The 57,671-nt window shown below is 47.8% G+C and carries 55 protein-coding genes, 1 tRNA gene, 1 pseudogene and 1 other annotated feature; of the genes and pseudogenes, 23 read left to right on the forward strand and 34 right to left on the reverse strand.

The features are described 5' to 3' along the window. Positions 1-316 (reverse strand): annotated as a pseudogene (locus DXZ20_RS27150) (glycosyl transferase family 1); the annotation flags it as partial. A gap of 153 nt (positions 317-469) precedes the next feature. Continuing rightward, complete coding sequence (locus DXZ20_RS27155; protein ID WP_250564707.1) at positions 470-1,468, reverse strand: glycosyltransferase family 2 protein; 999 nt, start codon at positions 1,466-1,468, stop codon at positions 470-472. A 355-nt stretch (positions 1,469-1,823) separates the two neighbouring features. Here DXZ20_RS27155 and DXZ20_RS27160 point away from each other — a divergent pair, with 355 nt between their 5' ends. Both DXZ20_RS27160 and DXZ20_RS27165 read left to right on the forward strand, forming a co-directional pair. After that, positions 1,824-2,816: a glycosyltransferase gene (locus DXZ20_RS27160; protein ID WP_163702216.1), complete on the forward strand. Its 993-nt coding sequence runs from the start codon at positions 1,824-1,826 to the stop codon at positions 2,814-2,816. After that, entirely contained in the window at positions 2,803-3,741 is a 939-nt protein-coding gene (locus DXZ20_RS27165; RefSeq protein ID WP_250564706.1) for a phosphodiester glycosidase family protein, read from the forward strand. Before DXZ20_RS27160 ends, DXZ20_RS27165 begins: the two co-directional genes overlap by 14 nt. A 131-nt stretch (positions 3,742-3,872) precedes the next feature. On the opposite strand, the gene DXZ20_RS27170 is transcribed toward DXZ20_RS27165, so the two are convergent. Both DXZ20_RS27170 and DXZ20_RS27175 read right to left on the reverse strand, forming a co-directional pair. Beyond that, positions 3,873-4,352: a hypothetical protein gene (locus DXZ20_RS27170; protein WP_163660536.1), complete on the reverse strand. Its 480-nt coding sequence runs from the start codon at positions 4,350-4,352 to the stop codon at positions 3,873-3,875. 203 nt (positions 4,353-4,555) lie between these two features. After that, positions 4,556-5,920 carry a site-2 protease family protein gene (locus DXZ20_RS27175; protein ID WP_348917888.1) on the reverse strand — a complete coding sequence of 455 codons (1,365 nt, stop codon included), beginning with the start codon at positions 5,918-5,920 and terminating at the stop codon, positions 4,556-4,558. A gap of 164 nt (positions 5,921-6,084) precedes the next feature. Between DXZ20_RS27175 and DXZ20_RS27180 the strand changes: the two genes are divergently transcribed. Then, the gene (locus DXZ20_RS27180) at positions 6,085-6,837 is read left to right on the forward strand and encodes an MBL fold metallo-hydrolase (RefSeq protein WP_163702218.1); all 753 of its coding nucleotides are present in this window, start codon (positions 6,085-6,087) and stop codon (positions 6,835-6,837) included. 107 nt (positions 6,838-6,944) lie between these two features. Here the strand turns inward: DXZ20_RS27180 and DXZ20_RS27185 are convergent, their stop codons facing one another. Both DXZ20_RS27185 and ctpA read right to left on the reverse strand, forming a co-directional pair. Then, complete coding sequence (locus tag DXZ20_RS27185; RefSeq protein ID WP_163702220.1) at positions 6,945-8,225, reverse strand: HD domain-containing protein; 1,281 nt, start codon at positions 8,223-8,225, stop codon at positions 6,945-6,947. 4 nt (positions 8,226-8,229) lie between these two features. Beyond that, complete coding sequence (gene ctpA / locus DXZ20_RS27190) at positions 8,230-9,477, reverse strand: carboxyl-terminal processing protease CtpA (protein ID WP_163702222.1); 1,248 nt, start codon at positions 9,475-9,477, stop codon at positions 8,230-8,232. A gap of 391 nt (positions 9,478-9,868) precedes the next feature. On the opposite strand from ctpA, the gene petB reads away from it, so the two are divergent. From petB to DXZ20_RS27215, 5 genes are all read left to right on the forward strand, one after another. Next, positions 9,869-10,537: a cytochrome b6 gene (gene petB, locus DXZ20_RS27195; protein ID WP_163660526.1), complete on the forward strand. Its 669-nt coding sequence runs from the start codon at positions 9,869-9,871 to the stop codon at positions 10,535-10,537. A gap of 161 nt (positions 10,538-10,698) precedes the next feature. Further along, positions 10,699-11,181 carry a cytochrome b6-f complex subunit IV gene (petD, locus tag DXZ20_RS27200; RefSeq protein WP_163660524.1) on the forward strand — a complete coding sequence of 161 codons (483 nt, stop codon included), beginning with the start codon at positions 10,699-10,701 and terminating at the stop codon, positions 11,179-11,181. Between the two features lie 187 nt (positions 11,182-11,368). Beyond that, the gene (locus DXZ20_RS27205) at positions 11,369-11,788 is read left to right on the forward strand and encodes an ATP-binding protein (RefSeq protein ID WP_006518086.1); all 420 of its coding nucleotides are present in this window, start codon (positions 11,369-11,371) and stop codon (positions 11,786-11,788) included. A gap of 122 nt (positions 11,789-11,910) precedes the next feature. Beyond that, positions 11,911-13,098, forward strand: a complete 1,188-nt coding sequence (locus tag DXZ20_RS27210; protein WP_163702224.1) for a glycosyltransferase family 4 protein — start codon at positions 11,911-11,913, stop codon at positions 13,096-13,098. Between the two features lie 63 nt (positions 13,099-13,161). Further along, a complete protein-coding gene (locus tag DXZ20_RS27215; RefSeq protein WP_163660520.1) occupies positions 13,162-13,599 on the forward strand; it encodes a hypothetical protein in 438 nt (145 codons plus the stop codon). A 112-nt stretch (positions 13,600-13,711) separates the two neighbouring features. On the opposite strand, the gene DXZ20_RS27220 is transcribed toward DXZ20_RS27215, so the two are convergent. Next, complete coding sequence (locus DXZ20_RS27220) at positions 13,712-14,110, reverse strand: hypothetical protein (protein ID WP_006518083.1); 399 nt, start codon at positions 14,108-14,110, stop codon at positions 13,712-13,714. 274 nt (positions 14,111-14,384) lie between these two features. Between DXZ20_RS27220 and DXZ20_RS27225 the strand changes: the two genes are divergently transcribed. Next, a complete protein-coding gene (locus DXZ20_RS27225; RefSeq protein ID WP_163702227.1) occupies positions 14,385-16,700 on the forward strand; it encodes a pentapeptide repeat-containing protein in 2,316 nt (771 codons plus the stop codon). Positions 16,701-16,703: 3 nt separating this feature from the next. After that, positions 16,704-17,036 carry a DUF565 domain-containing protein gene (locus tag DXZ20_RS27230; protein WP_163702229.1) on the forward strand — a complete coding sequence of 111 codons (333 nt, stop codon included), beginning with the start codon at positions 16,704-16,706 and terminating at the stop codon, positions 17,034-17,036. On the opposite strand, the gene DXZ20_RS27235 is transcribed toward DXZ20_RS27230, so the two are convergent. The 3 genes from DXZ20_RS27235 to DXZ20_RS27245 all read right to left on the reverse strand — a co-directional run bounded on the left by DXZ20_RS27235 (position 16,977) and on the right by DXZ20_RS27245 (position 20,753). Then, positions 16,977-17,720: a bifunctional 4-hydroxy-2-oxoglutarate aldolase/2-dehydro-3-deoxy-phosphogluconate aldolase gene (locus DXZ20_RS27235; RefSeq protein ID WP_163660514.1), complete on the reverse strand. Its 744-nt coding sequence runs from the start codon at positions 17,718-17,720 to the stop codon at positions 16,977-16,979. The genes DXZ20_RS27230 and DXZ20_RS27235 overlap by 60 nt on opposite strands. A 254-nt stretch (positions 17,721-17,974) precedes the next feature. Continuing rightward, positions 17,975-19,819, reverse strand: a complete 1,845-nt coding sequence (ftsH3, locus tag DXZ20_RS27240; protein WP_006518079.1) for an ATP-dependent zinc metalloprotease FtsH3 — start codon at positions 19,817-19,819, stop codon at positions 17,975-17,977. A gap of 118 nt (positions 19,820-19,937) precedes the next feature. Further along, on the reverse strand, positions 19,938-20,753 hold the full coding sequence (locus tag DXZ20_RS27245) for an aminotransferase class IV (RefSeq protein ID WP_163702231.1): 816 nt from the start codon (positions 20,751-20,753) through the stop codon (positions 19,938-19,940). 108 nt (positions 20,754-20,861) lie between these two features. Here DXZ20_RS27245 and DXZ20_RS27250 point away from each other — a divergent pair, with 108 nt between their 5' ends. Further along, a complete protein-coding gene (locus DXZ20_RS27250) occupies positions 20,862-21,683 on the forward strand; it encodes an alpha/beta fold hydrolase (RefSeq protein ID WP_163702234.1) in 822 nt (273 codons plus the stop codon). 65 nt (positions 21,684-21,748) lie between these two features. Here DXZ20_RS27250 and cax read toward each other — a convergent pair whose 3' ends face one another. Next, a complete protein-coding gene (cax, locus tag DXZ20_RS27255) occupies positions 21,749-22,843 on the reverse strand; it encodes a calcium/proton exchanger (protein ID WP_163702236.1) in 1,095 nt (364 codons plus the stop codon). Between the two features lie 276 nt (positions 22,844-23,119). Between cax and DXZ20_RS27260 the strand changes: the two genes are divergently transcribed. From DXZ20_RS27260 to tsaB, 3 genes are all read left to right on the forward strand, one after another. Further along, a complete protein-coding gene (locus DXZ20_RS27260; protein ID WP_163702238.1) occupies positions 23,120-24,112 on the forward strand; it encodes an endonuclease/exonuclease/phosphatase family protein in 993 nt (330 codons plus the stop codon). A gap of 88 nt (positions 24,113-24,200) precedes the next feature. Next, positions 24,201-24,911 carry a hypothetical protein gene (locus DXZ20_RS27265; RefSeq protein WP_163702240.1) on the forward strand — a complete coding sequence of 237 codons (711 nt, stop codon included), beginning with the start codon at positions 24,201-24,203 and terminating at the stop codon, positions 24,909-24,911. Between the two features lie 75 nt (positions 24,912-24,986). Continuing rightward, entirely contained in the window at positions 24,987-25,643 is a 657-nt protein-coding gene (tsaB, locus tag DXZ20_RS27270) for a tRNA (adenosine(37)-N6)-threonylcarbamoyltransferase complex dimerization subunit type 1 TsaB (RefSeq protein WP_163660501.1), read from the forward strand. A gap of 14 nt (positions 25,644-25,657) precedes the next feature. Here the strand turns inward: tsaB and DXZ20_RS27275 are convergent, their stop codons facing one another. Both DXZ20_RS27275 and DXZ20_RS27280 read right to left on the reverse strand, forming a co-directional pair. Beyond that, positions 25,658-25,993 (reverse strand): hypothetical protein, encoded by a 336-nt coding sequence (locus DXZ20_RS27275; RefSeq protein WP_163660499.1) that lies wholly within the window; start codon positions 25,991-25,993, stop codon positions 25,658-25,660. Between the two features lie 185 nt (positions 25,994-26,178). Then, on the reverse strand, positions 26,179-26,769 hold the full coding sequence (locus DXZ20_RS27280; protein WP_163660497.1) for a L,D-transpeptidase: 591 nt from the start codon (positions 26,767-26,769) through the stop codon (positions 26,179-26,181). 239 nt (positions 26,770-27,008) lie between these two features. Here DXZ20_RS27280 and lipA point away from each other — a divergent pair, with 239 nt between their 5' ends. Next, positions 27,009-27,917 (forward strand): lipoyl synthase, encoded by a 909-nt coding sequence (lipA, locus tag DXZ20_RS27285; RefSeq protein WP_163660495.1) that lies wholly within the window; start codon positions 27,009-27,011, stop codon positions 27,915-27,917. Here the strand turns inward: lipA and mdh are convergent, their stop codons facing one another. From mdh to DXZ20_RS27320, 7 genes are all read right to left on the reverse strand, one after another. Next, positions 27,918-28,910, reverse strand: a complete 993-nt coding sequence (gene mdh, locus DXZ20_RS27290; protein WP_163660493.1) for a malate dehydrogenase — start codon at positions 28,908-28,910, stop codon at positions 27,918-27,920. Between the two features lie 163 nt (positions 28,911-29,073). Then, entirely contained in the window at positions 29,074-29,289 is a 216-nt protein-coding gene (locus DXZ20_RS27295; RefSeq protein WP_006518068.1) for an NAD(P)H-quinone oxidoreductase subunit O, read from the reverse strand. Positions 29,290-29,378: 89 nt separating this feature from the next. After that, complete coding sequence (locus DXZ20_RS27300; protein ID WP_163702241.1) at positions 29,379-30,224, reverse strand: DNA-formamidopyrimidine glycosylase; 846 nt, start codon at positions 30,222-30,224, stop codon at positions 29,379-29,381. A 56-nt stretch (positions 30,225-30,280) separates the two neighbouring features. Next, a complete protein-coding gene (locus DXZ20_RS27305) occupies positions 30,281-30,469 on the reverse strand; it encodes a photosystem I reaction center subunit IV (RefSeq protein WP_006518066.1) in 189 nt (62 codons plus the stop codon). Positions 30,470-30,748: 279 nt separating this feature from the next. After that, entirely contained in the window at positions 30,749-31,582 is an 834-nt protein-coding gene (locus DXZ20_RS27310) for a hypothetical protein (protein WP_163660490.1), read from the reverse strand. 65 nt (positions 31,583-31,647) lie between these two features. Next, complete coding sequence (locus tag DXZ20_RS27315; RefSeq protein ID WP_006518064.1) at positions 31,648-32,442, reverse strand: RNA polymerase sigma factor SigF; 795 nt, start codon at positions 32,440-32,442, stop codon at positions 31,648-31,650. Positions 32,443-32,870: 428 nt separating this feature from the next. Next, the gene (locus tag DXZ20_RS27320; protein WP_163660488.1) at positions 32,871-33,698 is read right to left on the reverse strand and encodes a photosystem II manganese-stabilizing polypeptide; all 828 of its coding nucleotides are present in this window, start codon (positions 33,696-33,698) and stop codon (positions 32,871-32,873) included. 331 nt (positions 33,699-34,029) lie between these two features. Here DXZ20_RS27320 and DXZ20_RS27325 point away from each other — a divergent pair, with 331 nt between their 5' ends. Continuing rightward, a complete protein-coding gene (locus DXZ20_RS27325; RefSeq protein WP_163702243.1) occupies positions 34,030-34,350 on the forward strand; it encodes a hypothetical protein in 321 nt (106 codons plus the stop codon). A gap of 258 nt (positions 34,351-34,608) precedes the next feature. Beyond that, positions 34,609-36,027 (forward strand): family 10 glycosylhydrolase, encoded by a 1,419-nt coding sequence (locus DXZ20_RS27330; protein WP_163703633.1) that lies wholly within the window; start codon positions 34,609-34,611, stop codon positions 36,025-36,027. A gap of 528 nt (positions 36,028-36,555) precedes the next feature. On the opposite strand, the gene DXZ20_RS27335 is transcribed toward DXZ20_RS27330, so the two are convergent. Continuing rightward, complete coding sequence (locus DXZ20_RS27335) at positions 36,556-40,551, reverse strand: magnesium chelatase subunit H (protein WP_163702245.1); 3,996 nt, start codon at positions 40,549-40,551, stop codon at positions 36,556-36,558. A 519-nt stretch (positions 40,552-41,070) separates the two neighbouring features. Here DXZ20_RS27335 and DXZ20_RS27340 point away from each other — a divergent pair. Both DXZ20_RS27340 and dnaK read left to right on the forward strand, forming a co-directional pair. Next, entirely contained in the window at positions 41,071-41,988 is a 918-nt protein-coding gene (locus DXZ20_RS27340; protein ID WP_163660480.1) for an NAD-dependent epimerase/dehydratase family protein, read from the forward strand. A 250-nt stretch (positions 41,989-42,238) separates the two neighbouring features. Further along, positions 42,239-44,149: a molecular chaperone DnaK gene (gene dnaK / locus DXZ20_RS27345; RefSeq protein WP_163660478.1), complete on the forward strand. Its 1,911-nt coding sequence runs from the start codon at positions 42,239-42,241 to the stop codon at positions 44,147-44,149. A gap of 342 nt (positions 44,150-44,491) precedes the next feature. Here dnaK and DXZ20_RS27350 read toward each other — a convergent pair whose 3' ends face one another. Beyond that, the gene (locus DXZ20_RS27350) at positions 44,492-44,662 is read right to left on the reverse strand and encodes a hypothetical protein (RefSeq protein ID WP_250566268.1); all 171 of its coding nucleotides are present in this window, start codon (positions 44,660-44,662) and stop codon (positions 44,492-44,494) included. 200 nt (positions 44,663-44,862) lie between these two features. Between DXZ20_RS27350 and ald the strand changes: the two genes are divergently transcribed. Continuing rightward, positions 44,863-45,942, forward strand: a complete 1,080-nt coding sequence (gene ald, locus DXZ20_RS27355; RefSeq protein ID WP_163660476.1) for an alanine dehydrogenase — start codon at positions 44,863-44,865, stop codon at positions 45,940-45,942. Here the strand turns inward: ald and DXZ20_RS27360 are convergent. Next, positions 45,939-46,631 carry a lysophospholipid acyltransferase family protein gene (locus DXZ20_RS27360; protein ID WP_163660474.1) on the reverse strand — a complete coding sequence of 231 codons (693 nt, stop codon included), beginning with the start codon at positions 46,629-46,631 and terminating at the stop codon, positions 45,939-45,941. The genes ald and DXZ20_RS27360 overlap by 4 nt on opposite strands. A gap of 87 nt (positions 46,632-46,718) precedes the next feature. Between DXZ20_RS27360 and DXZ20_RS27365 the strand changes: the two genes are divergently transcribed. Together DXZ20_RS27365 and DXZ20_RS27370 are read left to right on the forward strand one after the other, a co-directional pair. Continuing rightward, a complete protein-coding gene (locus DXZ20_RS27365) occupies positions 46,719-47,399 on the forward strand; it encodes a HEAT repeat domain-containing protein (RefSeq protein ID WP_163702247.1) in 681 nt (226 codons plus the stop codon). Positions 47,400-47,446: 47 nt separating this feature from the next. Then, a complete protein-coding gene (locus DXZ20_RS27370) occupies positions 47,447-48,304 on the forward strand; it encodes an inositol monophosphatase family protein (RefSeq protein WP_163702249.1) in 858 nt (285 codons plus the stop codon). Positions 48,305-48,314: 10 nt separating this feature from the next. On the opposite strand, the gene DXZ20_RS27375 is transcribed toward DXZ20_RS27370, so the two are convergent. Further along, positions 48,315-48,509: a hypothetical protein gene (locus tag DXZ20_RS27375; protein ID WP_163702251.1), complete on the reverse strand. Its 195-nt coding sequence runs from the start codon at positions 48,507-48,509 to the stop codon at positions 48,315-48,317. Between the two features lie 756 nt (positions 48,510-49,265). Beyond that, positions 49,266-50,252 (reverse strand): aldo/keto reductase, encoded by a 987-nt coding sequence (locus tag DXZ20_RS27380; protein WP_163702253.1) that lies wholly within the window; start codon positions 50,250-50,252, stop codon positions 49,266-49,268. A 353-nt stretch (positions 50,253-50,605) separates the two neighbouring features. Between DXZ20_RS27380 and DXZ20_RS27385 the strand changes: the two genes are divergently transcribed. Next, on the forward strand, positions 50,606-51,529 hold the full coding sequence (locus DXZ20_RS27385; RefSeq protein WP_163702255.1) for a ChaN family lipoprotein: 924 nt from the start codon (positions 50,606-50,608) through the stop codon (positions 51,527-51,529). Positions 51,530-51,561: 32 nt separating this feature from the next. On the opposite strand, the gene DXZ20_RS27390 is transcribed toward DXZ20_RS27385, so the two are convergent. The 9 genes from DXZ20_RS27390 to rplS form a co-directional block, all read right to left on the reverse strand. Next, a complete protein-coding gene (locus tag DXZ20_RS27390; RefSeq protein WP_163702256.1) occupies positions 51,562-52,992 on the reverse strand; it encodes an ABC transporter substrate-binding protein in 1,431 nt (476 codons plus the stop codon). A 557-nt stretch (positions 52,993-53,549) separates the two neighbouring features. Further along, entirely contained in the window at positions 53,550-53,939 is a 390-nt protein-coding gene (rplL, locus tag DXZ20_RS27395) for a 50S ribosomal protein L7/L12 (protein ID WP_163660459.1), read from the reverse strand. Positions 53,940-53,993: 54 nt separating this feature from the next. Next, a complete protein-coding gene (gene rplJ / locus DXZ20_RS27400) occupies positions 53,994-54,533 on the reverse strand; it encodes a 50S ribosomal protein L10 (protein ID WP_163660457.1) in 540 nt (179 codons plus the stop codon). 65 nt (positions 54,534-54,598) lie between these two features. Further along, positions 54,599-54,729, reverse strand: a sequence feature (ribosomal protein L10 leader region). Positions 54,730-54,794: 65 nt separating this feature from the next. Beyond that, entirely contained in the window at positions 54,795-55,514 is a 720-nt protein-coding gene (gene rplA / locus DXZ20_RS27405; protein WP_163660455.1) for a 50S ribosomal protein L1, read from the reverse strand. 86 nt (positions 55,515-55,600) lie between these two features. Next, positions 55,601-56,026, reverse strand: coding sequence for a 50S ribosomal protein L11 (rplK, locus tag DXZ20_RS27410; RefSeq protein WP_006518043.1), 426 nt, complete (start codon positions 56,024-56,026; stop codon positions 55,601-55,603). Between the two features lie 3 nt (positions 56,027-56,029). Beyond that, positions 56,030-56,668 (reverse strand): transcription termination/antitermination protein NusG, encoded by a 639-nt coding sequence (gene nusG, locus DXZ20_RS27415; protein ID WP_163660453.1) that lies wholly within the window; start codon positions 56,666-56,668, stop codon positions 56,030-56,032. Further along, entirely contained in the window at positions 56,668-56,904 is a 237-nt protein-coding gene (gene secE, locus DXZ20_RS27420; protein ID WP_163660451.1) for a preprotein translocase subunit SecE, read from the reverse strand. Before secE ends, nusG begins: the two co-directional genes overlap by 1 nt. Before the next feature lie 171 nt (positions 56,905-57,075). Next, positions 57,076-57,148: transfer RNA gene (locus DXZ20_RS27425), tRNA-Trp, on the reverse strand. A gap of 60 nt (positions 57,149-57,208) precedes the next feature. After that, entirely contained in the window at positions 57,209-57,589 is a 381-nt protein-coding gene (rplS, locus tag DXZ20_RS27430) for a 50S ribosomal protein L19 (RefSeq protein WP_006518040.1), read from the reverse strand. Positions 57,590-57,671 lie beyond the last annotated feature (82 nt).

Genomic DNA, 57,671 nt, shown 5'->3' on the forward strand with positions numbered 1-57,671 from the left:
CCTCTGGCGAAAACCGAAACGTGACGCTGGGCGGTGTGCCGGTAATGAAAAACTGAGCCAGACGCAGAGCCTGCTTCAGCGGATTTCGATCCTGACCAGGATCTTTTTTATCAGGCACTGGAAATAGTTTGATGTCCTTGACCCATGTTTTCAAGGTATGAATGTTTTCTGCAGTGGCATTCTGGGTCTTATGGGCTACTAGGGTAATGTCATGTAGCGGTCCAATTTGCCTGAGTAAATTAAATGTACGAACCTCAGCCGCACCGTGACTGGGGGGATAGGGAAAGGTGTTAAGGGAAAGGACGAGCAGACGCATTGGGGTTAGGGATTGAGTAATGGGGAATTTTGAGTTTTGAAGTTATTAAGTTATGAGGTCCTCGTGACGGTCCCTTCTTGAGGGAAATCAAGACAAATAATGATCCAACATTCAAAATTCAAACCTAAGAACTAATAATCAGGACCTAATAACCTAATCACTTTTCAACCAGGCAATTTCCTCAGCATTGTCTGGCAGTTTCGACTCTCGCTGACCTAGGGTGCGAGCATGGAAGCAGTACAGTCCAATGGGAGTCATGGCTAAGTCGATCAGATCGGCTTTACCTGTAATTAGTTTCACTAAACCTACAGGAAGTTCCTTGGCGACCCAACGAGCTAAGGAGTAACGGACCTCGTGGGCCATTAATGGACGAGTGAGCTTAATGCCGTGGATCTGGTTCAGGTATCGATTAGAGCGTCCATAGCGATACCATTGTTTGCGCAGCTCTTTCAGGGTGGTACGGTGATGATGCTGTACTACAGCAGTTTTGGCATAGTGCAGTTGCCAACCTCCATCTCGCTGTAGTCGCCAGCAAATATCGGCGTCCCCCCCAGTGGTCATATACGGGCGAAATAATCCGATTTTTTCAAATGCACAGGCTCGCACAGCAATATTGGCTGTTTGACCATAGGGACAAAACGAGTGGTTGAGGGTGTCCTGCTGCGACATGATGTTCTTGCGCTCGGCGTAGCGTTCGAGCCAGGTATTGCCAGGTAGAGCCGTGATTTCTCCGACACAAAGACCAACAGCGCTGTCTTTAAATCCCTGCACTAAGTTTTCGAGCCAGGTGGCCGCAGGATAACAGTCGGCATCGGTAAAGGCTAAAATCTCCCCGGTTGCTGCACGGATGCCGGTGTTGCGGGCGGCGTAGGCACTTTGGATTTCAGTCTCACTGAGATGCCTGAGGGAGATTTCGATGGATTCTGCCTGGGTGACGGCGTCTTTGAGAATATCGGGGGTGCGATCGCAACTACCATTATCCACCAACAAATATTCCACCCGATCTGCCGGATAGGTTTGTCCTAGTAGACACTCAATCAAACCTGGTAAATCGGTTTCGCCATTGTAAATGGGCACAATCACTGAAACCGTTGGCAAAAATGGACTGGGTTGGGCAGGTATTTCGTTGGCAACCATAAAAGCTTGGGGCATTGGTTCTCAACTAATCTATAGCGACATCTACAGGTAGTTTTGCCACCAATGTGTCGAGAATTAACATAGACTGCTCGTTCCTTTGGGACTGCTCATTTATAAACTGAGCCCATAAACTGAACCAATTCTGGCAGTTCACACAAACCAATACATAAGGTGTAGAGCATCTTTATGTAATCCTTACTGACATTAAGTGGGCTCACGGGTCAGTAAACTAGCCAATATATCTATGGCCTTGCTGATCCTCGAGAGGGCTTGAGTTGTGAGCTACCGTCAAATAGCAAGGGGTCTAAACCGGTTCATCCCCTACATCAGCAATCGCTATCTGTAACTCCTATATCAAACCTATACCGTCGTGTCTAAAGTTAGTGTTTGTATCCCCACCTACAACCGGGCCAAAATCTTGCCCTATGCTGTCACCAGCGTCCTGAATCAAACCTATTGCGACTTTGAGCTTATCATCTGTGATGATGCCTCCTCCGATAATACGGCTGAGGTGGTGGCTCAGTGGCATGACCCGCGTATTCGTTATATTCGCCATCCACAAAATATCAAACGCAGTCGTAACATGCGTTCAGGTTATGAAGCGGCCCAAGGAGACTATTTCATTAAATTTGATGATGATGATGCCCTCACCCCCACCTTTTTAGAACGCACGGTTGCGGTGATGGAAAGCCAGCCCAGTGTGGATTTTGTCTGTACCGATCACTGGGTGATCAATGCCTGCAATCAGCGAGACGAAGTCGCAACAGCAGCTAACTCTGCTAAATGGGGTAAAGATCGGCTGACAGAGGCCATCATCGATGACATACTCACAGAAACCTTTGTTCACCAAAGTTTGCAGGTAGGATCTACGCTTTTTCGTCGAGATTGCCTCAGTGAAGTGGACTTTATGCGCTTTGAGGCTGATGGTTGCGAGGACTTTGACTTATTGGTGCGGCTAGCGACCATCGGTAAAATCGGCTACTTTATCCCTGAGCGACTGATGGAATACCGTTTTCATGGGGGGCAAACCAGTTTGAAACAGGATATTCATTTTCTCTCCGCTAAGCTTTTTTGTTTAGAAAGTTATCGCTTTACTGACCGTCCTAAATTAGAAATAATCCGTCGGTCTAAGCTCGACGGTCTTAAGCAAGTTCTCGCCATGAGGCTGATTGAAAAAGGAGAAACCCAACGTGGGCGTCAGCTGATGCAAGAACTGGCTGCCCAGGGTCCCCTGTCTATGAAGGCGAAGGTGGGTAAGGTGTTGTCCTATCTTCCCGCAGGCCTGCGTCAGCTAGCTTTTCAAGGGTTTCGACAGCTGCGACCTGATGATTACAGTGAGCGTGTTCGCAATGCAGCTGGATAAAAAACAGGGGTTAGGATTAAAGCTATCCATGGTGCTGTCGCTATGCAGTCTGACCCAGTGTGCGGCACCGCAAGAACCGATCGCACCCCCTCAGATATCAGAGCGTTTAGCAATTTTGCAACCCGAACTCATCATACAAAACTGGCCTGATGATAATGCGCCCATAGCCCGTTTCCATGTGGTGACTATTCCACCTGACTATCCGGTGGAGGTGGCTGTGAGTGAGTCGTTGAAAACGGTGGAAACGTTCGCCGCTGACACCGAAGCATGGGCTGTGATCAATGGTGGTTTTTTTGACCCTCAGAATGCTCAAACCACTTCCTTCATTACCGTAGACAGCACTCTAGCTGCAGATCCTCGCAATAATCGACGGTTAATGGATAACCCTGATCTGGCGGTTTATATGGAGCAAATTCTTAACCGCTCTGAGTTTCGCCGCTATGACTGTGGTGGTGATATTCGCTATGACATTACGTTCCACAATGCCTCGCTTCCTAAAGCCTGCGTGTTGCACAGCTCCCTTGGCGCAGGGCCACAGCTTTTCCCGGATACTGCTCAAGCCGAAGGATTTACGGACTATGCTGATGGTCGATTAATGCGTGATGCCATCGGTACTCAGCAGCGTAATGCCCGTAGTGCCGTTGGTATCCAGCAAGACGGCACTGTCGTTTGGGTGATGGTGGCACAGATAGAACCAGGTGGCGGGATGACCTTAGCGGAGCTAGCCGATATTATGGCCATCTGGAAGGTTGAGAAAGCGTTGAATCTAGATGGGGGAAGCTCATCATCGTTACATGTGGCATGGCCAGGGATGACGGCTGATGGTTTGGCTCAAACCTATTACGGACGTCTCGATCAAAACGGTCAAACTATCCAGCGACCGGTTAAATCTGTACTGCTGTTGCCCCGGTCTGACCAGAATTAGCTGGACTAAGAACCTATACCCAATCCGAATCCAGTAAACTCGATTAGAAATAAGCCATCCCGTAGGGGCAATCGGGGATTGCCTTACCATCCCTGATTGCCCTGCAATATCGGGGATTGCCAGGATTTGTATTATGAATCCTTGGGGTACACATTAGCCTGCTGTAGGTAGCCGAGTTGAATCAGTATCCAGCAGATGATTCCGTATATTGCTCCCGCAGTAATCAATACTCTGTACCCTGGGTCAACCACAATTTGCATGGCGGGTGGGGTGAGAATTAGACCGGACAAAATAGACGTCGCTATAGATGTAATGACAAAACTCCATGGGCCGATGATCCCCTTGGAGCGGCGAGATGCAATCGGTTTGATCTTTCTAACTCGATTTGGGATTGAACGAATACGTTCTACGCGACGATCTATCCAAGGCCACATCTGCATACCGGTCATAAAGGCAATTGGGAACATGAGAAAACCGACAACGCCACTCCATTGAGAATAAGGAGCGACCAAAGCGGTTAGGTGAGTACCGCCAAAGCTACCGCCAAATAGCAGCAAAGCTGATGTGAAAAAATTTGCTGTCGGTTTAGGTGCTGGGGAAGATGATGGCATCGGGGCTGGGTCAATTGATTGCACTTGTTACGTTTGATTGCACTTGTTACGTTTACAGCCGTAGTGCCGTGATGTACGGAAATCCATCATGAACTTATGGATAAGTGTTCTTTACGTTGAAAGCCCCCAATCTGTGGTGTTCTCCTGCAAGCTAGGATTAGCTAATTTTTTTTAACGGCTTCATTTGCATGCTGGCATCAGCTTTACAGGAGGTGCTCACTGATGGTCTGAGGCATTGGCAGCACAATCAGTACTAAAATCACCATGGCTATGAGACCTAAGGCATCGCGCACGCCATTGAGTTCGCTGACATCGTCAAGCGCTGGTTCGTCTCGGCTAGACATAAATATGAGTAGCAGTGCCCACAGTAAGTAGGCGGGTTGGATAAATGCCATGGCGGCTACCAAGATTCGAGTAATGTTGCCAATGGCAGCTCCACTCCAGCGACCATACATGGCATGGACAATGTGGCCACCATCTAACTGGCCTACAGGCATTAAGTTGAGAGCCGTTAATACCAAGCCTAAACAGCCTGCGATCGCAACCGAATGCAGATAAAGAGCCGTATCTATCTGAAAATCACTACCCAACGCTAACTTACTCAGCAGCACCAGCAAGATTGAACCCTTTGGGTCTAAGGACTGAAAGTTAAACAGACCTGATTCCTCGGTTAACTCGACCATCTGTGAGTGGGCTAACCCCCAAATTACGATGGGTAGGCTGACCAGAAATCCAGCCAGCGGGCCTGCTACGCCCAAGTCAAATAGAGCGCGACGGTTGGGGGCGGGTGCTTTGATCCGCACAAAAGCGCCAATGGTGCCGAGAAAATAGGGGACTGGAATAAAGAATGGTGCGGAAGCTGGAATATGGTGACGGCGAGCCATGGCATAGTGGGCCAGTTCTCGCACGGCCAAAATCATCATCACCGCGAGGCTATAGCCCAGGCCTTTAACCAACAGCGCTGGCTGCGATAGCAGCTCTGGAATAGATAGATCGCCCACTAGCAGCAACCCTGCCAATGTGGTGGTGCCCAGGGTCAAAATAAACAGTAGAATCGAGAGCCGCCAGCCGCTGTCTTTTGATGAATTGGCGGGTTCTCGATTAGGGACCAGGGTGAAGACAGGATCACCATTACGTTCTTCCTGCAAAACCACCAAGAACTGATGGCCAAATTGCGATCGCACATTTTGCTGCACAGTGCTATGGGCAACGGCTGGTGTCGCTTTCAGTCGCCCATGGCAGATCATCATCTGTTGGCGATGTTCAATCTTCTGTAAAAAATAAATAGACCACGGAAAACATGACCTCAAACGCTCTTCTTCCTCTCGTTCCATGAGCATTGGCGGTGCTGGTGCTGGTCGATGAGGCGGTAGTGTTGATGGGCGCTGTGCCGATGGACGTCGACCCAATAGGACTACCCACATGTATATCAGGGGGCAAACAATAAATAGGCCTAGTATGAAAATATTAGGTGGGGCATATCTGCCATGCTTTAGAACCCAGGCTGTCAGAGCTAAAATGGGTGTCATAATAATCAGCCACAATAGCCAAACTGGGGAGCGTGTCATAGTCGCTACGCCTCGACGAATGACCAAGTAGGTCAAGATTCCCAGTAATATCGATAACAGTACAAATGTCATAAACCCACAATCCGCCCCCTTACCAGGACTCTGAATTACCATACCAGGCAGGGCCCTAGGGTGAGAGATGATGGCTTTTTTGGGAGCTTTTGGTGTCTACTTCAACAATAAACTTGGACAACAGCCCTACAACTAGCGAAACAGCTCGATCGAACACAAAGCTACCCCGGTCGGTATTTGGCGCGGATACTAATGTTTACGCGTTTCCACCCAACCGTGAAACCTTAGGGGGTACAGCTTATTTGATCACGTATGCGCCGACGCCAGACAGCAACTCTGTCGCAAGAAGCAACATTCTAGTGGACTGTCCCGCTTTGACAGATACAAACTTGAACTTTATTGCTGAGCAAGGGGGGCTACAGTGGTTGGTCATTACTCACCGTGGCGGCAGTAGCCATGTCCGTGATTGGCAATCTCAATTTGGCTGTGATGTTGTCCTACAGGAGCAAGAGGCTTACCTACTTCCCCAGATAGAAACTCGCACATTTCATCACGAGCTAACGCTGACACCTCGTCATAAACTCCTTTGGACTCCCGGTCATTCTCCCGGATCCGCATGTCTTTACAATGCAGACCAAGGTGGCATTCTGTTTAGCGGGCGTCATGTCCTACCAACGCGCCAGGGCGGTGCTACCCCGCTCCGGGTTTCCAAAACCTTTCATTGGCCCCGTCAGCTCAAGCATGTGCAGCGACTGCTAGATAAATTTACCCCTCAAACCCTGAGCTATATCTGTCCAGGAGCTAATATTGGTTTCCTTCGCGGTAAGCAGTTTATCGATGATGCCTACAACAAATTAGCTGGTTTAGATTTGCAAGAATTGGCGAAGAGTCAGGTACTACTTTAGTGAGTTCTTGGTTGCTATCCCTTAGTGAATGGTCGTTAGACCACAGTAAACACCATGAAGGAAAACAAGATGCAGGCCGTGAACGAATAACCCAGAACTAAAAACTATCACTCCTCCCCACTACCCCCAATCACCGGTTTAAACGTCTCCAAAATGTCATCCACAGGTAGATCTGCTGGATGCAGTAACCAGGTGCGTTGGCAAGGCTGAATTAGGGTTTGTACCAGGGGCGACAGCTGACTAATAGCGACCAATCCTTCAGCGGTTTTCAGTTTAATCCCCCGCTGATAAAGGGTATAGCCTCGATTACTGATGTGGTGCAGACTCAAATAGATTTTAGGGTCTGGTACGGTACCGTAGACCTGATGCCGTGCTATCGATAATATTTCTGCCTGTTGTGCATAGGTGTATTGGCTAATTTCCGTCGCTTTGGGCAGTCGACGATTCACAAATTGTTGACAGAGGTCGGCCAGGATCAGGTCCTTGTGGGTTTGCCAACGCTGTAGGTGGTAGGACAACACATAGTCGTCTTGGGCTAAATACTGCTCTAGGGGCAGCTCATCAACGTCACAGCTTAACCAGGCAGTCATAGTGTTGTCTGCTTCCAGGGTGCCTGTGGTTAGGAGGGCTTTAGCCCGCCTAATTGTCTGCTCTAAAACCCAAGTGGCGACTAAATTTTTGGGGTGATTATAGATATGGGCGTACATAAAGTAGCGCACCACCAGGTAGTGTTCGATTGCCCCTAGACCCTTTTTAACCACAATTAGCTGCTGACTGGCTGGATCGTAGTCTAGAGCTAAAATGATGCGGTCAAGATCTAGCTGGCCATAGGACGCTCCCGTAAAATAGCTGTCACGCATCAGGTAGTCGATGCGATCGCAATCCAACTGACTCGACACTAACTGCCACACACAAGGTACGGGATGCTGGTGCTGATAAATTGCATCAATGTCGCAACGTAACTTGGGTGAGAACTCATCCAAGCGCCTACGCACCTCTGGAGCCTGTTTCAGAATGCGTCGCGTCCAATGCTCATGGTGACCGCCAAACACTTCCTCCGTCGTATGACTAAACGGACCATGGCCGACATCATGGAGCAACGCTGCGCACAAAACTGCTGCGCGATGAACCATCAACTCTGGATAGATAGCTGCCAGTCGGTCAAATGCACGGCGGGCAATGGCCATAACCCCCAGCGAATGGGTGAACCGTGAACTTTCTGCACCGTGAAATGTGAGGCTAGCAGGCCCAAGTTGCCGGATGCGTCGCAGCCGCTGAAAAGGTGACGTATCGATCAGCTCAATCAATAATGCTTCTACCGGGTCAGCCCTATCGAGAGTGATAGCGCCATGGAGCGGATCATGATACGTACGGGTTTTGAGCGGCACGGTCTTAGGTTAAGGATGGCATGATCGATTCCATTAACGTTTCAACAGCCGCTTTATATTGAACATCCTTGGTTGTGGCAACTTGATCTGGGGTGATCGGCTCGTTAGTCACTGTGCGGTCGGGGGTAATCCCTAGCTTATTAATATCGTGATGGTCAGGGGTCTCATATTTTGCCACCGTCACAGCTAGCCCAGACCCATGGCTCAAATCAAATAAAGACTGAATCAGACCTTTGCCAAATGTAGTTTCCCCTACTAACAGGGCTCGATGATTATCTTGAAGCGCTCCCGCTAAGATTTCACTGGCACTGGCGGTGCCTCCATTGACCAGTAAGATCAGCGGTTTTTGAGTCATAGCTCCAGCCCCAGCTTCAAAGCTTTCCAATATCCCTTGGCGGTTAACGGTATAAACAATTGTGCCCTCATCCAACCAGAGTCTGGCAATATCAATACCTGCTTGCAATAGACCACCTGGATTATTCCGTAAGTCCAGAATGTAGCCATTAGCCTGTTGCTGCTCTAGGCGGGTGATTGCGGCTCGGATATCTTCAACGGCATTACCGTTAAACTGTCCCAAACGAATATAGCCAACTTGATTGCCTTGTTCAAAACGTAATTCTGAGAAAACGGGATTCAGATTAATGCGCTCACGAGTTAGGTTCACCTCGAAGGATGTAACGCCAGAACGTTCAATCTTTAAGGTGACAATAGTCCCCGCTGGTCCCCGCATGCGTGCGGCTGCCTCATCAAGGGAAAATGATTGGGTTGATATGCCATTGATAGCAATAATTTCATCCCTCGGTGATAACCCCGCCCGTTCAGCAGGAGAGCCAACGATGGGAGCAATCACGCGCAAGTTCTGGTTTTCATCGTCCTTGGCGATCTGTAAACCGACACCCAATAGCTCTCCAGAGGTATTGGTCTGTAAGCTTTGATATTGCTCAGGGGGTAAGAAGCGGGTGTAAGGGTCATCTAATTTCTGGAGCATCGACTGCGCTTCTTTGTAGGCATCTTCCCAGTTATTAATTGGACGCTTCAGAGCTTTCTCACGGGTAAACCACCAATTCTGATGGTTAAAGGTCTCATCTAAATAGGCCCGATTGACGATGCGCCAAACTTCCATAACCAGCTTCTGTTGCTCTGTAAAAGCAAGTGCTGGTAGAGGCGCAACCCCGAAACTCAGAACTATTGCGATACAGATCGCACAGATGCCTCTTAAAAGAACTACATGCAGCAGCCCAGTTTTTCTCATTCTTCACCACAGCTCAAACAATACCGTTGCTTAACTGAAAAGGAAATTCTATTGTTAAGCTCCTAGGGCAGCATTAATCGTCCCTTTTAGCAGCATAGCGGCTTCCTCAGAATACTGTGTTCCTCCCATCTTCCATGACAGGAATTCATGGACATCTGTATGTTCGCTGGTAAATGATTAAGTTTTGTAAATAACCCTAAGCAAATGCAACTTGCTTTTGAGCCCGTCGCAACGAGAGAATATCTTTGCCCATTTCCTCGTCTAGAGCCAGTTACAACAGCTAGTCGATGGTCGCTACATAGCTTGAAAGTTTCAAGATAGGCGGTTTCTAAAGGTTGGTTGTGTTACATTTTTTAGTAACGGCATAGATCTAATTTTATATCCGCGCTTCATGTTTACTAAGCAAGTCACCGACTCTAAGGCCTACCAGTGGTTTAATGAGCGCCTTGAGATTCAGGCTCTCGCCGATGATATCTCCAGTAAGTATGTACCGCCTCACGTCAATATCTTCTATTGCCTTGGCGGTATCACCCTCGTTTGCTTCATCATTCAGTTTGCGACTGGCTTCGCAATGACCTTTTACTACAAGCCAACTGTAGTAGAAGCGTTTAATTCAGTTCAGTACTTAATGACTGATGTTAGTTTTGGTTGGTTGATTCGCTCCATCCACCGCTGGTCTGCCAGCATGATGGTGTTGATGATGATTCTCCACGTTTTTCGGGTTTACCTCACTGGCGGTTTCAAAAATCCCCGTGAATTAACTTGGGTGACTGGTGTCATCATGGCCACTATCACTGTTTCCTTTGGTGTGACAGGTTATTCTTTGCCTTGGGACCAGGTTGGTTACTGGGCTGTAAAGATCGTATCTGGTGTACCTAGTGCGATTCCTGTTGTGGGTGGTTTGATGGTTGAGTTTATTCGCGGTGGCGAGAGCGTTGGTCAGTCAACTCTGACTCGTTTCTACAGCCTTCACACATTTGTGTTGCCTTGGCTGATGGCCGTGTTTATGTTGACTCACTTTTTGATGATTCGTAAGCAAGGTATTTCTGGTCCCTTGTAAGGGATTAGTAGCTTGACCTTGGTCAGCGCTTAGCTGCTCTCCGATTGTGGCTAAATGTTTGAGTTCTTGGCCAAATGTGGCCTCAAGCTTGATTCAGGGTTAAGCTATTTCTACCAAGTTGCGCATTCTGTTCAGAGGTAAATTAGGAGACGATTTGAGCTATGGCAACGATTAAGAAGCCTGACCTCAGTGATCCTCAACTTAGAGAGAAGCTGAAGCAGGGTATGGGTCACAATTATTATGGTGAACCTGCTTGGCCCAATGATTTGCTATACATTTTTCCCGTAGTAATCTTGGGTAGCATTGCATGCTGCGTAGCTTTAGCGGTTTTAGATCCTGCTCTTGTAGGTGAGCCTGCTAATCCTTTCGCTACACCCCTTGAGATTCTTCCTGAGTGGTATCTCTATCCTGCATTCCAGATTCTACGAATTGTACCTAACAAGCTTCTAGGAATTGCTTTGCAAACAGCGATTCCCCTTGGTCTGATGCTTGTTCCTTTCATTGAAAACGTTAATAAGTTCCAGAATCCATTCCGTCGTCCGGTTGCGACAGCAGTGTTCTTGTTTGGTACCCTAGCCACTCTTTGGTTAGGCATTGGTGCAGCTCTACCTATCGATAAGTCTTTAACTCTAGGTTTGTTCTAGGCGTTGATTTCTCTGTCTTAGGTCATTAACATTAGCTTCTTGAATTTTCGCTGTGTATTTGCGAATTTTCAAGAAGCTTTTTAATGTGTCAAGATACAGCTAAGACATCTACTCTCCTAGGCTTATCTATCGATTTTTTAGTTGATTTCGGGCAAACTATTGGTGCGAACGTGCCGGTTAGTCGGACATGTTAAAGCAAGATCAGTTGATAGTTCAAAGTAAGCTAGAAGACCTAACTCAAGTTCAGCAGTGGTTTGATCGTTTTTGTTCTGCGTCACAACTGCCATGGCTTGAGGCTGTTTTTGATCAAGTAAATTTGGCCTTGGCGGAAGGTTTTACCAATGCCGTTAGGCATGCACACAAGGGCTTACCTGCGGATACACCTATTGAAATAGATTTATTTCTCTGGCAAGAAAAATTAGAAGTCCAAGTATGGGATATGGGTCAACCGTTTGACCCCGATAAATTGCCAGAACGAAAACCGGGGACACTCACGGTAGGTGGCTATGGTTGGTTTTTGATGCGGCGATTGGCCGATGTAAACTACGAGCGTAATGATTTAGGGCGTAATTGCCTCCGAATTGTTAAATGTTCAACGCCTTCGTAAGGTTTAAAGCTTTTAAATAACTCATTAAATTTGCTGAGGAATTCACTCATCTGAAGCTATTTTGTTGTCTCATCATTAGGTGATGGGTGTTCTAAGTAATATATAAAAATGGAGCTTTGCACATGCAATTAGCTCGCAGGATATGGGCAAAAGATACATTCGTTTTTATAGAAGTATTTGGTTGTGAAGGTGGAATTCAGTCGTATATCAAAGATATCTTAACGGCGTATTTAGCCTCTAATTCACCTGCGACAGCGGATATTTTTTTGTTGCGTGATCGTCGCAATAGTATTCCCTCTGAATTTTCATCGCGCTTTAAAGTTCATTGCTTTCAGTCAGGGCATCCGATGTTCGATCGGATTCGGTTTACGTTGGCTTTAGGGCTGCATCTGTTACTTAAGCGTCCACGACGTCTATTTTGTGGACATATTAACTTGGCAGTGATGACGCGTCAGTTGGCTTGGTTAGCCAGGGTGCCTTATACAGTGCTCACCTATGGAAAAGAAGTTTGGTTTCCTCTTGGGCTAGCTGAAGGGAATGCTTTGCGAGCGGCCGATCATATTTGGACAATCAGCCGGTATAGTCGAGACTTGGCCTGTAAGGCCAATAACCTAGAAGCTGAGCGCATTGAGATACTCCCTTGTACAGTGGATGGTCAAGGTTTTACACCAGCGATCGCATCCTTGCAACTACAGCAGCGTTATGGGTTGGACGATACACGAGTGTTAATGACAGTAGCTCGACTTTGGCGAGGTGATCCCTATAAGGGAGTGGATGTGACGATACGGGCACTGCCTACGATCGCAAACGTCTATCCGAATGTGAAATATTTAGTGATTGGTCGTGGTGATGATCAGCCTCGGTTAGCTCAGCTAGCAAACGATTTAGGGGTGGCGGATCGAGTTGTCTTTGCAGGCTTTGTTCCTAATGAGGAGCTAGTGGAGCACTATCGCCTGGCAGACGTCTATGTTATGCCCTCCCAAGAAGGGTTTGGCATTGTTTATCTAGAAGCCATGGCCTGTGGTATTCCAGTTATTTCTGGTGATGATGACGGTTCTGCTGATCCCCTGCAAGATGGTCGTTTAGGATGGCGTGTCCCCCATCGCGATCCTGATGCTGTAGCAGTTGCTTGTATAGAAGCGTTACAAGGAGATGATCGTCGTTGCGACGGTCCTTGGTTGCGGGAACAAACGTTAGCACAGTTTAGCAAGACGGCGTTGATTCAGCAGCTACAGCATCTTTTAGAGGGTGATCCTAAGCCCAACGTCAAAGACCTCAATCAATCAAGTAGCAGTATCCCGACAAACTAATCAGCCAATGCAAAGGGGTAGACACTATAGAATATAGATCCCAGCACCATAGGAGGCGGCAATATGGCTCCCAACGGTTTTAGACAGTTACAGCTCAACTTTTCTGGCATTGGATGTTGGTTAATGTTTGCGGCTGGTTTGGCACTGATCACAACTGTTGGTGTTGGCTGGTTATTCAAGTCTTTGCTCGTTCTGCTCTTGCTGCTGATTCTGGTACCTATTGTTTTGGTGGTGGGTGTTCAGTTCTGGCTACGACGTAATTTAGTGGAAGGAGCATGTCCATCCTGTTCTCAACCGTTGACTGGGTTTAACAAAATGCCACTTTCCTGTCCGAGTTGCGGTGTACAGCTACAGGTCAGTAATGGTGCTTTTTCCAGGATGACCCCTGAGGGTACGATTGATGTTGATGTGATTAATGTTGATGCCGCCAATGCTGATAATGACTCTACAGACAGCGTCAAAACTGTGGATGTAGAGATTTTGCCACCTGCGGATCCATAATCAATAGGCAATAATAAATGTCTAGGATCTCCAGCCAAACATGTAATGGCCCACTGATGGAAATCTATCAGCGGGCCATGGTCATAGACATAATATTTGCGACGATGGGAAGTTATCGCTGAACGGTCATCGTAAACGGAGCACCATTACCATCGAGATCGCCGACATACAGACGGTAATTACCGGTCTTATATAGTCCGCGAGATTTGATTGCACCGCCATCAAAATCGTGGGCTAGGATGCACTCCCGTGAGTCGTCGGGACCCACCATGAGCAATGTGTAATCATTGTCACCAGATACTTCAATGGATACTGAAGCAGCTGACTCGGTGATGTTGAAAGAATGATCAGGTTGAGCGGGAATAAAGCCGCAATCTGTGGATGATTGGTTACCACCGCTAGTGCCGGTGATTTCCGTTGCTGATTGACCATAAACAGCAGCGGTGGGTGCAGCAACCACAGTGGCAGCAATGAGCAAAGAAGCTATGTTTTTTGTGGCAATATTTTTCATCGATAGCACCTCGGCAACTTATGGGGTAGCCTTACGAGAACACTAGGTCTTTAACTGAATCACACTCCTGAGGAATGTATATCTCAATACTAGTGGTGAGATATAGCTAACGTTATTGCATATGTGCCAGTTTGCCAATAGTTAACAAAGTGGAATTGTTGTATGGCTTGTATTATATAAGTCATACGATTCATTCAATGGTGACAGTTGCCAGGTCTGGCGTAATTGGCTTAGAACGCTCACCTCAAAGTATTAGATACATCCAGATTGCTAGATGACTCAGCAAACCATGAAGGCTCAGAACTCAATTGTGCTTGTCCCAAAACTGCGGTCAGCGACATTGGTCGGCAGGCGCTTAGTGGCTTGGAGTCTAGAGGTGAGCTTGGTCGCCATGAGTGCCTTAGTGCCTTGGGGGGCAGGGCATTATGTCCTGATGGATCGCAACATGCTTCCTATCGAAGGCAGTGTTGAAGAATCTTTTATGCCGCCTGCTGCTGACTCAGGCGCTTTGCGGGTTGAGCTAAATCTTTTGGTCAAACATGCTCAGCAGGGATGGGCCTGGATTGCTCAAATACCACCACACCGATTGCATCGAACGGTACCTCGGCTAACAAATATTTTGTGGACTGTTGCGTTGATTGCCCCTGTCATTACGGCTGGGGGACAGTTGGTGCAGCTACGTCTCACTGGGCGCACATGGCCTAAGCAATGGTTGGGGATTCAGGTGATTTCCATAACGGGTGGATCGCTCACTTTGCTACAGGTGGTTACACGTGAGCTGGTGCGTTGGGGGCTGCCGATGGTGATTGTTGTTGGCGGCACCCTGTTAACAGGGGTTTCAGCGGCACCCTGGATGCTGCTATTCATCGTTATTCTGTTAGCCATGGCTGAAGGTGGAACAACCTTAGCTCTTGATAAGCGGGCGTGGCATGATCGTGTCGCTAAGACCCGAGTGACAAAGTCCCATGCTGGGTATTTACCGATTTCTGGTGAATCCTTGCTCTATTCATTGCCCATGGGTGATTACACCTCATCTTCGCAAAGCAATGGCATTGAAAATAACGGCGTTGTAGGCAATGGCATGGTCAACAGTGCGATTCAGCTTTATGGGGAGACTGCGAATGATGATGAATGGTGGCTGACCGAGGATGCAGGTGATTTAACATCGCTTGTTTTGCCCCCTCGTTCTGAGCAGAGTGGCGGTAGCTTAGTTCTGCTGCCGCCAAGTCAATTGTTATCAGGTAAGAGGGCATGGTGGCTGTGGTCAAGTGGCATGGTGCTGGCGTGTTTAGCTGGATTTAGTGTTGGTCGTGTTGGGCAATCATCCCAGATTCAGGCTGAGAGTGACGCGTTTTTACAGACAGCTCAGGCTCTGATGGACAAAACGCAAGCGGAGGGTGCAGATTATGATGCGGCTATCTTAATGTTGGCTCAGGTAGATGACCCCCGTACTGCTCAATACTTAACGGATCTATTGAGTCAAACCTCACGGCCAACAACATTGGCGACGGTTCAGCAGGCCTTGATCAGTCAAGGTCTAGAGAGTTTGCCTCCTTTGCTGTCTCTGGGACGTGTGCTGGAAAATGATCTTCAGCAGTCGCTGGACACTGAGACTCGGTCGCTGCGATTGGAGCAGCGTCATATGGTGCAGGGTGCGATCGCAAAAATACTCACTGTGCACAGCGATGAGTTAGACGGTATTCGTTTAGACCGGGTTAACTTGGGAAAATATCATGATTCAGAGCGCTCGTTTCGCCTGATTCAACCTGGGCTGTTAGCAGCAGGTACCAGTTGGCAGAATGCAAATTTAAGCCAGGCAAACTTAGCTAGAGCTAGTTTCTTTGATGAAGGGCCTGATGGTAAAGCTGATTCTTACGATGACATCATCAGCGACTTAAGCGGTATCAATCTGAGTGGTGCTCGGCTAGAACATGCTAATTTGCAAGGTGCTCAATTGAGTAGTGCCAATTTTAGGCGAGCTGATCTGAGGGATGTCAATTTAGCTTACGGCAATTTAGAAGGTGCCCAATTAACCAATGCCCAACTGATGCATGTGAATGCGCCTGATAGTCAATGGCAGGGAAGCAATTTAGTGGGTGCTGATATGACCCAGGGTATGTTGGATGGTGCAGATTTAAGTCGAGCAAGACTTAATCGTCTTGAAGCGGCCCACAGCAGTTGGACCAAGGCAATATTGCCCCAATCAGACTGGGTGGGTGCCAATTTAATTGGGGCTAATTTTGAGCAGGCTAATTTGGTTAGTGCTGACTTTCACGGTGCCCAACTAGATGGTGTAAATTTTGAACGGGCTGATTTACGCCAGGCTAATTTGCGTGATGCCGATCTTAGACAAGCCAGGTTAACGGGTGTGAATTTGGCGGATGCTGATTTAGCGGGAGCTATCTTTGATGATGGCACTAGAGTGACAGGTAGTTTTATTACGCCTAATGCTCAGTTAAATACAGCTAACTCTCTACAGGGAGTTAACTTTAGCCGTGTGCGTAACATTGATGTGCGCCAGTTAAACTACATTTGTGTGCAAGGAGGAATTCATCCGTCCTGTCAGAAGCTGATGGATGCTGCTGAGTAGTCAATGCAACGAACGCGATTAAGTACATTAGTAGATCAAGCGGGTCAGCGCTTTAGTCAATGGGTGTTTAATCCCTGGCGGCGCATTTCATTAGCTGTCATTAGCCTGCTGTTTGGTAATTTTTTCGCGACAGCTATTTCTGCGACAGCGGGTCAAACGTCAGAGATTGATATTTTGATTTCTGCCATTTTGGTAGCCATGGTGGAATTCATTAGCTGGCTATATCATCGATCTCGCTCCAATGGCCAGCGGACGATCCTCCCTGAACTCCTTAATTCATTTAAGCTGGGCATGGTTTATGGTCTTTTTGTTGAGGCCTTTAAACTCGGTAGTTAGCGACAGTGTGCCAATGGCTTCTACGAGTTGAGTAGCTTGATGTTGGATCGCTTTCCAGTCTTGATGCCGCACATGGTTTGCCCTAAATAATCCACTGGAAATTCCCACTGCTGTTGCACCAGCTGATAAGAGGTCAGTGGCATTCTCTGGGGTCACGCCCCCAGACGGAATCAATGGAATATGTCCGAGGGGGCCTTGTATACATTCCAGATATGTGGCTTCCCCCAAGGCTTTGATGGGAAACACTTTGACGCTTGTGGCCCCTAATTCCCAAGCCGTTAAAATTTCAGTTGGGGTCATGGCTCCTGCCACGGTAGGGATATGCACCGTACGGCCATGGCTAAGCAAGGCTATCGATGTATGGGGGCTAAAGCAGAATTGTGCGCCAGTTGCGATCGCAACCCGCAAATCCTCTTCTGTCAAAATTGTCCCCACCCCTACAGTGCAGTGGGGTAACGCCTTTTGAATGGCCTGGAGCAACGCCACAGGCTGATAGCTATTCCAAGTAACTTCGAGTAGATGGATGCCTCCTTCAGCAGCAGCCATTGCCATATTTAGACCGCTTTCAACTGTCTCAGCCCTAATAACAGCAATGGCGCGATGGGTTTGGAGTGTCTGCAGCCAACGCTGCTGGTATTCAACAAGAGGTTGCACATGAGGCGGGGCTGAATGTAATGCAGTCATAACCTGAGGGGCTTAGTGTTAAGCCTATTTTGCAAGCGTCAATCATATCTGCTTGTACCTCTTAGGCTTTTAGACCAATTTGCAATACGGAAATTGTCGCTTTTCTAAGTACTGCTAACGATTCAACACGGCATGTAACAAAAATAAAATCCTCTCCAACACAACAAAAAGCCGCAGGGGTAGCCTGCGGCTTTTAAATATCAAACTCCTCAGGAGTAAGACTAAGAAACGCTAACTAAAAATCTACTAGACCTCTAGGCAATGCTTGCCATGCTGACATTGTTGTCAATCAGCAGTCTCTGTAGTTCGTCAGAATCAACTGTTTCCTTGTCTACTAGCATGTCAGCTAGCTGATCAAGAACCTTGCGGTTCTCAACTAGGACTTGCTTAGCGCGGCTGTAGGCAACGTCTACAAGACTACGAACTTCCGCATCAATCACAGCAGCTGTTTCCTCAGAGAAATCGCGCTCAGTGGCAATGTCACGCCCTAAGAAAGGATTACCTTGTTGGCGACCTAGGGCAACTGGACCTAGTTTTTCGCTCATACCAAAGCGAGTCACCATCTGACGAGCCACGCGAGCTACCTGTTGTAGGTCATTAGAAGCACCGGTCGTAACTTCTTCATCGCCGAAGACAATTTCCTCAGCAAGACGACCACCCAGGGCCACAGCCATCTGGTTTTTCAGATAAGAACGGGAGTATAGACCGGACTCTAGACGCTCTTCACTCGGAGTAAACCAAGTCAAACCACCGGCTTGACCACGGGGAATAATGCTGATCTTTTGCACGGGGTCATAGTCTGGCATCAGGGCACCCACCAGGGCATGACCTGCTTCGTGGTAAGCAACTAGGGACTTGCGCTTCTCGCTCATTACCCGATCTTTCTTCTCAGGACCGGCCAAGACGCGATCAATCGCATCGTTAACTTCATCCATGGAGATTTCGGTCAGATTGCGGCGAGCTGCCAAAATAGCGGCTTCGTTTAGCAAGTTAGACAGATCAGCACCGGTAAACCCAGGTGTCCGACGGGCAATCTTCTCTAGATCAACGTCCTTGCTAAAGGTCTTCCCACGGGAGTGAACCTTCAGGATTTCTAAACGACCGGAGTAATCAGGACGGTCAACCACCACCTGACGGTCAAAACGACCAGGACGTAATAGAGCCGCATCCAATACGTCAGGACGGTTAGTAGCCGCAATGATGATGATGCCAGTGTTGCCCTCAAAACCATCCATCTCGGTGAGTAGCTGGTTTAGGGTTTGCTCACGCTCGTCATTACCACCGCCGAGGCCAGCACCACGCTGACGACCAACCGCGTCAATCTCGTCAATAAATACGATGCAAGGAGCGTTGGTCTTAGCTTGCTCAAACAGATCGCGAACACGGGAAGCACCCACACCCACAAACATCTCTACAAACTCAGAACCAGAGATAGAGAAGAACGGTACACCAGCTTCTCCAGCAACGGCCTTAGCTAGCAGTGTCTTACCGGTACCAGGAGGACCCACTAGCAATACGCCCTTGGGAATCTTGGCACCAACCGCCGTAAAGCGGTCGGCATTCTTTAAGAAATCAACCACCTCAGTAAGTTCAAGTTTGGCCTGGTCGATGCCAGCCACATCACCAAAGGTGACTTGGGTCTGAGGCTCCATCTGTACGCGAGCCTTTGATTTACCAAAGTTCATCGCTTGGCTACCAGGGCCATTTTGAGCACGTCGTAGTACAAAGAACAGCACTACGAGCAGCAAGATGGGGATAAGTAATGTGCTGAGTACTTGCAGCAACCGATTTTCCTCAGCTTGACGCTGAACTTCAATATCCACAGAGTTCTCAGTGAGGATATCAACAAGGCCAGGGTCGCTGGGTAAGTTAACCACAATCCGACGCTCTTCACCTGTTGGATCAGGGAAACGAGCCTGGGTTCGATCGGCGCTAATGTAAACTTTCTCAATGGCACCGCTCTCAACTTGGTTGATAAAACGGCTGTAACGCCATGCATCGGTTTCAATACGAGGTTGTTCAAAAAATGCGGTAGCTAGTGCGATGACGACAACTACCAATAACACGTAGAGTCCTGCGTTTCTCCAGCGCTTATTCACAGGGAGTAAGCCTCCTAAAGTTTTTAATTGTCAGCGATTTCAGCGAGCTCGCCTATGCTGATCTGAGATTTATTAACTTATGTTAACGCATTTCAGGATTCTGCATAGCCTACTCCGCTCAGCAGTTGTGCTCGCACATCGAAGGCCTGTAAAACATTTGTTTGAGGGCTGTTAGACCTTCGTGGGTAGAACTATAGTTTAGTTTAATATTCCCAGACAGAACTGTGTGGATCGGTAAAAGCTCTACCACACAATTGCTGTAGGCTAAACATTCAAACTGGTTCACTCTACTTCCGGTCCAAGGGATGTGGGAAATGACCTGATTCTTTAAAGCTTTAATCAATCGGGCTCGGCTAATGCCTGGCAGTAGGCCGGAGTTCAGGGGCGGCGTGTACCATTTGCCATTGCTGTATCCCCATAAGTTACCTGTGCTGGTTTCCAGCCATTCTCCAGTGGGTGCAATCAAAATGGCATCGCGAGCTCCATGGCCCTTGGCGGCTTGCATCGCCAACCAGCAAGGTAGATAATTGCTGGTTTTGTGTCCTGGCAAACTGCGCTGATATTTAGGCTCTGCGGCAATCCAGGCCGTTACTCCTTCTTGCTGTTGCTGTTCTAGATTGAGCGGGAGGTGGCGACCTGTGATCAGTTCACGGCCATCGGCAAGAATAGTCAGTCTTAGCACTGGATAGTCTGTGAGCAATGCTTGACAGCCTGTAGTGGTGCGTTGCCAGTCTGGTTGGGGCCAGGTAAAGAAATGGAGTGATTGGGCGATGCGATCACAATGCCAATCCCATGCTGTCAACGGATGCGTCAAGCTATTCTCATAAATCCGCATCGTCGTAAATACGCTGGCTCCATACGCCAACGCCGGATCGCTAACCATAATCTTTATCTGGTCATCCTTATATAGCTGACCTGCAAACCAATAAGTCATCTGTTAGGCTTCTCAGAAAACTCAGGAGCAAATTAGAATCCTCTGAAATTCGCTCCAAAGCGTGTTCCGATCTTAGAAGATGAAAACGATAGCCACAGGGGATAACGGGTGCAAAAATCAACGGTTCAGCTCGGTCAATATGAAGCAGCTTACATAGAGTATGGTGTCCAGGATAATCCGGTGTTGCTATTTCTCCATGGTTTTCTTGGCGAAAGTAGCCTGTGGCGTTTGCTCATGGAGCGGTTGGCTGACCGCTATCGCTGTATTGCGCTGGATCTACTTGGCTTTGGTCGTTCTTCTAAACCCAAGCTTAAGTACACCATTTGGCATCAAACGGCGTTTGTGAGTGAGTTTATTGCTGCCTTAAAGCTCACCAATGTCACCCTCATTGGCCATTCCTATGGGGGGTGGACCAGTTCTGCCTTGGCGATTGAGCAGGCCGACACTAATGCATCTTTGCTGGAGTATCTTATTCTGATTGCTCCGGCTGGCATTCGCGATGACAGTTTTGTCGGTCGCTACAATTATATGCGTCCGATTTTGTGGGAAACACCCGTGGTGGATTGGGTGCTTACTGGTCTGAAACCCCTTGCCAAAGTTCTCGGGCAGCAAAAGACCTATGACCAGGTAGCCATGGCTCGGCGCGAATTTGGCAAACAGCCTGTCGCTAAGTCCTTTATCGTTGACCGTCTACGACCGGAGGATGCCATTGATACCGTAGAAAAAGGCATTCATAAGATTGCTGTGCCGACCTTAGTCATTGCTGGTGCCCAGGATACGACGATCCCCCTATGGCATTGTGAAACCTACGGTCATGGAGTGCCGGGTGCCGAATTTGAGGTATTACCCGAGGCCGATCATGATTTGATTCGGACGGATTGTGATCAAATTTCTAATCTGATCGCATTATTTTTAACCCCATCGTTGTAGAGACGTTCCATGGAACGTTTCTACAACGATGAATGGTCCCCAACGGGCCTACGATGAATAGCCATTTAACCAATTCCTTCAATCATGGGATGGAAAAAGAACGCAAGACCAATGATGGTGTAAGTTGCCAGCAACAACGTCCCCTCTAACCAGTTAGAACTCCCATCACTGCTAATAGAGTTAGCAATCAAAATTGATACAGCTACGGCGATCAGTTGGAAATTATTAAAGTCCAGATCCATCGGCTGACCCATAAGCCATCCAGCAATGACCAGCACTGGAGCTACAAATAGAGCGATCTGCATACTGGACCCCACGGCCACCGACAGCGATAAATCCATCTTATTTTTCAAAGCGACAGTCACAGCAGTGGCATGCTCGGCCGCATTGCCAATGATGGGCAGCAAAATGACGCCTGTAAAGAGTTCGGACAAGCCTAGTTGTTTAGTGGCAACCTCTAGGGAGCCTACTAACCACTCGGACTCTATAGCGACTACCAAGGTGGCGGCCAACAGCACCCCAATCCAAAGCGGGAGGTTCGGCGCTTCGTGATGCTCTTCTTCCGCTCCTTCCTCTTCCGCTGTGCCCACATCATAGAGATAGGCGTGGGTTTTCATGGAAAACAGCAGCGTGAGGCCATAAACCAGAATCAACACAATAGCTACGGCAACAGAGAGACGCTGTAGCGTTGGCTCCGTGATGGAGGGTGAGGTAAAGTCCACTGCTGTCGGCAATAAAATTGCGATTACCGCTAAATTCATCGACGATGCGTTCATGCGGGCAATTACTGGCTGGAAGTCCTGTTCCTTAAACTTGATGCCTCCCAGCAGCATCGATAGTCCCATCACCAGCAGCAGGTTACCGATAATTGAGCCGGTAATACTAGATTTAACGACGTTAATTAACCCGGCGTTGAGCGCAATCAGGGCAATAATCAGCTCTGTTGCATTCCCAAAGGTGGCATTGAGTAAACCACCCAGGGAAGGCCCCACAACCACAGCGATTTCCTCAGTAGCTTGGCCCATCCAGCCCGCTAACGGAATGATGGCAATCGCCGCTGTGACAAAAACTGCCAGTTCACCCCAGCCAAGGAAATGGGCAGATGCGGAAATAGGAACAAATATAAGTAGACCGAAGAAAATTAAATTTTTGATTGACATGGAGGCTTTAACACATCGTTTAGGTCGAGGATTGAATTGAGGGACGCGTTCAATTGGAGAAATGCTCAAATTTAGGCATTTCTCTAAAGGAACTGAACTGTTGCTCTAATCCTAGATATTTCAGCACCATCAGATTACCCAAAGGAGTGACAAGTGAGGGAATAATTCCAACTATTCTTGGAATGAACTTTACGAGTTGTGCAGGTATCTGAAGACCTGCATCATTACGGCATTAGATTGAGTACTGGTGTTGAGTACTAATCTAATGAGGGTGCCATGGTGTGGAAGTGGAAGCTGATTCTGGCAATTTTGGGTTCGTTGGCACTGGTCTTGGTCGTGTTCTATTGTTGGGCCACCTCTGGTAGCTATCCTCGCGATAAATATACAGAAATCCTCACCTATGACGTTGAGGCTGCTGCTGCCAAAGAAAACACATTGTCCCTGGTGTCTTACAACATTGGTTATTTGTCGGGCTTGACGAATCAAGAGGCGGTGGAACGGCCTAAGAGTCTATTTGATGGGCACTTAGAGAGTGCGATCTCCACACTTCGCTCCCTAAATCCTGACATCATCGCTTTCCAAGAAATTGATATCGCCTCTAAACGCTCCTACAACGTTAATCAGCTGGATGCCCTTGCTAACGCCCTGGGGTTGGCTAATGCCGGTCTGGCCATTAACTGGAATAAAAACTATGTACCTTTTCCCTATTGGCCCATATCAGCCCACTTCGGCAAAATCGTCTCAGGTCAGGCTGTATTGAGTCGCTACCCGATTGTGGAAAATAATCGGATTGTGCTCGAAAAAGTAGCCAGTCGTCCGTTTTTCTACAATGCTGTCTATTTGGATCGCTTAGCTCAGGTTACCCAAGTCGACATTAATGGTCGTGCTCTGATTGTCATTAATGTGCACCTGGAAGCGTTTGATAACCCGACCCGATTTAATCAAACCCATGCCGTACGACAAATGGCTGAAACCTATGCCAAGGAGTATCCTGTGTTGCTAGTAGGTGACTTTAACAGTGCGGTCAATCGACCTGAGGAAGGGGAGCGGTCGATTGAGGTGTTGGCAGAGTCTGGTGCATTTTCATCGGCGCTTCCTCGAGAGCAATGGCCTGACCAACCGACCTTCCCATCTGAACCACCTGAACATAAGCTGGATTATTTGTTCTATACCCCAGAATCGATTGAGCTGACGGCAACCCGTGTGATACCAGAAGTGGGAACGGCTTCGGATCACTTGCCATTGATGATGACGTTTACGCTGAAATAATCTGAGACGATATGGAAACTCCTGAGTTACTTCAGAAAGACAGGAGCCTCTGCTAAAACCATTTCTATTCAGACGCACATCACATCCTATGGAGCAACTGAAGTATTTCCTTGGGCCTTTTGAACTATTTGCTTCAATTATTGGGGGCTCGCCATTTATTGTGGCAGGATTTTTGCTTTATAACCCAGTGGAAAGTTTGGCGGATTTGGCTCCGGTGATTCAGAGCAGTGGGACACTGGCGATCTCACTCACATTCTTATTTTTGAGCTATATCATTGGTGGGACTGTACAAACATTGAGCTGGCGATATTTTCTGCTGCTATGCCATGTGTTTAAACAGGAATATCTGTATATGGATAGTCAGCTAAGGGAGCGAGATAAAAAACTGAAACAGGCTGAGCTAGGGAATACATCGTCACTAGACTTTGAAGATCGCTTAGTACTTCAGCTACAGCAAAAAATAGGCCTCCCTAAAAAGATGCGCTGGATCAATGCTCGACTTAAAGCCTATCTGCGTGAAAACAATAGCCCTTCGGTTACGGCTGCAGAAATGCACACAGCTTCCCACATCATGTACCGTAATCTTTCTCTGGGATGTTTGATTCTAGGGTTTGTGAGTTTAATCAATACATTTCGTGTAAGCTCTCTAGAGCTGCTAATCGTTGCTCCATTTTTTGGCTATGTGGCCTATCTGATGTTTCGCCGTTCCGTCAGTTTCAAAAAGTGGCAAAATCGTGAACTCTTATTAGGCTTTTATTTTGCAGTTACTAAAGAAATTGTTCCTAGAGAAAGCGATTAGCATACGTCATGCTGCCGATGCCCACTTCTGAGACAACGGTTCCCTCAAGACGATTTGTAGAAAATTTCGAAAGACATGTTAGGTCTGGCACTTCATACCTCTACCCCTGAACTGGGTTTAGCCATCAGTGATTTTGAAACGATCCATCGTCAGCAAACTTGGCAGCTAGGTCGTGACTTATCCAGCCAACTTCATGCGTTACTTCAAGGGTTTTTGCCCCCCCAGCGCTGGCAAGAGCTGACGTTTATTGCTGTATGCATTGGACCTGGTGGTTTTACGGGTACCCGGATTGGTGTGGCAACTGCCCGAACGTTGGCACAGCAGTTAGATATTCCCCTATTGGGTATTTCTGCTTTGGCTGCTGTTGCCCACCATCGAGTCACCGCGTCGGGCCCACCCTCGGAGTCCATAGTGGAAACTCACAAAACAGCTACTGATCTGGCTATTACGATGCCTGCTAAACGAGGGGCTGTGTATGGTGCGGTTTACCACTGGACTGGAGAAAGTCTGACCTTAAAGCTAGAAGATACGGTGCTGAGCGCAAGTGATTGGAACCTGAAGCAATCCCACTGGTCTCAACCCCTGGTAAAAATAGTCCTAGATTCAGGTGTTGGCCTGGCCGAAACAACCTCGTCCTTGTTACAGCTTGGCTATGAGCGTCTGCAAAGGGAGAAGATATCGGACTGGCGACAGGTCATTCCGTTTTACGGTCAACATCCAGTAACTGTTTGAAGCTGTTTGAGAGGTTAGTCTTGATTGGCTTGACCGTCGCGGCGACCCAACTCATATACGCCGCTGCCTATGCAGGTGATAATGCCAACGCTTACGGTCCAGCTACGACCCATGCTGATATCTAGTAAATAGTTGCAAAGACCGCCAGTGACGACAAACGGCACAATACTCATGACTGATGCATAGAGTTCTGCTGGCCCAGTAGAGGATGTTGTGTCAGCGGATGCTAACCAGCCCATAGCCTGTTGTTCTAGAGCCTCAACCAAACGAAGGACCAGGGGCGAAAACATCAGATAGAGGGCCAAAGCCCATAAAAAAACTCCAGAAATCCAGACTGGATCAAGAATCATTGGATAAAGAAAATTATTAACACTGAGTTCTGCGATGAACGAGGCTGTGAACTTCTAGGTTGAAAAATTGCGAAGAATCTTCAAAAATGTTCACTCTCTATAAATTAGGCTAAATGATTTGATGCGTTCTGTCGTCTTTGTTGCCTTATCTTGGACCGTTAGAGCCAGAAGTTTAGTGGGTTTATTTAGCGCTTTACTGTAACCGTAGTACCTATATCAACATAGGTATACAGGTCTTCAACATCTTCATTAAGCATACGGATACAACCATGGGAAATGGCTTCCCCAATTAAGCGTTCCTCATTGGTGCCGTGAAAACCAATTTCGCCATCCTGGGTTGATAAAAAGCCAATCCATCGAGAACCCAAGGGATTTTTCTTCCCTGCTTTGATTAACTCTCCCGTGATTGGGTGTTGCCATGTGGGGTATTTCTGTTTTTGAGTGATGCTAAAGCTGCCCTCGGGGGTTTCCCACTCTTCTTGACCAATGGCGATGAGATATTCTTTGACGACGTCACCTTTTTGGTACACATTTACTGTACGAGCATCCAGCTGCACCACAATTTCAATATCTGATTGTTTAAAGCGCCGTGCGAAGCTTGGGCGGCGACCGTTAGTTATGGAGATGCGAGTAAGGAGGTTATTGCCCTCCTGGCTTGGTCGAGCATTTGCGGCTTTCCAATCAAAAGGATCTTGCAACTCCAGTAAGGCTAGTCCAAGGGCAGAACCAACGCATAGTAAGGCAAAGCTGCGAGCTAAGGGATGAAGACCTTGCATTACAAAGGATTGGAAAACGTAGGATAGAAAACGGTATGCACTTGGAAGCGTCGTACTCCTGAATATCTTACCTATTTCACCCTATTACGGTTGTTTTACGATATCTGTTTTATGGGCTGCTCATACTTCTCAGCATACTTTTGTGCAGCCCCCATGGCTTTGTCCCTGAGTTGTTAGAATCAGTAGTATTGTCAAAAAATTATCTGACGTAGCAACTCCATTCGTAAAGGCAGGGTAGTGTGACGGTTAAACCAGACTGGCTGAGAGTTAAAGCCCCCCAATGGGAAAGGGTCGGCAATGTCAAAGGTATTTTGCAGGATCTCGCTCTCAACACGGTGTGCGAAGAAGCTTCCTGTCCCAATATTGGTGAGTGCTTCAATGCTGGAACTGCCACATTTTTAATCATGGGCCCAGCTTGCACGCGAGCCTGTCCCTATTGCGATATTGATTTTGAGAAAAAACCCCAGGCGTTAGACCCAACCGAGCCTCTGCGTTTAGGTGAGGCTGTGCGGCGGATGGGTCTGAACCATGTAGTCATCACTTCAGTAAACCGAGATGATCTACTCGATGGGGGGGCTAGTCAGTTTGTGCGCTGCATTGAAGAGACTCGAAAGCTTTCGCCCAATACCACCATTGAGGTGCTGATTCCTGACTTGTGCGGTAATTGGGATGCTTTAGAAACTATTTTGTCGGCAGCTCCTGAGGTGATGAATCACAATACGGAGACAATTCCTAGACTCTATAAGCGTGTGCGTCCCCAAGGTGACTATCAGCGCAGCTTGGAACTACTCAAACGTACCCGTGAAATTGCTCCATGGGCCTACACCAAGTCAGGAATCATGGTGGGGCTGGGGGAAACTGATGAGGAAGTCCGCCAGGTCATGGCTGGCTTACGCGCTGTAGACTGCGATATCCTTACCATTGGTCAATATTTGCAGCCTACTCAAAAGCACCTTGGTGTGCAAGATTTCATTACCCCCGAACAGTTTGATCAGTGGCGAGAGGCTGGAGAAGCGATGGGCTTTTTGCAGGTTGTATCGTCTCCTCTGACACGCAGTTCTTACCATGCGGCAGAGGTGCGACGGCTGATGGCTGAGTATCCTCGCCCTCGTCCGCAAACTGTTGAGGCCGCAATCAGAAAAAATTAATTAGCTAGTCAAGAGTGATAGTGCCTTTTGTAGTGTTTGTTGCACCGATGCTGCAGAGGTTTGTAGGGCAGCCTGCTCATCGTTGGTGAGTGAGAGTTCCATTATGGAAGCTGCCCCATTGTGGTCAAGACGACAGGGTACACCCAAATAGATATCTTTGAGCCCGTATTGCCCCTCAAGATAGGCTGAAACGGGTAGTATGGCTGACTGGTTTTGCAGAATTGCAGCCACCATTGTTGCTGTTGCGGCCGCAGGTGCGTAAAATGCTCCGCCGGTTTTGAGGTGATTCACAATTTCTGCGCCACCATGGCGGGTACGATCTACCAGTTGCTGAACTTTGTTCAGTGGCATTAGTTCAGTGAGAGGGATGCCACTGACAGTGGTGTAGCTAATTAGCGGTACCATCAGATCACCATGTCCTCCCAGTACCATGGTTGATACATCCTGAGGAGGAACCTCTAACTCCTGCGCAATAAAGGTGCGAAATCTTGCTGAATCTAGTACTCCGGCCTGTCCTATGACTTGACGGGGAGGGAGCCCACTGGTTTGCCAGGCTAGATAGGTCATTACATCTAAGGGATTAGTGACCAAGATGAAATGGGCATCGGGAGAGTGGGGCAGAGCCTGTGACATTACGTCTAGAATGATGCCGCCGTTCACCTTGAGTAGATCATCCCTGGACATGCCTGGCTTGCGTGGGAGCCCAGCGGTAATCACAATTACCTGTGAGTTGGCTGTATCTGGGTAGTCGTTGGTTCCAGTAATACTATAGCTATACCCTTCTAGGGGGCGTGCCTCAGCCATGTCGAGGGCTAATCCCTGGGGGCGACCTTCGACGATATCTAGTAGAACCACATGGCCTAAGTTTTGGGCCAGTAAACACCGGGCAAGGCTGGCACCTACATTGCCTGCGCCAATGACAGTGATTTTGGGGATTGCGATCGCAGCTTTATTAACAACTGCTTTCCGAGGAGATGGAATAGCGACTACCATAGGAACTCCCAATAGACAGCTTGAGGGCACCTCAGCTAATCAATGGCCCAGCTACCCAACGATGCGGTCCACGTAATCAACGGATGTGAACCACACTTCCATTGTGTCCGGGGCTACTTGTACTTGGGAGTATCCCATCAGGATTCTTAATACGTTGTCAGTCTTACTTAAACGCTTCCAACTGCTCTACCTGGAGCCAAATATTGGGGGTGGGTACTCGGCCAAATTTCACCAGGGCGTAATCATCGCGAATTTCTAAAATTTCACCTTGGGTTTCAAAAATATAGGGCGGAAACCGATTATCGCTAGCAGTGGCTTCTACGCTGTTCTCTAATTTCTCGCGCACGACACGCACAAAAGTACCCTTTTTAATCGCCATTACTTAGAAAAATAACTGGTCAATATATTATCGCTCCTGTGGGGGCTGTGGGGAATGGGCAATAGGCGGTGGAGAAAATAAATAGAACTCTATTTTTGGCAGTTGGGGCAGTAGTGGGCAGAGCGTCCTGCGAGTTTGATGCGTGTGATGGGCGTTGCGCAGACACGACAGGGTTCGTTTTCGCGGTCGTATACCCAGGCGACACCGCCGTAGTTGCCATTGATGCCGTGGATATCGCGAAAGTCACTAAAGGTGGTGCCACCGGCTTCAATGCTATCGATAAGAACTTTACGAATGGATGTGTGTAGGCGTTTGAGGCGAGTGGGGGAAATGCGATCGCATCTCACCTTGGGGCGAATGCCACTTAAAAACAACGCCTCATCCGCATAGATATTACCGATGCCTGCCACCATGGCCTGGTCAAGCAATGCATTTTTAACAGGTTTCTGTCTACGTCCAAACCAGGCTTGCATATAGCCTACAGAAAACTCATCGGCAAAAGGTTCTGGGCCTAACCGTTGCAACCCTGTCATGATTTGATCGGGCTGTATGTTGGGAGGTATCCACCAAAGACGACCAAAGGTGCGTTGGTCAACGTAACGCAGTTCTCGTTCATTCTCAAAAAAGAGGCGAACACGGCAGTGGGAAGACACCGGCATTGATTGTTCTACCCATAGAAGTTGGCCCGTCATGCGTAAATGACATCCTAACCAACCAGCCGGTTGTTGCTGGCGAGTTAAAACTGCCAATAAATACTTGCCGCGACGTTGCCATGCCGTAATTTCAGCCCCCAGGACAGATGGTAGAAACTCTTCAATAGAAACGGGGTGAGCAATGCTGCGGTCTAACAGCACATCGCCACCCCGAATAGGTTGATATAGAGTAACTCGACTGAGCCCTCGTCGGACAGTTTCTACCTCAGGAAGTTCTGGCAAGGATAACTAGACAAATAACTCTGCTAATTTTACCAAGCCATCTACAGTTGCTTGAGCTACTTAACTTCCTTCAGCTCAAATTCGCCAAAGTTGTTGGTATTAACTCCGGCATAGTTAATTTTGTCAAAACGAACAACAACTGGATACTTGATGCCACTTTTATCAACGGAAGCAACCGTACCAATATCTTGAAACCAATAAGACTCCTTACGCAGGATACGTACTTTAGATCCACGCTTAACCATGAATAGTCCTCTCTTGTTCAAAGACGAGTAATGAATGCGAGCAGCAAGCTACCTGTTCACCAGGGTACTACTCCTCTGAACCGAACTCACAGTCTTGCCATTTAAGAATTGTTGCATATCGAAGATTTTAGAAATAATTCTTTAGAAAAAGCCGAATAAAAAATAAACTACACCCTACACAACGAAATCAGAGCGGATACAGAAAAACCCCTAACCTTTACAGCTAGAGGGTTTTAAAAATAAGAAAATTAGATGTAGCCTTGAATGATTTGGAATGAACTAGATGCCAGCAGGACTCGGTAGAGTTGGCAAAGCACCGATTGTTGACACTGTTTCTGCGGCAGGTTCTTCTTCCACAGGGGCTTCTTCAGTTGATGTCACGAAACGCTCTACTTCGATGCCGTTTTCCACCAGGATTACACGGGGTTCAGCTGAACCTGTATCAATGCGTTTGACAACAACACTGCCTCCAGCAATTCTTTCGCCTTGTCTGACATAGCGCTCAATTTCATTAGGAGCTTTAACAATGGCGTAAGGAGACCCTCCGATTTGGATAACCCCTGATACTCGAACAGCTCTAGCTGTCGTTGGCTGTGGAATTTCGGGCAATGCCGCTATCTCAGCACGACCTGATTCAACTCGGCGTTGTTCCGCGAGGTCTGGGCGCTGCTGAGGGTTATTACTGCCAGGCCCTACTGTTCCAGGTCCTGCTGCAACTGTGCGACCAGTCTCAGTCCCAGCATTAGTCGCCGTCGTACCATCGTCTTCAGGCAAAATCGGCTCAGGAGGGATGAGGGGAATTGTTAGTTCTGCGAAGGGATCATTACGAGTGCGTTCCACTCCAATTGCTCGTTCGTTTGGATCAGTAGACTGAATCAGGTCACGAGCAACGATGGTGGGAGAATTTTCTGAGACCGCAACTACATTACCGGAATCCTCTCCCCCTGGAATATCAGGAAGCTCACCTTCTGACGTTTCTACTGGTTGAGTTGTTTGTTCCGTTGGGGTAGCTGGATCCTCAGCAACATCATCGCTGTTGCGATTAAAGAATCCACAACCGCTCAGGGAAATTGCCCCAGTTGTTATTAGCAATACCAAGAGCAGACGATGCATCTTTTCAATCCTCCAAGGACTTGTGTTCGCAAAGTATAAAGCAAGATATGCTGAATGCATAGAGCTTAGGCGAAATCTTTTTCCTCACCTTCGGCGGGAGCCATTAAATCGCGCAGTCGCTTAAGTCCGCTTTTAACTCGACGTGAAACCGTAACAGCACTAATACCTAGGCGTTCGGCTGTTTCCTTTTGAGTCAGGTCGTGTAGAAATACAAATTCTAAGACTTCTTGAGTTCTACGCTCTAGCTGAGCCAGTCCCTGTTGGAGGCGAATACGATCTTCTTGAGCCAGCTGAAAGCTGCGGTACTTTGGATCGGGTAATAAATCACTGAGTGAAGCAGAGCCACTGCCTTCATCTTGAATAGGGGCGTCTAGACTTAGCAGTGAACGATTCCGACTGGCTAATTTAACGTCTTGCCATTCCTGAACACTGATTTTCAGGTGATCGGCGATTTCCTGATCCGTGGGCTTACGGTCTAGCTTTTCTTGGAGTTGTCGAATAACTCGAGCTGATTGATGTTGTAATGACTGCCAACGTCTTGGGATGCGAACGATGGCGCTGCGATCTCGTAAATAGTGCTGAATTTCGCCACGAATGTAGGGAATAGCGAAAGAGCTGAAGGCATAGCCTTTAGACATGTCAAAACGCTCAATGGCCCTAATTAGTCCCAAGCTGCCGACCTGCATCAGGTCATCAAAGGTTTCGTTGGAGTGGTAAAGCCAATGGTGGGCTTCGCGACGCACCAGACCAAGATTCATTTTGACCAACTTGTTACGCAGCTCAGGTGAATCATTCTTTTGATAATCATTCAGCAGCTCTAAAGTCTCGCTTTTGAGTGCTTTGTTGAGTTTGGACGACATGGGAAACCCCTTTGACATGTACATGCTCAACTCTATGCCCACTGGGATAGATGCAATATTGAGCTACGAAAGACAGAAACTTAATTGAAAAACTAGAACTTAAACCATGGGTTCAATGTGGTGACTTCATAGTGAAGATCAAGGTTCAAGATCACAGTGATTCAAATCACAGCTTCAAACTGTCAAAGCCAGCCTAATTTCTGGCAGCCTGCTCAAACAAGGACGTATACACGGAAATTTAGGGTGACGGACATGCGTATGTTTAACGTCAAAGCCGTAATCTTTACGAGGCCTTCATGTATTGTGTCTGTCCTTAAAGCAAAAAAGAGAAGATAGTTCCGGAGAACTACCTTCCCTCTTCAAAATTACCTTAGTGAAAATGCCTACTGGAGTAGAGCCACCCCCACTGGGTTCTTAGCTATTAAGCGTCAAGTAGCTTCTACACGACCATAGAACAAGCCTTGTACGCGAACGTCTGACGGCTCTGCAGTTCCCATGTCAGTGTCAGAAGGTTGCTCACATTCGAACGTACCAGCAATTTCGCCAGTCACACTATCAACTTTCTCAACTTGTAGAGACATGGTGCCTTGCCCAACTTTGAAGGCTTTCATATTCTCTTTGATCAGTTCTTCTGTATCACCACCAGCTGGCAAGGCTACTGCTGTGTCGTAACCTGTGGTCAAACCACGACCTTTTGGATCTAAGAAGTTAGATGTGCGGTAGGAAGGGACACGGTAGTCACCAATAAAGTCAGTGGATGACGTAATGGCGTTTAGTCCAGCCTGTGATTGTGCCACTAGACCCTTAATAGTGAATAGAAAAGGCACTTCCTCACCACCTGGAAGTAGAACAGTCACAGCCTGAAAATCTATGCCGTCTATCTCAGTGAAAAGCAGACTGCCGTCAGGATTAAGTTCTAAAGAACCACGCACCTGGTCCAAACTAGAGGTGTAACGAGTCAAAGACTTACCAGAAATAAACTCAGCTTCCCGACGCTTGTTAGCAGGCTCTTCCTTCACAAAATAACTAGTCGGCTCTAAGCATAGACCCGCAATCTGATAAGACTTGCCACTGTCAATAGCAATCTCCCCGCGACGAACGCTAGAAATTTGAGGACAGCTGTTGGCTAAACCTGTATTTCTGATCTGATCGTAAGTTAGGGGAGTGTTGCTGTCAGCACTAGGAGCATCGCTACATGCTGTTAGTACACCCATGCAGAGTGCTAGAAATGCAACGATTAGGGCACGATACCTCATGGTAAACCTCAAACAAAAAAGATTTATGTAAGAAAATTTGTCAGTGGTTATAGAACCGACTAAGGTTTTATGACGTTGCCTATGCCTGAAGTCTTCCTTTTAAATAGAAAACCATTCATCAAGGCTTACCGAAGTCGCCCTCAGAATAGCCAACTAACCTTTCCGAAAGTATTTTACACGGACGAGTCCCCGGTGAGTTCTGAAAATTGCTAAATCTGGTGCATTGGTTAACATTGGAAGGCTGGTGATGGACCAGATGACTGGAAGAATTTGGGCTACACTATCTGCACCTTCCGGTTTCGGTGATATCAACGAAAGGCATTGTATCTAGATGGAATTGTACTCTTCTGATAACTCTAAAGCGCAAGCTGCTGATATTGATGAAATTCGACTAGCTGTCAAATTAGCAGCTCAAAAGAGGGAAAAAGATTGTGCGGCTCTCTTAGGGATTTTAAGACAATTGGAAGAGCTGCATCGTGATATCCGTGAAACGCTCTTTCAAGACTCATTGCCAACTAATCGACAACATTTGTATCATCTACTGCGAGATATTGAGCTCAATGGTGGGTGGCCCTATATTCAACGAATAAAACTCACGCAATTACTCGCAACGTTAGAGGATGAATCCACATTAGAGGCATCTGAAGATTAACTACAGAGAAACATAAACATATATAAAATCAACATTTACCAAAGAGTGATATAATCCCTCAGTTTTTAATGGTTGAATGTCTATTTCGCAGCAGCTCAAGGAGCTGATGACACAACTCAGTAGATTTTTGCAGTAGCTCTTTTTAGTTGTTCATCGTAATTGTTCATAGCTATGGTATGTCTTAGGCATTTGAGCAAGAGCCAACGTTTGTGGTGCGGTTTGTTGGTCTTGCTGGGGGGAGTTATGGTGCATCGCCCGATGCCTGGCTTCGCGCAAGCTGGTGACCTCAACCAATATTGTCAGCTATCTCAAGCTGAGGTTGATGCTAAGGAAGCTGTGAGACAACAAGCGGCCAATGGAGATGCCGTTGCGATCGCACAGTATCGCGATCTGCTCAAACGTCATTCAGATATGTTGCAAACCTGTCGGCAGCGTCAATGGCCTCGCCAGCAGGCGACCTGGATTCGTTTATACCCCTGTGATTTAAGACCCGGAGTGCTGGATGCTCTAATGGATCGAGTCATTAATTTGGGCTATACCGAGATCTATGTCGAGGTGTTTTACAACGGTCAGGTGCTGCTTCCTAAGCGGGATAATCGTACTGCCTGGCCCAGTGTTGTGCAACAGCGCGGCTATGAAAACCGTGATTTGTTAGCAGATGCGATCGCAGCAGGTCGTAAGCGAGGTCTCAAAGTACATGCCTGGATGTTCACCATGAATTTTGGTTATTCCTATGGCCAACGTCGAGATCGTCAGCAGGTACTGGCCCGTAATGGTAACGGTGAAACGACCTCAGCATTTGCCAGTCGCGGCGGTAGTAATAATCCAGAAGAAATCTTTATCGACCCCTATAACTACCAAGCCCAGAACGACTATTTGCGCATGTTGCAGGAAATATTGCAACGCAGGCCAGATGGCGTACTTTTTGACTACATTCGATATCCCCGAGGCCTTGGCAGTTACTCTGTTGCAGGTCAAGTTAGTGATCTCTGGATTTATGGCACTGCGGCCCAAAATTCCCTACTTCAGAGAGCCGTAAATAATAAAGGTAGAGAACTGATTCGACAGTTTCTCACCCGAGGATACTTAACAGAGGGCGATTTAGAACGAGTTGATAGGCAATTTCCCAATGAAGCTGAACCGCTGTGGCAAAGCCGACGACAAGCCAACAGCACGAGCGATGTGCCAGCTTCAGTCCGTCGCCCTGCCCTACAGTTAGAGCTGTGGCGTTTAAGTGTTGCCCATGCTGTGCAGGGAGTCATTGACTTTCTCACCACAGTTAGCCAACCCGTAAGACAACAAAATATTCCAACAGGTGTGGTCTTTTTCCCCACAGCCAATCAGCCTGTAGGCACTCAAGGGTATGACTCCCGCTTGCAACACTGGAATCGTTTTCCCACATCCATGAGCTGGCATCCAATGGCCTACAGTATCTGCGGTAACACCCGCTGCATTGTGCAAGAGGTGCAAATGGTACTACGGCAGAACAGTGCTAATAATGTGCGTCCTGCATTGGCGGGCGTATGGGGTAAATCAATTAATAACAGACCCTCCTTAGAAGCTCAGATGTCAGCGCTTCAGCAAGCAACCCCAAATATTAATTCAGTGAGCCATTTTGCCTATTCTTGGCAAGACCCAGAATTTGACCGAGTCAGAAAGTTTTGTGAATTGCCGTAGCTCAAATGCCTTCTTTAAAGAAGAAGCTGCGATAGCATTTCGTGAAAGTTATTGTTAAGTTTCGTTCTCTTTAAGGACGGTATATCGTCCAAAGATTGGCAAACAAAAAGTAAATAAAGGCCAAACGTGATAACTAGAGCATGCCATAAACGCTGTCTCATGATAGTTACCCTCACACATCATGGCTACTTAGCTTATGGGGGTCTCCCCAGCTCTGCGACTGGTCATGTTACGTAAATGAAAGTGTCACATCACAGAGTTGTTTACAGATGTGAATTTAGACCTTTCCTAAAGAATCTACTACCCAATCCGAATTCATTAAGCCCGATTAAAAATGGACAATCCTGTAGGGGTACTCCCTTGTGGATGTCCCTCGGTACCGGGCGTTATCAGTCAGGATTTTGTATAACACCTTTATAAAAAGCCCCCGTAGACCTAAAGAGTCTAAAGGGGCTTTTTATAGATTAATTAATAATTAAGGTTGTGTTGGGCTGATAATAATGCCTTGCTCAGAAATGCATTAATCGTTTACTCAACACCCTCAATACGGTTCTCTACTTCTTCATAGAGCTCCTGTAAACGTTCGATGTTGTTGTCGCTAGTTTCCCAATAGCCTCGACCATTGACTTCCAACAGTGTTGTTACCATGCGACGGAATGAGTTGGGATTCAAATCCATGAGTCGCTTACACATCTCCTCATCCTGGATAAATGTGGTGTTGGCATCTTCATAAACCCAGTTATCCACAGCATCAGCAGTCGCTGACCATCCCATGGTGTTCACCAAGCGGTTAGATAACTCACGCACACCTTCGTAGCCGTTGGCTAGCATGCCCTCGTACCACTTCGGATTTAGCAGTTTAGTCCGAGAGTCTAAACGAACAGTTTCCGAAAGGGTTCTGACTTGAGCATTTGCTGTAGTCGTATCTGCCACAAAGGAAGCAGGCTTTGTCCCGTCACCCCGTAGCTGACCAATCACCTTAGTGGGGTCAGAATCAAAGTAGTGGGAAACGTCAGTTAGAGAAATTTCCGAAGAATCTAGATTCTGGAAAGTAACATCAGCTGTTTTTAGGGACGCCTCAAACAAATCACGGGACTGGTCCATCACACCCGGATTGTCTGAGTTAAAAGCAAAGGACTTACGCTTGAGGTACATTTCCTGAAGCTCAGACTCCTCCTCCCAGCTACTGTTCTCAACCGCCAGGTTAACGTTAGCAGCATAGGAACCAGAAGCATTTGAGAAGATGCGAGTCGCTGCTTCTCGTACTGATAGCCCCATTTCCTCAGCCTGCTTCAAAGCATGCTTGCGAACGAAGTTCATTTCCAGAGGCTCATCGGCTTCAGCAGCCATTTTCACAGCCCGATCTAGCAGAGCCATCTGGTTGACGAACAAGTCGCGGAATACGCCAGAACAGTTAATCACCACGTCAATCCGGGGACGACCGAGCTCTTCTAGAGGAACAATCTCCAGCTTATTCACGCGGCCTAGGGCATCAGGTACTGGCTTAACCCCAACGAACCAAAGCATCTGAGCTAGGGACTCACCGTAGGTCTTAATGTTGTCAGTTCCCCAAAGAACAGAAGCAATTGTCTCAGGATACTGACCGCCATTGTCCTGGCGCTGACGCTCTAGGAGGCGATCAACCACCACCTTGGCAGACTGAACAGCTGCGGTGGTAGGAATGGACTGAGGGTCCAGGGCGTGGATGTTTTTGCCGGTAGGCAATACATCTGGGTTACGAATGGGGTCACCACCAGGTCCAGGTAGGATGTAATCTCCATCTAATGCTCTGAGTAAAGAAGACAGCTCGTTATCGGCAACAACCTGCTTCAGACAGAACTGTAGATACTCAAACAAAGGCTTAAGAGCTTCCTCGTCTACATTTTTGTAGCCAAGATTGTGAAGCGCTTCCACCCAAGGATCTTGGCGCTTGCCAAAGTTAAAGAACTTCAGCATGGTCTTCAGGGATACTCGACCCTCAGCGTCCAATTGTTCATTAACAATGGCACCAACAGCGGCACGGGTCGCTTCATTGATTTCGTACAGTAGCTGTACATCATCTAAGACGCCCAGATCGCTGTTGTTGTAGATTTCATCGATATCTCGCTCAAGACTCTCCGCAATGATGCGCTGAAGACTCTTGAACCCTTCCTCCTCACGGTCGAGACCTGCAATATTTACCAGGGTGGCTACGGCTTCCTCTGCTGTAGGGGGCTTTCCGATGACATGAAGACCACAAGGTAGCAGTCGAGATTCGATTTCCATCAGCTTGATGTAAATCTTGCCCACCAGGGTGTCGCGGTTGTCTTTACTAATTTGGCTAGCGTCTTCTACATCAGGAAGGACAACATCGCGATCTAAATTGACTTGGCGTGCCTTCTCAATGATGGCATTGACAATAGAAATCGCTCGACCGCCTTCTTTAAGCCCCTGGTACGAACCAATCAGCTCGCTTAGCTCCTTCAGTCCCTTGTACAAACCTGCATTCTCAGCAGGCGGTGTCAGGTAGCTGATGGTTTCTGCATAGCCACGCCGCTTAGCAATGGTGGCCTCAGAGGGATTGTTGGCAGCGTAGTAGTAGAGGTTTGGAGTACTGCCGATGAGGTTGTCGGGGTAGCACTGCCCTGACATACCCATTTGCTTGCCAGGCATAAACTCCAGGGAGCCATGGGTACCAAAATGCAGAACTGCATCTGCCTTCCAAATCTTTTCGATAAAGGTGTAGTAAGCGGCAAAGCCATGGTGGGGGCTAGCGGACCGTGAGAACAGCAACCGCATGGGGTCACCTTCGTAACCAAAGGTGGGTTGTACACCGATAAACAAGTTTCCGAAGGTCTTACCGTATACCAACAGATTCTGGCCGTCAGTATTGAGGGTGCCTGGCGGTGGTCCCCAGTTCTCTTCTAAGCGCTCTGAGTAAGGAGTCAGTTTTTCGTACTCAGCCACTGACATGCGGTAAGCAACATTGAGTTCAGGGCTATTGTATTGAGCCTGGGCATCATTGATAACTTCCAGCATCAAAGCTTCTGCCGACTCAGGCATGCCTTCGATGGTGTAGCCCTGCTCTTTCATTTCGACCATGGCTTCATAGATGGAGCCAAAGACGTTTAGATAGGCAGCAGTACCGACGTTACCCTTGTCGGGGGGGAAACTAAAGACGGTAATGGCTAGCTTTTTATTGGCACGTTTGACACGACGTAGGTTGGCCCATTTCAGAGCACGCTGGGAAATAATTTCTACCCGATCTTGCAGAGTAATAGCACGACCGGTCATGCCATCACGGCCAGAAACCACAATCGGATCAATGGCACCATCTAACTCAGGAATCGCCATCTGTAGAGCTACCTGAATGGGGTGTAGACCTAGATCGCTACCTTCCCACTCTTCAGTGGTTTGAAAGACTAGGGGAAGAGCCACCATATAGGGGCGATTCAGCTTCTGGAGTGACTCAATCGCCTTGGGATGATCTTGACGAGCAGGACCACCTACCAGGGCAAAACCAGTTAGAGAAATAACGGAATCAACCAGGGGCTCTTGAGTAACAGGCTCGTAGAAGAACTGCTCCACAGGTTTAGAGAAGTCCAGTCCGCCAGCAAAGACGGGGATCACTCGAGCGCCTAGGTACTCCAGCTCCTGCACCATGGATACATAGTGTGCTTCATCACCGGTAACTAGGTGGGTGCGCTGTAGAACAATACCAACGCAGGGAGCTTGGTCCCGTTTATGGGACGCAGGTAAATCCTGGCGGAAGCTATACCAGTTAAGGTATTCCTTGACATCTTCATACATGCAAGGAGCAAGGGGGTGCCAGATGCCAGTATCGGGATAAGTGACAGGCTCGTTGTACTCCATATTTTGAGGAGCACCTTCGATTTGCTTATCGCCGAACATGTAGCGATCGGCCAACATGAGCATGAAGTTCTCCAGGTTCTCAGGAGAACCGCCCAGCCAGTACTGGAAGCTGAGCATGAAGTTACGGGCATCTTGAGCTTTGTCTACGGGGAGATACTTGAGCACCTTGGGCAGAGTGCGCAAAAGCTTGAGCATGGCATCTTCAAAGCTGCCACCCTGCTTTTGGCGACGCTTTTTCATGAATTCGCCAATGGCACTCTTGGACTGACCCAACTGAGCCATGGAGAAGCTGCCCATTTTGTTGAGGCGCATCACCTGGGGCATGGATGGGAAAACCACGGCCACGTCAAGATTGTCACGGTGAGGCTTAACAGCAGCGGCAACTTTCTCGGCCAGTTCCTCAATAAAGATTAGGGAAGCAACAAAGACGTTGGCTTCAGAAACATCCTTCTTAAATGCTTCGTAATTGTTACTATCGCGAAGTTCCTCAATTAGATAACCGCTAACTTCTACTGCTATGTGGGGATTATTAGCGTTGATGGATTTAACAGCTGCTGACAGAGCGCTTTGATACTGTGGCTCTAAGACGACGTAGACCACTTTCATCAAGGACCGTTCGCCAAGGTTCTCGGGTGAGATATGTCTCACAGTGGGCTTGACGTTGGTGAACATGCAGTTTACTCCTTCCTCTGTGTGTGCTCGCTTGCAATGGGGGGTGATGACTGCCGCCTAGCATTTGAAACCCAGGAAAACCTAGGGCATTGCTACCGGTTGGACTGATTAGGAAATCGAAATTGACCCAGTAATCACAAAAACGTTTGAAACACGCTTTACAAAAGTGCATTGATTACTGTATTGAGAAACATTCCATAACATCTGAATAGGTTTTTAAACCTATTGTGTTTGTATCAGAAAATCCCTGCTGACTAGGGATACAGCCATAGATGCGATACAAAATGACATATTGACTCTCACTTTATGTAACGAATTCGTTACATAAAGTGAGAGTGTTACTAATTCTTATACTTCAAATAAAGCAAAAAGATAATGATTGACAAAAGTCATATTTTGTAGGTTTTGGCTATTCTTTTGGATTTGTCTCGTTTTCTTGGGCTCACGTTTTTACTGCAGCAATCTTCCATAAGATTTGATGTGTAAGAGATGTTCGCCGTTTGTTTTTTGGGGTTGACTATGCGGATTTTGGTGATGGGTGGGACGCGATTTATTGGGGTGTATCTGACCCGATTGCTATTGGCGGCAGGTCATAGGGTGACGTTGCTGAATCGCGGAAATCGTCCTGCACCTGATGGTGTGGAGGTGGTGAGGTGCGATCGCAAATCCCCCGAAGATCTCAAAGCCGCCCTCGCTGGCAAAACTTTTGATGCCATTTACGACAACAATGGTCGTGAGCTTGGCGATACCCAGCCCCTAGTCGAGTTATTTGGTGGCACAGTACAGCAGTTTATCTATGTCAGCTCAGCCGGTGTGTATCTCAAAAGCGAGCAGATGCCCCATGTCGAAGGCGACCCTGTGGACCCTAACAGTCGGCACAAAGGTAAACACCACACCGAAGACTATTTAATCGAGCAGGGAGTCCCCTTTACCGCTATTCGCCCTGTCTACATCTATGGTCCTCAGAACTATAATCCTCTAGAAAAATGGTTCTTTGACCGCATTAGTCATGATAGACCACTGCCCATTCCCGGCAATGGCAAAGCCATTACTCAGCTAGGACATTGTGAAGACTTAGCCCAAGCCATGGTTTCTGTGCTCGGTAATCCCAAAGCGATTGGGCAGGTCTACAATATCTCAGGTGAGCGCTACGTTACCTTTGATGGTCTTGCCCATGCCTGTGCTGAGGCCATGGGTAAACCTGTGCCAGATATTCGCCACTACGAGCCAAATCAGTTTGACTTTGGTAAGCGCAAAGCATTTCCCATGAGAGTTCAGCATTTCTTTACGTCCATTGGTAAAGCTCAAAGCGATCTAGGTTGGACGCCAAAATATAGCCTGGTCCATGGCCTTAAGGATTCCTATCAAAATGATTACTGCCGGTCAGAGCAGGCTGTGGACTTTGAATTAGACGATCAGATTTTGACATCTGTCTAGTTTTAGGCTGCCAACCCGCCCCATAACCGAAATCCAGGTTCGGTAACCCCCCCTTCAGAGAATTGCTCTGGATTAGCACTATAGTAATGAGCTTTTAAGAAACCAATTTTGAGGTTCACATTAAAAGCGGTGCTATTGCTGATTAGCTGGATGTGCCGATCCGAAGTTAATTCTGTCGGTCAGGGTTTCCCAAATTAAATCCTTCCGAGGATCAGCAATGCCGAAGATATGATTCGCCGGAGCAATTGATATGGGAAAAGTAGTTGGAATTGACTTAGGAACCACAAACTCTGTGGTTGCTGTAATGGAAGGGGGTAAGCCCACTGTCATCGCAAACGCAGAAGGCTTTCGTACTACGCCCTCTGTGGTGGCCTATGCCAAGAGTGGCGATCGCTTGGTGGGTCAGATCGCTAAGCGCCAGGCCGTTATGAACCCCATGAATACGTTTTACTCTGTAAAGCGTTTCATTGGTCGTCGCAACGATGAGGTTAGCAACGAATCCTCAGAAGTGCCCTACAACGTTCTTAACGTAAACGGCAACGTCAAGATTGAGTGCACTAACGCTGACAAGCAATTTGCACCTGAAGAAATTTCTGCCCAGGTACTACGTAAACTAGCGGACGATGCTAGTAAATACCTTGGCGACCAAGTTACCCAAGCGGTAATTACTGTTCCGGCTTACTTTAACGACTCCCAGCGTCAGGCAACCAAAGACGCGGGGCGGATCGCGGGTCTTGAGGTACTGCGAATTATTAACGAGCCTACAGCCGCTGCACTGGCTTACGGTCTTGATAAGAAGAGCAACGAAACCATTCTTGTCTTTGACTTGGGTGGTGGTACCTTCGACGTGTCCATTCTGGAAGTAGGTGACGGTGTCTTCGAAGTACTGTCTACTTCTGGTGACACCCACCTAGGGGGTGATGACTTTGATAAAAAGATCGTCGATCACCTAGCTGAGCAGTTTATGTCTCAAGAGGGCATTGATCTGCGTAAGGATAAGCAGGCTCTACAGCGTCTAACTGAGGCGGCTGAGAAAGCCAAGATTGAGCTTTCCAGCGTTACCCAGGCAGAAATCAACCTGCCCTTTATTACTGCAACTCAGGATGGCCCTAAGCATTTGGACTTGACCCTAACTCGGGCGAAGTTTGAGGAGCTAGCCTCTGACCTGATTGACCGCTGCGGTGTGCCCGTAGAGAACGCGATTCGTGATGCCAAGCTAGCCAAGGGCGACATCAACGAAATCGTACTGGTGGGTGGTTCCACCCGTATTCCTGCGGTTCAGGAACTGGTTACTAAGATTCTGGGTAAAGAGCCTAACCAGAGCGTTAACCCTGACGAAGTTGTTTCGATTGGTGCAGCGATTCAGGGGGGTGTACTGGCTGGTGAAGTTAAGGACATCCTGCTGCTGGATGTTACCCCCCTATCCTTGGGTGTGGAAACTCTGGGTGGCGTTATGACCAAACTCATCCCCAGAAACACCACAATTCCTACCAAGAAGTCTGAGGTGTTCTCCACAGCGGTAGATGGGCAGACCAATGTTGAAATCCACGTTCTCCAAGGTGAGCGTGAGATGGCCAATGATAACAAGGACCTGGGTGTGTTCCGTCTAGACGGAATTCCTCCTGCTCCCCGTGGTGTACCTCAGATTGAGGTGACGTTTGATATCGACGCTAACGGTATCTTGAATGTGACTGCCAAGGATAAGGGCACTGGTAAGGAGCAGTCCATTAGCATCACTGGTGCGTCCACCCTATCTGATGACGAAGTGGATCGGATGGTGCGGGATGCAGAGGCAAACTCCACTGCTGATAAAGAGCGCCGTGAGAAGATCGATGTGAGGAACCAGGCCGATTCTCTAGTTTACCAAGCTGAGAAGCAGATGGGTGAACTGGGCGATAAGATTTCTGAGGATGATAAGTCCAAGGTGGAAACTGAGATTGCTGGCCTGAAGGATGCGATCGCATCTGATGATGCCGCTAAGATCAAGGCTGGCACTGAGTCCTTACAGCAGGCCTTGTTTGCACTCAGCAGCAATATGTACGGTGGTGCTGACGCAGCGGCTGCGGCAGCTGACCCAGGTGCTGCTGGCGGCGATGCTCCCAGCGGTGGTGGTGACGATGATGTCATCGATGCTGAATTCTCAGAAGAAAGTGACAAGTAAATCCTGTGATGAACCACGGCAGTTGACCTGACTTGGGACAGCTGCCGTGGCATAGCCGACAAACTTGCTCCGGCTAGCAAGGGGGTGGATGGTTTTTACCATTCACCTTTTTTTGTAACTATTGATACCTGAACTCTCAGCCCACTCTCCGTGAGTAAATTGACACATCCAATAATTAACAACGAATCCAATAGGTTACTGTCCTTGCTGAATGTGGATTCTAACGCCTGTTTTGTCTATTTTTCTCACACCTCAATGCAGCCACTAGCTAGTTCTTAGCTGGTGGCTTTTCTCTCATTAAGATTGTGTCGGCCTATGCCGAGGTTTAGCCAAGATATTGGGTTATTTAAGGCCAATTAACGAAACGATGCTTTGGCCAGTGAAATACTCGATGGCAATCAAAATTAAGAAACCCACCATGGCAGCTCGTCCATTGAGCTGCTCAGCATATTCGTTAAACCCTTTTTTGGGGCGTTCCAGCTTAGGACTCATGGAAGGCTTAATATCAGTCACGGTGTTAGGCGCTACGTCATACCTACTTATTCTCACTATCAAAGGGAGAGTTAGTCAATGAATTTTCCTGGGTAATATCGTTCTGTCTGATTGGTGACCCTACCTTGTTTGTGGGAGAGCTAAGCTAAGATCAGCGGCCAATTCTAGGACTATGACTCTGGCATTGGGCGCATTCAAACCCTTTCAGCTTGGAGGTGCCTGTGCAGATTGGAGTGCCTAAAGAAGTTAAAAACCTGGAGTTTCGAGTCGGCTTGAGTCCTGGCAGTGTCAGAGTGCTCACAGAACATGAACATCAAGTTATCGTCGAAGCTGATGCTGGAGTAGGAGCGGGATTTAGTAATACTGACTACGAGCAGGCAGGAGCCACCCTGGGTACAGCATCTGAGGCTTGGCAGCAGGCCATGGTGGTGAAGGTAAAGGAACCATTGCCCAAGGAATATGACTATTTACAAAAGGAACAGTTGCTCTTTACCTACTTACATTTGGCTGCTAGTCACGAACTGACGGAAGCATTAATACACAGTGGTGCGACAGCTATTGCCTATGAAACCGTCGAGAAAAATCATCAGCGTCCATTACTGACCCCGATGAGCATTATTGCGGGGCGATTATCAGTGCAGTTTGGAGCCAGATTTTTAGAAAAGCAGCAGGGCGGGCGTGGCGTATTGCTAGGCGGTATTCCAGGCGTGCGTCCAGGCCATGTGGTGGTGCTGGGAGGTGGTGTTGTGGGTACTGAAGCCACCAAAATGGCCTTGGGTCTTGGGGCTCAAGTGACGTTGATTGATATCAATCTAGATCGGCTCAATCAGTTAGAAGAGTTGTTTGGTTCGCGGGTGCAGCTGCTCTATAGCAACTCCGCCAATATTGAAATGGCTGTCTCCCAGGCTGATTTACTGATTGGTGCAGTTTTGGTGCCTGGCCGACGATCGCCCACACTCGTGTCGCGTACGCTGGTGGAGCAGATGCCTGAAGGGGCAGTGATTGTAGATGTAGCGGTTGATCAGGGGGGCTGTATTGAAACAGTACGACCCACATCCCATAGTGAGCCGGTGTATGTGGAGTCGGAAGTGTTGCATTACGGTGTGCCTAATATGCCAGGTGCTGTTCCCCGTACGGCAACGGAAGCATTGAATAATAGTACTCTCCCTTACGTGTTAACTCTGGCCAATATGGGGTTGGATGCGTTGGAAAAAGATGCGGCTCTGGCGGAAGGTCTGAATGTGGTAAATCACCAGCTAGTGCATCCAGCTGTGAAGGCGACGTTTCCAGATTTGTCTTAGTTCTGCAGGTTTAACATGGCTTGGCGAGTTTGCATTTGTAGCCAGCCTACTTGTTCGTGTTTATCGAGGCGGGCTACTGGGTTAAGGGATATGGCTTTGCCAATTCTGATATCGGCGGCTCGATAACGGACGATGGACTGAACATGGGTGAGGTCGTAGTGCTTTTCTAGATGGGGGCGTATAACGGGTGGGATGGTAATCGGTTCTAATTTCTCGGCTGTGGGTACAATCATCGTCGGTATGACCGGCACCTGGGCTACATAGGCCAGATGGGCGAAGCCTGATTGTAGCTGAGCCAGTGGGGCATCAAAGTCATTGGCAAAGATATAGTCTTCGCCTTCTGGAAAAATGCCGAGTAGTTTTCCCTGTCGTAAACGATGTAGCGCTTGCTTAATGGATGACGGTGTTGGGTAGCCTTCGGTTTTGACGGGGACCATGCCGGTTAGAGAGAGCACCTGGCTGGTAACGGGGATGTTTGTCATGTAATCGGCCACCATCCAGGCAATGTAGCGGGGTAGGGCGAAGGTAATGAGTAGGCCGTCGGTATCAGAGCGATGGTTGCAGACAATGATGGCCGCGCCACGCTGAGGAATATGGTTGATGCCGTGGGTTGCGATCGCAACTCCCCTCAATAAAAAAGGACGTAACAACCATCGCAGGCTATGGTAGACCGCTATTTGAACATCCATACCATCATCATTGAGAATAAGAGTGAACCTGACTTCATATAGGCTAACGCCTCCAGGGGGAAACCCCCATCAAAAACAAAAACGTCTATGACCCCTGATGAACTGAACAAGTTAGAGGATAATTTACGGTCTTCTGCGCTGAATATACGTATCATTGCGTTAAATACGCTAGCCAATAAATCTCCTGATATTGCTATGCCTATATTGCGGCGTTTATCAAAAGAAAGCTCTTTTTTGTTAAGACGTTTGGCAGTAATGGGGTTTGGTAATCATGCTCCAGATGACGCTGCATTGGCTAGTTTGCAGGAGTTAATGACTACAGAAACGGATGCTAATGTGCTGGCGGAGGTGGCTAATTCCCTCTATGAATTTGGGGATATATCCATACCGCTTTTAGCGCAGCTATTTGAGGCCAATGACAACTGGCTTTTGCGGCAGACTGTATTATCAATTTTGCAAGAAAGCAACCATCCTGATGTGTTGCTTGAGGTCTCGCTCAATGCATTAGATGATCCGACTCAAACCGTTAAAGAAACAGCGATTTTGTCTCTGCGGCAGGTGTTGATGTCGCCTCTGCAAGCTGAAGCGTTAGAAGCATTGACTGCGTTAGCCAATAGTCCAATTTGGCGCGATCGTTGGCGGTCGGCGACTGCCCTGACGGGGTGCGATCATCCCCGAGCCAAGCGGCTATTAATGCAATTGCAAAAAGATGAAAATCACTATGTAGTAGCGGCTGCATTAGATGCCTCGGTGGGTAGTGGTCTGTAGGCAACGCCCATAAAAACGCCCCGACAAATTATTCATCAAAATTCCCCATGCCCACACCACGCGAAATTTTAGAGGCCCTATTGCCTAGCCTGAAAATAGCCGCAGGCTATGCTCGAAAAATCCAGGCCAGCATAGCAGTTCATCCCGATAAGTTTGACTCGGAGAACTTTTTTGCAACGGCCCTAACCGATGCAGATCTTTCCATTCAAACCTTTATTGAGGTGACCTTGTTATCACTGTTTCCAGAGATTCGTTTCTATGGTGAAGAGTTTGAGAAAACCTATAACACCAAGTATTTCCGTTCAATTAAGCTAGGCCCTCAGGATGACTATTTAGTCACCCTTGATCCCATCGACGGCACTCGGTTCTATATGGATGGTCATCCGAATTATCAGATTATTCTGACTGTTCTCAATGCTGATGGTTTTGAAGCGGTTATAGCCTTGAGTCCAGCGCTTGATCGGTTTTACTACAGTCTACGGGGGCAGGGCACATTTTACGGCACGCTAGCCGATGACCTTGATAGCTGTCAGCCATTAAAAATAGGCATACCGAAGGATCAGGTTTTGCTGAGTTGGGCGCTGACGCACCTTGCGGATTCTTTACAGGGACAGTTTGAGGCGATTTGCGTTAAGACTGACTATTCCCGAGAGGTGGCGATTCCTAATACGAATGGTTTACTCACGGGCGACCTGACCGGGGCGATTTTAGCGGCAGGTAAGTTTATTGATGGGGGTGCACTGAGCTGGATGGCAAAGGAGATGGGCTATGTGGTGACCGATCATCAGGGCAATGCCTTACCTGAACTAAGTGCTTGTAAGGACTATCAGTGGCCTGGCGTGGTGGTGGGGGCATCGCCGGAGGTGCATGGAAAACTATTGAAGGCATTAGCCAGTTATGGGTAAGCGATTTGTTCTACCAAATCTGCTTCATGGTCAATGTTAAGGCAGGTAGCTCAGGGGCTCCGCTAACAATTGCAGGGTTCTCCATGGTGACGACGGCTTGATAGGGTCGATTAGCCAGACAAAACTCAACAAAACCCTGGTGGGTCATCCCTGGCAGTTGAATGGCGAGGGGGGTGGTGGAAGGCTTGATTTGCAGAGTATTCATGGGACCGTAGCCGTTCGGTATCCATAGGTTAGCGTATGGAAAAATTCTTAGACCATCCAGACATGCAAGATAAACGACTTAATCTCAGATGCTTTGCGTAATCCATCAAGTTTTCTTTGGGTATGGTAGAAGCACATTGCAGAGCTTGATATCTCCGCATGAAGTGATACGCCCGATGGAAATCTTTTAGGAGAACCAATTTCTGCACATGATGTGGAGCCAAGGGCGTTGGCGGAGAAGATTAAAGAGTGGGGATCTGCTCTCTAAGTCCCTCACCTCGGAAGAAAGAGATTGTGATGAGGACAAAGATACTACCTAATGTGGCTACAGCCAGGAAGGGATTGCTACGTATACATTCAGGTGCCAGTCAATGGGATGCATTCAAGACCAAGGATGGCTGTAGGGCAAAAAAAAGGATAGCCATTCGACTATCCAGCGTAATCTCGATTTAACTGGGGACATAATGAGCCTGGCGAATGCCAGGCCATAGACTTAAAAACCTAAATTTGCTTAGCTAGAAAGCCAGCTTCTGGGCTTAGATTGGAGGCACGCTAAGCAGTTAAGACTTTACACATAACCGACTATGACTTGCTAGTTGGGCATATCCAGTCCCTTAGATTTACGTAACTATAAGGTTCCCTATGAACATGGCCGATCTCGTGGCGAAATATGCGGAATCTGTCTGAGAGGGACGAATTTGCGACTTAATACTCACTCCCACTTACCCGTCCACCCAAACCTGCCAGCCTAGTAAAGTCACTGAGTCTGAAAAATATTTTGCACCATTTGCTTGTCGGAGGTAGCCGCAGCACGATCGAGCTCATCCACTTCGCTAGGGCTCAATCTCCATCCCATGGCACCAATATTCTGCTTTGCTTGGTCTAACGTTTTAGCCCCCGGAATTGGCGTTGTGCCTTTGCAGATACACCAATTAAGAGACGTTTGGGCCATAGTCTTGTCCCGCTCTGTAGCCACTTCTCGCAAACAGTCCAGCAACGGTTGAATGCCTGGCAGTAATTGCCGAAACAAAATACCCCGAAAACCTTTTGGTTTAGGCGTATTTTCCCCATATTTACCCGTCAGTAGTCCCAAACCAAGCGGGCTGTAGGCAATCATCTGGATGCCCAGTTCATCACAGAGTTCCTTTAACCCTAACTCGGTCACTGGATAGGTCGATAACAGCGAATACTGTACCTGTAAGGAGGTGATTGGAATGCCCCGTTCTGAAAAACGTTTATGCACCCAGCGCAGACGTTTGGGACCGTAGTTTGACAGTCCTACGCCTTTGACTAAACCTTGCTCATATAGATCTGCCAGACCATCTAAAAGGGGACCTTCTTGCCAGGGAAAGTAGTTGGCAGTGGGCCAGTGCATCTGGGCAATATCCAGACGACCCATACGTTCTTTGGAAGCTCGCCCGGCGTTGGCCATCATGCCTCGGGTTAATCGCCACGGATAAGCGGCTAGCTTGGTGGCTAAACAAATGTTCTCTTTATTTGGGCCTTCATAGACCTGGCTAAATTTCCCCAACAGTTTTTCACTTTGGCCATTGAGTTTACCCGTGCCATAGGAATCACCTGTATCAAATAGTGTGACGCCATTTTCTACGCAACAGTTGAATACCTGCTGCAGGTCAGCATCCATACTCTCGTTATAGCCCCAGAACAAGCGATTGCCCCAAGCCCAGGTGCCACAGCCCATTTCAGGTAGCGTAATTGTTGTGGTGGCAGCAGTGGCGGTCATGAATTAAGTGACTTTGGATGCGACATTAGTAACCTATCTGCTTGAAGTCAACCCTGGCAAGAGATTTTCATTATCCCTTGCGTGTTCTTTTACCTCGCTCACGTTGGGGCTTCTATGGATTTAATTCTAGGGTGCTACTTTTTATTCCTACTTTTTATCGCGATTCCCACCGACGTGCATACACCCCGTTCACTATTCACCACTCAACTCTCTTACACACTGCCTGTATTCATCTCAACTGGGAACTGCTACGTATGAACTGCCTATATATCAAGATCAAGCTGCTCGAAAACCGCCCTTAGAAAATCTGGGCTAGACTACGTCTAATAAATCGTTTTGATGGAGTTTAGCCTGTGCGACTTTCCTGGCTACTGGGTGGTGGAACAGCGTTGTTGATGGTCGGCCTAGGTCTGGGACAATATCATATTTTTTCAACGGTGAGATCAGTGGCAATGGAAACTGGGGATGCGATCGCACAAACCTCCCCAACAGTGCCAGACAGGGAGCAATCACATCAAGAAATCCTGACAGCGCTCACCGATGCCAGCGTGATTTACCTGGGTGAAACCCATACGGATAAAGCCGATCACGTGGCCCAGCTAGAAATCATCAAAGCGATGCATGGGGCCAATGGTGATATTGCCATTGGTCTGGAAATGTTTCAGCGTCCGTTCCAGTCAGTGTTAGATCAATACATTGCTGGTCAGATCACTGAGGCAGAACTGGTAGAGCAAAGCGAATATGAAACTCGCTGGGGATTTGACTGGGAGCTCTATGCCCCCATTATTCGCTACGCTCAGAGCAATCAGATTCCGTTGATTGCTCTGAATACTCCCAGGGAAATTACTCGTAAGGTTGCCAGGCAGGGTTTAGCTAGCCTAACGGGAGACGATTTAACCTACATTCCTCCCATTGATGACATTGACACCAGTGATGAAAACTATCAGGCGATGGTCGCCCAAGTATTTGGTCACCATGGCGGTCACGGCAACAGCGGCCCCAGCTTTGAAAATTTCTTTGCTGCCCAGGTGCTGTGGGATGAAACCATGGCTGAAACCATCGCTGATTACGTTACGACTGCTCCCGATACCCAAGTAATTGTGTTAGCGGGTGAAGGACATGTGGTCTTTGGTTTTGGTATTCCTAGCCGGGTGCAACGACGCCTGGGGGATGATCTGGTGGCCTATAGTGTGCTCCTGAACCCACCAGCGATAACTCCCGAGTTAGCAGATTTTTTCTGGATTTCAGAATCGACCGAATTTGAATCTACAGAATAATGTGTTCCTGGCCTATGGCTAAGGAGAACACCCTATTCAATAGGAATAAAATCAAATCCAATGCCAGATCGATTGCCCACTTGAATCTGCACAAGTTGAGCCGCTCGGTTGCGATCGCCTGAAGGTAAAAAATGCACCTCTCCGGTCGCGCCATCGGCGTAGAAGTCACCCTGATGCAATGTGTTGCGGAGGCCCTCACGACTGGGACTCTCTAACAGGGCTGCTCCCAGGGATGCGATCGCATCATAGGCCATGGCACTGCGCCAGCTAACATCGCCACCCCAAATTTGCCGTGCCTCTGTGACAAAATCAGAATTTGGGTCTGATAAGATATGCCAGGGTACTGCAACGACTAACCCTTCTGCATCCACACCACCCTCTTTTAATACTTGAGGATGGTATAGATCATCACCACCAATGAAAGGGATTTCCTGGTTGATCGCAGTCATAACTGCCAGGGAAGGCTCCAAGGTATCTGTGCTGGATGCCAGCATAATCACGTCGGCCCCTTGCTCTTTGGCCAATGCAATTTGTTGCTCTGCATTAAATGCTGTATCGGCGAGATCGTATTCTGTCATCACTTCACCACCGTCACTAAAGACTGAGGTGGCAAATTCACTTTTTAATGACAGACTATAGGCACTGTTGGAATCGTAGTAAAGAATAGCTTTCTCGGCGTTCAGGTCATCGATCATGTAGCGGGCAAGAGCTGCAGCTGCAAAACTATCGCTGGGCACTGTCCGAAAAATATAAGGACTAAAGCCGGAGAGTTCCACCGATGTACTAATGGCAGAGACCATCGGCAGTTTGCCCTGGTCATACACGGGGGCTGCTGCCAACGTCACGCCACTGCTGTAATGTCCTAAAACTCCTAAAACTTCTGACCGATTTACCAACTCAGCGGCTACAGATTTAGCAATACTGGGATCGTTATCATCATTGGCAATCAGGAGCTTAATGGGGGTGCCTTGGCCATCGCTCACCTGATTCATTACCTGTTGCGCATGACCAGCACCCCGCAAAATTTCTAAGCCGATTTCACTGGTGTTGCCAATGGGGGCAATCACAGCCAGTGTATGAGCGGTTTGGTTGCCAATGCGAGCATTGTTCAAATAGATAAAGGCCTCGGGATCGTTACGGTTTTCGTCGAGGGCCGCTTCTAAATTTGCGATCGCTTGTGCGTAATCTCCTTTTGCATAGGCTGCCATACCTTGCATTTTTAAGTCTGAGGCATTGGGTAGTAAGCTTTGTGTGCCCCCACTGAGTCTGTCTGATATTGAGGTTTTCGCAACCACTGATGTTGATTGTGTGTCGGCACTAGCCGTCTTCGCGGTTGGCTTGGTGCTGACGCTGGATGATTTTGGTGTCAGTACACCTGCAATGCTAAGGAAGAAGACCCCTAAGATGCCAAACGTAGTCAAGAATAATAAGATTTCAAACTTGTAATTTTTTATGGTGCGCATGGCTCAGACAAAAGCGTTTTAGGTTAATCGATTAGCAAAGATCAATGCAGCGTATTGACCCGAATTTTCTTCACAGAGTTTGCTGATTTGCTGAAGTCTTTGGAGCCAACACGTTTTTATCATGTTTTTATAGTGACTGCTCTTATAGCAGTTTGGTTCTCAATCATTCACATCACGTAATAAGTAGCCATAAGTAGACAGTAGTGTGCCCGGTTCCGATATAGGTGTCACCATGGCAGAATTTTGTGAGAGCCAGCATATAAAAGCCCCTGCTACAGTTATGCAGCAGGGGCTTTTATACCAAATCCGAACTCATTAAACCCGATTAAAAATAGGTAACCCTGTAGGAGCAATCCCTTGTGCGGTTCGGCTGAGCTCACCGTCGAAGCCATGCCCTGCAATATCGGGCGCTATCAGTCAGGATTTCGGATTAGAGATGGGCCGAAAAGCTAAACCCAAGACAAAAGTTCGTACCTACCCGATACACTTTGATAGGTCTATCTATCAAAGATAGATAGACCTAGGCTGTAGGGACAAATCTTGGGGGAATAGGTCCTTTACTTGACGGATACCTTAGCGCCAGCTTCCTCAAGCTGCTTCTTAGCAGCTTCAGCGTCATCCTTGGAGACACCTTCTTTAATGGCTTTAGGCGCACCTTCAACGATAGCCTTAGCTTCCTTAAGACCCAGACCAGTGAGGGCACGAACAGCCTTAAGAACAGCAATCTTGTTGCCACCGAAGTCTTCGAGAACAACGTCAAATTCAGTCTTCTCTTCAGCTTCTTCACCGCCGCCACCACCAGCGCCGGGAGCCATCATCATCATGCCACCAGCAGGGGCAGCAGCACTTACATCAAAGGTCTCTTCGATTTGCTTAACAAGCTCAGACGCTTCCAATAGAGTGAGCGACTTAAGCTTTTCCAAAATTTCGTCAGTTGCAGCGGACATGGATTTCTCCTTGATTAATTACAAAACAGATAGAAACTAGAACAAAGCTGGGATTTACTCGCCGCCTTCGCCACTTTCTTTGTCGACATAGGCCTGAAGACCACGTGCAATAGACGACGGTACTTCTTTGACGCCCACTGCAACTTTGGTTGCCAGAGCGTTGATAGCACCTGCAATCTTCGCGTAAAGCTCTTCCTTGCTGGGTAGATCGGCTAGGGCTTCTGCTTCTGCACTTGTCAGAGCTTTGCCTTCTAGTACGCCACCACGCAGTTCAGTCTTTTTAGTGTCCTTCTGGAATTTCTTATATTCCTTGACGACACTACCGATGTCTTCTTTGGTTAACAACAGTGCAGTGGTGTCTTTCAATAACGCCTGCACTGGCTGCCAATTTTCGTCATCTTGAACCGCGATGCGGATCAGGGTGTTTTTAGCAATTTTACAAGTGCCACCCTTCTCACGAATACGGTTACGTAGATCGCTGATCTCGCCTACCGTCAGACCTTTGTAGTCAATAACAAAAATAGATTGAGTATCACTCAAGAGATCCTTGAGTTCGGCAACAATCTCTTTTTTGTTTTCTAGGGTTCTCCCCATTCGGATCTCACCTCCTTAATTGCGGGGATACAGTAGAAATATTGCTACTGCTCAACCTAAACTAAAATTCGAAATCAAAAGGGCCTTAGCTAATTGCCGAGGCCCAAAGATAAGTGCTACTTACACCCACTCTCTGCATCTCGGCAGGTTATTAAGCAAAATGCACCTGCTGTCTTCGAATGCTTATTTAGTTTTGGATGTTTTTAAGTAGCAATACCTCCAAAGCTTGTCACTGCTGATTCTCAACAGTAATTTTTTAATCTATGCAGCTGCATCCTCTAGTTGCAAGTCACGCAGTGCACTGATATCCATTTTAATGGCAGGTCCCATCGTAGCAGCTACTGACATTGTTCGCCAGTAACGACCCTTAGCACCTGAAGGACGATTACGATCAATCGTCTCTTGCAGAGCTTTTAGGTTCACCAGTAAGTCTTCAGCGCTAAAATCGGCCTTGCCAAACATCACGTGGACTATGCCAGATTTGTCCGCCCGGAACTCTAGTTTACCGGCCTTAAAGTCATTAATTGCCTGGGCCAAGTCAAAGGTCACAGATCCCCCCTTCGGCGATGGCATTAAACCACGGGGACCTAAAATACGACCCAGCTTAGCTACTTTGGGCATCATGTCGGGCGTGGCAATCAGGATGTCAAAGTCCATCATGCCCTTTTGGATCTCGTCGATTAATTCCTCAGACCCGGCCATGTCTGCGCCGTTATCGGTTGCTTCAGCCACCTTCTCGCCACGGGCAATGACAGCAACGCGAACGTTCTGACCAGTGCCTTTAGGCAAGGCCACAGTAGTACGTAATTGCTGATCGGTATATTTGGGATCAATACCCAAACGAATGTGAGCCTCAACAGTCTCGGTGAACTTTGCAGTGGCTGTTTCCTTCAGCAGCTGCATTGCTTCCAAGGGCTCATAAAATTTGTCCTGTATTTTTGCCTGCAGCTCTCTCAAGCGGCGCGACACCTTCTTTGTCATGTTTTTACTCCTAGGGGTCATAACGAAGTTAAACTTCTTCCCCAAACGTTGGTCAAATAGATAAAAAATGCATCTGTATGCTGACGTTAGTCAGAAACAGTAACTCCCATATTGCGAGCTGTGCCTTCAATGATGTTCATGGCTGCTTCAACGTCATTAGCGTTGAGGTCAGGCATTTTCATTTCAGCAATTTCTTGCAATTGGGCGCGAGTAATAGAGCCAACTTTTGTTTTGTTGGGCTCACCTGAACCCTTCTCAATCTTGGCCGCCTTTTTGATTAGCACGGAGGCTGGCGGTGTTTTGAGAATGAACGTAAAACTTCTGTCTTCAAATACAGAAATTTCAACCGGGACAATTAGTCCAGCTTTGTCAGAGGTCTTAGCGTTATATTCTTTGCAGAACGCCATAATGTTGACCCCGTGCTGACCCAAGGCGGGACCAATTGGCGGTGCAGGGTTCGCTTTTCCAGCTGGGATTGCCAGCTTAATAAGGGCAACTACCTTCTTCGCCATTGATTAACTCTCTTTTTGCACTTGGTTAAATTCCAGCTCAACGGGGGTATCGCGACCGAAAATCGATAACAATGCCTTAAGCTTGCTCCGTTCAGGGCTGACTTCAATGACTTCACCACTGAAGTCCTTAAACGGACCAGACAATACCAAGATCTTGTCGCCCTCAGCCATATCAACTTTGACTACAGGTGCCTGTTCTTGGGTCTGCTTAAAGATACGTTCGACTTCGGCTCTACTTAGAGGCATGGGTTTAACATGCCCTCGCCCACGTCCAGTGGCTCGGCGCTGCTCAGCACCGACAAAGTTAATGACATGGGGGGTGTTTTTAACCACCTGCCATACGTCATCCTCCAAAATCATGCGGATGAGGACGTACCCAGGAAAAACTTTTTCCTCAATATTCTGACGACTGCCGTCTTTACGCAGTTTGACCGCAGGAGTCTGCGGTATTTCAATCTGGAAAATGTACTGGTTAACGCCCAGGGTAATGGCCCGTTGCTCAAGGTTGAGCTTAACGCGCTTTTCGCACCCGGAGGCTACTTGTACCGCATACCAGCGAGACTGTGACTTTCTCGGTTCCTCAGGAACGCTAGAATCGTTACTGTCAGCTGTATAGTTTGGATCGTCAGAAGCGTAAGTCATTAGAACACCTGTCTAGAAGCCCAACCAAATAGTTTATCCACTAAGTAAATAAGTGTGGCAGACACACCCACCATTAAGATGACAGCTGCAGATTCACTAATCAGCTGCTGTCTGGAGGGCCAAACCACTTTGCTCAATTCTTCGCGAGTGCCTTTTACAAAAGACGCCGCGTCAAATGAGTCAGAGGAGTCGCTCGGCTGCTTTTCAACTACTTTCTTAGCGTCCTTTTTGACCACGTCATTAGCTTCCTTGTTTGCTACATCGAGTCAGATTGATCATGAATCAATCCAGAGATACCCAAGCAAAAATTCTACCTAAAGCTCACTGCTTGATAGAAAAAGAAAAAATCTCTTTCCTTTAAGCAACAAATCTAAATGCTTTAGGCAGAACTTATGCTAATCGCTCAGCGCGCCCTGGAGGACTCGAACCCCCGACATTCGGTTTTGGAGACCGACGTTCTACCAACTGAACTAAGGACGCACGACTCTTTGAACTTACCCCATTGTAAGGCTTAATCTGCGGGCTTTAGATGCCCTAAGACTATTTTTTGCCTGATTTGTCAATGGGACGATCAAAGCGCTGCTTCAAGCGAGTTGACTTACCAACGCGATCGCGAAGGTAGTACAACTTAGCACGACGCGCTTTACCTCTGCGTAGAACCTTAATATTGGCTACGCGAGGTGCATGAAGTAAGAAAACACGCTCCACACCTACACCTTGAAAGATGCGACGTACGGTGATCGTCTCGTTGATGCCACCATTGCGCATAGCAATGACGGTACCTTCGTAGGGCTGCACACGTTCCTTACCACCTTCTACAATTCGGACACCGACCCGAACTGTATCCCCAACATAGATTTTGGGGATGTCTTCTTTGATATGTTCCGCTTCTATTGAGCGGATAATCTCCTCAGCGTTCATAAGCCCTGAAAAGCGCACGGTCTTTAATAGTAGGCCAACATGGTCACAAATACCAAGGGTTTTTGGAGGGAATTTCAAGAAG

Origin of the sequence: Adonisia turfae CCMR0081, from assembly GCF_011009555.1 — a bacterium.
GTDB classification, from domain to species: Bacteria; Cyanobacteriota; Cyanobacteriia; order Phormidesmidales; family Phormidesmidaceae; genus Leptothoe; species Leptothoe turfae.

What these genes read in the sequence shown, in the direction of transcription:
- mdh (WP_163660493.1), bottom strand. Translation starts at nt 28,910, where the DNA reads ATGGTAGTCGCTATTCCATCTCCTCGGAAAGCAGTTGTTAATAAAGCT.
- rplJ (WP_163660457.1), bottom strand. Translation starts at nt 54,533, where the DNA reads ATGGGGAGAACCCTAGAAAACAAAAAAGAGATTGTTGCCGAACTCAAG.
- petD (WP_163660524.1), top strand. Translation starts at nt 10,699, where the DNA reads ATGGCAACGATTAAGAAGCCTGACCTCAGTGATCCTCAACTTAGAGAG.
- DXZ20_RS27205 (WP_006518086.1), top strand. Translation starts at nt 11,369, where the DNA reads ATGTTAAAGCAAGATCAGTTGATAGTTCAAAGTAAGCTAGAAGACCTA.
- DXZ20_RS27305 (WP_006518066.1), bottom strand. Translation starts at nt 30,469, where the DNA reads ATGGTTAAGCGTGGATCTAAAGTACGTATCCTGCGTAAGGAGTCTTAT.
- DXZ20_RS27360 (WP_163660474.1), bottom strand. Translation starts at nt 46,631, where the DNA reads ATGGATGTTCAAATAGCGGTCTACCATAGCCTGCGATGGTTGTTACGT.
- rplL (WP_163660459.1), bottom strand. Translation starts at nt 53,939, where the DNA reads ATGTCCGCTGCAACTGACGAAATTTTGGAAAAGCTTAAGTCGCTCACT.
- DXZ20_RS27310 (WP_163660490.1), bottom strand. Translation starts at nt 31,582, where the DNA reads ATGCATCGTCTGCTCTTGGTATTGCTAATAACAACTGGGGCAATTTCC.
- DXZ20_RS27230 (WP_163702229.1), top strand. Translation starts at nt 16,704, where the DNA reads ATGCAACGAACGCGATTAAGTACATTAGTAGATCAAGCGGGTCAGCGC.
- DXZ20_RS27375 (WP_163702251.1), bottom strand. Translation starts at nt 48,509, where the DNA reads ATGAATACTCTGCAAATCAAGCCTTCCACCACCCCCCTCGCCATTCAA.
- petB (WP_163660526.1), top strand. Translation starts at nt 9,869, where the DNA reads ATGTTTACTAAGCAAGTCACCGACTCTAAGGCCTACCAGTGGTTTAAT.
- DXZ20_RS27335 (WP_163702245.1), bottom strand. Translation starts at nt 40,551, where the DNA reads ATGTTCACCAACGTCAAGCCCACTGTGAGACATATCTCACCCGAGAAC.
- DXZ20_RS27365 (WP_163702247.1), top strand. Translation starts at nt 46,719, where the DNA reads ATGACCCCTGATGAACTGAACAAGTTAGAGGATAATTTACGGTCTTCT.
- DXZ20_RS27295 (WP_006518068.1), bottom strand. Translation starts at nt 29,289, where the DNA reads ATGGCGATTAAAAAGGGTACTTTTGTGCGTGTCGTGCGCGAGAAATTA.
- DXZ20_RS27175 (WP_348917888.1), bottom strand. Translation starts at nt 5,920, where the DNA reads ATGACACGCTCCCCAGTTTGGCTATTGTGGCTGATTATTATGACACCC.
- DXZ20_RS27265 (WP_163702240.1), top strand. Translation starts at nt 24,201, where the DNA reads ATGGAGCAACTGAAGTATTTCCTTGGGCCTTTTGAACTATTTGCTTCA.
- DXZ20_RS27315 (WP_006518064.1), bottom strand. Translation starts at nt 32,442, where the DNA reads ATGTCGTCCAAACTCAACAAAGCACTCAAAAGCGAGACTTTAGAGCTG.
- DXZ20_RS27220 (WP_006518083.1), bottom strand. Translation starts at nt 14,110, where the DNA reads ATGAAAAATATTGCCACAAAAAACATAGCTTCTTTGCTCATTGCTGCC.
- DXZ20_RS27340 (WP_163660480.1), top strand. Translation starts at nt 41,071, where the DNA reads ATGCGGATTTTGGTGATGGGTGGGACGCGATTTATTGGGGTGTATCTG.
- DXZ20_RS27210 (WP_163702224.1), top strand. Translation starts at nt 11,911, where the DNA reads ATGCAATTAGCTCGCAGGATATGGGCAAAAGATACATTCGTTTTTATA.
- nusG (WP_163660453.1), bottom strand. Translation starts at nt 56,668, where the DNA reads ATGACTTACGCTTCTGACGATCCAAACTATACAGCTGACAGTAACGAT.
- DXZ20_RS27170 (WP_163660536.1), bottom strand. Translation starts at nt 4,352, where the DNA reads ATGCCATCATCTTCCCCAGCACCTAAACCGACAGCAAATTTTTTCACA.
- rplK (WP_006518043.1), bottom strand. Translation starts at nt 56,026, where the DNA reads ATGGCGAAGAAGGTAGTTGCCCTTATTAAGCTGGCAATCCCAGCTGGA.
- DXZ20_RS27390 (WP_163702256.1), bottom strand. Translation starts at nt 52,992, where the DNA reads ATGCGCACCATAAAAAATTACAAGTTTGAAATCTTATTATTCTTGACT.
- DXZ20_RS27235 (WP_163660514.1), bottom strand. Translation starts at nt 17,720, where the DNA reads ATGACTGCATTACATTCAGCCCCGCCTCATGTGCAACCTCTTGTTGAA.
- dnaK (WP_163660478.1), top strand. Translation starts at nt 42,239, where the DNA reads ATGGGAAAAGTAGTTGGAATTGACTTAGGAACCACAAACTCTGTGGTT.
- DXZ20_RS27325 (WP_163702243.1), top strand. Translation starts at nt 34,030, where the DNA reads ATGGAATTGTACTCTTCTGATAACTCTAAAGCGCAAGCTGCTGATATT.
- ctpA (WP_163702222.1), bottom strand. Translation starts at nt 9,477, where the DNA reads ATGAGAAAAACTGGGCTGCTGCATGTAGTTCTTTTAAGAGGCATCTGT.
- rplA (WP_163660455.1), bottom strand. Translation starts at nt 55,514, where the DNA reads ATGACAAAGAAGGTGTCGCGCCGCTTGAGAGAGCTGCAGGCAAAAATA.
- DXZ20_RS27320 (WP_163660488.1), bottom strand. Translation starts at nt 33,698, where the DNA reads ATGAGGTATCGTGCCCTAATCGTTGCATTTCTAGCACTCTGCATGGGT.
- DXZ20_RS27225 (WP_163702227.1), top strand. Translation starts at nt 14,385, where the DNA reads ATGACTCAGCAAACCATGAAGGCTCAGAACTCAATTGTGCTTGTCCCA.
- DXZ20_RS27275 (WP_163660499.1), bottom strand. Translation starts at nt 25,993, where the DNA reads ATGATTCTTGATCCAGTCTGGATTTCTGGAGTTTTTTTATGGGCTTTG.
- DXZ20_RS27215 (WP_163660520.1), top strand. Translation starts at nt 13,162, where the DNA reads ATGGCTCCCAACGGTTTTAGACAGTTACAGCTCAACTTTTCTGGCATT.
- DXZ20_RS27330 (WP_163703633.1), top strand. Translation starts at nt 34,609, where the DNA reads ATGCCTGGCTTCGCGCAAGCTGGTGACCTCAACCAATATTGTCAGCTA.
- DXZ20_RS27370 (WP_163702249.1), top strand. Translation starts at nt 47,447, where the DNA reads ATGCCCACACCACGCGAAATTTTAGAGGCCCTATTGCCTAGCCTGAAA.
- rplS (WP_006518040.1), bottom strand. Translation starts at nt 57,589, where the DNA reads ATGAACGCTGAGGAGATTATCCGCTCAATAGAAGCGGAACATATCAAA.
- DXZ20_RS27155 (WP_250564707.1), bottom strand. Translation starts at nt 1,468, where the DNA reads ATGCCCCAAGCTTTTATGGTTGCCAACGAAATACCTGCCCAACCCAGT.
- DXZ20_RS27280 (WP_163660497.1), bottom strand. Translation starts at nt 26,769, where the DNA reads ATGCAAGGTCTTCATCCCTTAGCTCGCAGCTTTGCCTTACTATGCGTT.
- DXZ20_RS27245 (WP_163702231.1), bottom strand. Translation starts at nt 20,753, where the DNA reads ATGACTTATTGGTTTGCAGGTCAGCTATATAAGGATGACCAGATAAAG.
- cax (WP_163702236.1), bottom strand. Translation starts at nt 22,843, where the DNA reads ATGTCAATCAAAAATTTAATTTTCTTCGGTCTACTTATATTTGTTCCT.
- DXZ20_RS27165 (WP_250564706.1), top strand. Translation starts at nt 2,803, where the DNA reads ATGCAGCTGGATAAAAAACAGGGGTTAGGATTAAAGCTATCCATGGTG.
- tsaB (WP_163660501.1), top strand. Translation starts at nt 24,987, where the DNA reads ATGTTAGGTCTGGCACTTCATACCTCTACCCCTGAACTGGGTTTAGCC.
- DXZ20_RS27380 (WP_163702253.1), bottom strand. Translation starts at nt 50,252, where the DNA reads ATGACCGCCACTGCTGCCACCACAACAATTACGCTACCTGAAATGGGC.
- DXZ20_RS27260 (WP_163702238.1), top strand. Translation starts at nt 23,120, where the DNA reads ATGGTGTGGAAGTGGAAGCTGATTCTGGCAATTTTGGGTTCGTTGGCA.